Below are 56,715 nucleotides of genomic sequence, written 5' to 3' on the forward strand. Positions count from 1 at the left end.
CGCCAATAGCAGGCCGAGTCCGAAGAACACCAACAGACTCCAGCCCAGCGCCCGTTGTTGCAGACTGCTGGCCAAAGCCTGATCCGGGGCTTCAGCGCCTGTTGTTGCTGCGGCTTTGCCACCCAGATCGATCACCCTAATTTGCGGTGGATAACACAGACCGGCATCGGCGCAACCTTGATAGCTGACTTTGATCTGACCGCTGGCCGCCGCCGGGATTTTTACTTCCAGCCCTTGGCGGTACACCGGCTGCTCGCCGAAGAACTCATCGCTGTGGGATTCGCCTTCAGGCAACACCGGCTGCTGATCGGCGGCCAGTCCATCGAATTTCAGGCGTTTCTGATACAGGTAGTAGCCGTCGGTGATCTGCCAGAACAGCTGGGTTTCGCCTGAATCCAGACGCTCGGAAGTCAACACGAACGCTTGGTCGACCGGCAAGAAGTCCGGTTTCGTATCGAAAGGATTGTTTCCAGCCTGGGCCAGGCCCGAGATCAGTAACGCAAACAAAACAAAAAAATGACGCATGGAGAAGCCTTGTCCCTGTGCAAGTGAGGTGCACAATGGGCAGCGGCGATTAACCGATGATTAACCGCCATGCCCTTGTCGCAGTGACGTTGGGCGCCATAATGTCAGCTTAATCGGCCAACTGCCTAATCCGCTTTTTTCCTGTGGGATTCACCATGCACGTACTGGTTTGCGAAGACGACGAGCTGATTGCCAGCGGCATCGTTGCCGGCCTCACCGCCCAGGGCCTGACCGTCGAGCACGTCAACACCGCGTCCAAGGCGCGGGCGATGCTCAAGGTCGCCGAATTCGACGTGATGGTTCTCGATCTCGGGTTGCCCGACGAAGATGGCCTCAAGTTGCTGCAACAGTTGCGGCAGAGCGGCCTGGAAATTCCGGTTCTCATCCTAACTGCCCGTGACTCGGTGACCGATCGTGTCGATGGTCTGCAGGCCGGCGCCGACGACTATCTGCTCAAGCCTTTCGACCTGCGCGAACTGTTCGCTCGCCTGCAAACCCTGTTGCGCCGGGTGGCAGGGCGTAGCGTCAATCTGATTGAGCACGGCGCGCTGACCTACGACCCGAGCAGCCGCGAAACCCGTCTGGCCGGGCAACCGGTTGACCTGTCGCGCCGCGAGCAGTCGCTGTTGCAGGCGCTGTTGCACAATCGCGGCCGGGTGCTGTCCACCGAGCAACTGAAGGACAGCGTCTACGGCTTTAACGACGAACTGGAAAGCAACGCGCTGAACGTGCATATCCATCATCTGCGCAGCAAGCTTGGCAAAGGCATCGTCGAAACCGTGCGTGGTCTGGGCTATCGCCTCGGCCCCGCCGATGGCGCAGAGCAAGGCAAATGATGAGTCTGCGCCTGCGCCTGAGCCTGACGCTCGGCGCCGCCTTCGCGTTGATCTGGGCGCTGGCGGCGGCGTGGATGCTCAGCGACCTGCGCAATCAGATGATGTTTTCCCTCGACCAGCGTCTGGTGGCGTCGGCGCGCATGGTCGCCGGCTTGCTCGAGCAATTGCCGACGCTGCCGAGCAAGGGCGAGGGCACCCATTTCAGCGCAGAACAGCTGAATATTCCCGGTGGCATGGCTTGTCAGGTCAGCTCATTGCGCGGCGAGATTCTCGCGCGAAGCCACAACAACCCCGAGCAAGCGCTGGAAGCCGAGAAAATGGGCTTCCACGATCAGATGATCGACGGCGCCCCGTGGCGCAGTTTCACCCTGGCCCGCGGCGATGTGCGCATCACTACGGCGGATCGGCAGATCGAGCGCGAAGCCTTGAACATGTCGATTCTGCTCGCTGCTTCGGTGCCGGTCGGTGTGGCCTTGCTGGGTTGCCTGTGCCTGCTGTGGCTGGGCATCGGTCAGGGCCTGGCGCCGCTCAATCGTCTGCGCGAGGCGCTGATGCGGCGCAATGCCGACTCTCTTGAACCATTGCAGTTGCAGGCGTTTCCCAGCGAATTGAAGCCGTTGCTGGAAACTCAGAATCAGTTGTTTCAACGCATCGGCAAGACCATCGAACGTGAACGTCGTCTGACCGGCGACGCCGCGCATGAACTGCGCAGTCCGCTGACGGCGATCAAGACCCACCTGCAAGTGGCGCGCATGACCGACGGCAGCGCCCGCGATCAGTCGCTCGCGCGCGCCGAGGAGGGCGCCGATCGCTTGCATCGCACTCTTGAGCAATTGCTGTTACTGGCGCGGGTCGAAGGCAGTCTGTCGTTTGATGACGGCTCGCAATGCAGCGCCGAACAAGTGGCCAGACTGGCGATCCAGGACGCCACCGGCGGCGAGCGGTTGCGGATCAAGCTGCACGTGCCGGACGACCTGCCCACCGCGCCGCTGCAAATGCCTGCGGTGCTGGCGATTGCTGCATTGCGCAACCTGCTCGACAACGCCCTGCGCCACACGTCTGAAGATTGTGCGGTCGAGGTTAGCCTGGAGAGCATCGGCAATCGTGTGCGTTTTGTCGTGCGCGATCATGGCCCAGGCATTGCGCCGGATGACTTGCAGCATCTGACTCAGCGCTTCTGGCGCAACGGGCAGAGCACCGGTTGCGGGCTGGGTCTGGCGATTGTCCAGGCGATTGTCCAGCGCTGTGATTGTGCGCTGCATTTCGACAGTCGCCCGGACGGCTTGCGGGTCGAACTGACCATGCCGTTGCAAGCCCTCTGATCTCACCTCAGATCCCCTGTGGGAGCGAGCCTGCTCGCGAATGCGGTAAGTCATTCAACATGGACGTTGACTGGCCTGACGCTTTCGCGAGTAGGCTCGCTCCCACAAATGATCACGTTCTTCCACATCAAATGTAACTTCTCGGCGTTCGCTATTCGCCAGGGGCGGGGCTAAGGTCAACGCAGCTTTGACTCAAAGGATTGAGGGAACTGCGCCATGGAAGCACCCGTCTGCGTTCGTTCGGCCACTCTGGCCGACACCGGCATCATCAACCGTATTGTCGAGCGCTCGATCCGTATCGGATGTGCACTCGATCACCGCAACCATCCACTTCTGGTCAGCGACTGGCTCAACCGCTCCTCTGCCGATTTCATCAGTAGCCGGCTCGCCGACCCACACTTTTATCTCTGTATCGCTTCGTTCGAAGACAAACCGGTCGGTGTCGGCATGGCCCGGGTCAGTGGCGAAATCCTGCTGTGTTACGTCCAGCCGGAATCCTTTCGCCGCGGCGTCGGCCGGGCGCTGATGCACAATCTCGAGGGCTGGTTGCGCATTCGTGGTGTGCAGCATGTTCACCTCAACAGCACCCGCACCGCCGAGGCGTTCTATCGGCACCTGGGTTACCAACAGGCAGCGCCACCCGGCCTCTCCACCGGCTTGCAAACCGTGCCGCTGCACAAACCTTTGTCCTCACTGCCGTGACAACTCGATCAAGGGTGTAAATCCGTACCGCTCTGAAGCGTTTCCAGAACAGGAAAACCTGCAAGTGCGCCCCGCGACCGGAACGCGCACCTGTTGGTGTGCTGTTTTGGTCACTATCCATACGAATTGAGGGGTCGAAAGATGTCAGTCGCCACCAGCCTTATCGAAGCGTCGTCGGCCCGGGTCGCCTCGGCGCCAGCGGAGACGTTGTACGAATTCCACGAATCACCGTTACTGGCGCGCCAGAGTCGTCAGGAGTCCAACGCGCGCAGCTATCCACGCCGCATTCCGCTGGCGCTCAAGCGTGCCAAGGGCCTGTATGTCGAGGATGTCGAAGGGCGTACCTTCATCGACTGCCTGGCTGGGGCCGGCACGTTGGCGCTGGGGCACAACCACCCGGTAGTGATCGAGGCGATCCAGCAGGTGCTGGCCGATGAGTTGCCGCTGCACACCCTCGACCTGACCACGCCGGTCAAGGATCAATTCGTCCAGGACCTGTTCGGACTGCTGCCCACGGAGTTGGCGGCACAGGCGAAAATCCAGTTCTGCGGCCCGACCGGCACCGACGCCGTGGAAGCAGCATTGAAACTGGTGCGCACGGCCACTGGCCGCAGCACCGTGCTGTCATTTTCCGGCGGTTATCACGGCATGAGTCAGGGTGCGTTGAGCCTGATGGGCAGCCTGGGGCCGAAAAAACCACTGGGTGCCTTGCTCAGCAATGGCGTGCAGTTCATGCCGTTCCCCTACGACTACCGTTGCCCGTTCGGCCTCGGCGGCGCGGCGGGCGTCAACGCCAATCTGAGCTACCTGGAAAACCTGCTCAACGATCCCGAGGCTGGCGTGCAATTGCCGGCGGCGGTGATCGTCGAAGCGGTGCAGGGCGAGGGCGGGGTGATTCCGGCCGATATCGAGTGGTTGCGTGGCTTGCGCCGAATTACCGAAAGGGCCGGGGTGGCGCTGATCGTTGATGAGATCCAGAGCGGGTTCGCCCGCACCGGCAAGATGTTTGCCTTTGAACATGCGGGCATCGTTCCGGATGTGGTGGTGTTGTCCAAAGCCATCGGTGGCAGCCTGCCCTTGGCGGTGGTGGTGTACCGCGACTGGCTCGACACTTGGCAACCGGGCGCCCATGCCGGCACGTTCCGTGGCAATCAGATGGCCATGGCCGCCGGTTCAGCGGTGATGCGTTATCTGGTAGAGCACAAGGTCTGTGAACACGCCGCTGCCATGGGTGATCGGCTCAGCGAACATCTGCACATCCTGCAACGCGACTTCCCGCAACTGGGCGATATCCGTGGTCGAGGCCTGATGCTCGGCGTCGAACTGGTCGACCCGAACGGCGCGCCCGACGCGCTCGGTCATCCGCCGGCATTCGCGCGTCTGGCGCCGCTGGTCCAGCGTGAATGCCTCAAGCGTGGCCTGATTCTGGAACTGGGCGGCCGCCATGGCGCGGTCGTGCGCTTCCTGCCGCCGCTGGTGATCAGCGCAGCGGAAATCGATCGGGTGGCCGAGATCTTCGGATGCGCATTGGCCGCTGCCACCGCCGCGCTGTAAATTTTTCCGCGCGGCGAACGTTCTTTCTACATACCCGGCTGCATCCGTTGTGCAGCCGACCTTACAACGATGGAGAACCAGCATGACGTCAGTATTCGACCGCGAGGACATCCTCTTTCAGGTCGTGGTCAACCACGAAGAGCAATACTCGATCTGGCCCGATTACAAAGCCGTGCCGCAAGGCTGGCGTACCGTGGGCAAGAGCGGCCTGAAAAAGGAATGCCTGGCCTTTATCGAAGAAGTCTGGACCGACATGCGCCCGTTGAGCCTGCGCCAGAACATGGATGCGCAAGTCGCGGCGCAATAAGCGACCGGGCATAAAAAACCCGCTGGACCAGTGATGGTCAGCGGGTTTTTTCATGTCTTGAATTTGTATTGTCTGCACAGTCTCATCGCTGGCAAGCCAGCTCCCACAGGTATTGTGGTTGATCACAAATGTGTGTTCGCCAAAAACTCTGTGGGAGCTGGCTTGCCAGCGATGAACGATGACTCGGTATCAGCCTGACTACGCTCCGCTCAACCCCTTGAGCAACAAATCCACATTCCCCTCCAGCTCCGCCAGCGGATCGGCCGCATCGGTACTCAACACCACCAGGCGGCTGCCGGATTCGGCAATCGCTGCTTTCACCGGCTCCGCTGGCTGGCGATGGTGCAGCACCACTGCCACGTCATTGTCCTTTAGCGTCGCCGTCAGCTTCTTCAACTCCTCTGGCGTCCACTCGGCATCAGGCCGCGCGTCCTGTCCGGCCAGTTCAAGGTTGAGGCTGCCAATCAGATAGCCGAAGTGATCGCTCAGGCTCATCACGCTCAGGTTGTCCGCCTCGGCCAGACGCGCTTCGGTGTCCGCGCTGAGTTTCAGCAAACGCTGTTTCAACGCCGCCAGGTTGGCTTCGATTGCAGGCTTGGCGCTCGGCGCCAGGCGCACCAGGTCCGCCGCCATCACATCGGCCATGCGCCCCATGTTGTTGCTCGCCAGCCATGGCTGACTGTTCAGGCCATCAACCTGCAGGCCCGGCTGCACGGCGATGCCGGGCAGGGCGCCGTCGACCGGGCGCGCAGCATCGACTTCGACGATACGGATGTTGCTGCGCCGCGCGATCGGGTACAGCGGATCATCGGCCCACAGCGAACGCAGACCGATTACCGCGTCCGCGTCGGTGGCCAGTTTGCTCAGCGCCGGAGCGCCACGGCCGGTGAAATACGCAGTCTGACGGCTACCCGGAAGGTTGGCCGGCGCCGCACGTTCAAGTTTGACGTCGGTACCCTTGAGCAATGCTTCGCCCAATCCATAGGTGATCGGTAACGAGGCCAGAACGCGCAACGGTTTCGCAGTTTCAGCCGCCATCAACGGAGTGCAGACCACGCCACACAGGGCCATGGCCAGAGTCAGGTTACGCAATGAAAAAGCCATTTATCCAAGGTTCCCTTTCAGGCTGGGGACGACGCCGCGCGCAATGGCGGCGAGGGCGAAAGCGATGCCGGCGACCAGAATGATCGCGGCGCCGGACGGGATCGGCAGATCGAATACGATCGGCGCAAGAATCCCGCACAGGGTGCTGACGGTAGCGATCAGCACCGAGCACCAGAAAAACCCTTTCAGCGACTGACTGAGCAAGCGCGCCGCTGCCGCCGGAATCACCAGCAAGGCACCGACCAGAATCGCGCCAATCACCTTCACTGCCGCGACGGTGATCAAGGTCACCAGGATCACGAACAGGTAATCCAGGGTCTTCACCGCTACGCCACGCACCGCCGCCAGTTGCGGATTGAAACTGGCGAGCATGATGCGGTTGTACAGCGGCAGGGCGAGGGCCATGACCAGCGAACCGACGATCGCCAGCACCGCCAGATCATTGCCGTTGACGGTCAACACCGAACCGAACAGCACGTTTTCCAGAATGTGCACGTTGATCTTGCCGGCGAGAATCAGCAGCAGGCTCGCGCCCAGTGCCAGTGACACCGAGAGAAACACGCCGATCAGCGTATCCGGTGCCAGCCCGGTGCGGTTGCGCAGGTAGTTGAGCAGGATGCCGAACAGCAGGCAGTAGCCGAACAGGCTGCCGTACGGGCCGGTGTAGGGTTCGCCGAGCAGGATGCCGATGGCGACACCGGTCAACGCGGCATGGCCGACTGCTTCGGAAAAGAACGCGAAGCGCTTGACCACCACCAGCGTGCCGAGCCCGCCCAGCACCGGGCCGATCAGCAGGCCGGCGAGCAGGGCGTTGACGACAAAGCCGTAGGCCAGCGCTTCCGGCAGATAACCGGAAGACGCCCAACCCTGGACCATCAAACGAAAGGCTTCGTAACTCATCAGACCGCGCTCCGTGGATGGGTGGAAAACAGCGTCAGGAGACGCTCCGGAGTCAGTGCCTGTTGCGGTGTGGCATCGAACAGCACGCGGCGGTTGAGGCCGGTAACCCGATCGGCCAGCCGACCCACCGCTTCCAGGTCATGCTCAATCCACAACACCGTGATCCCCGCCGCGCGCCAGTCAGTCAGCAGACGTTCGAACACCTGGATCCCGGCCTCATCGAGGGCCGACATCGGCTCGTCGAGCACCAGCAGTTGCGGCGCCGGAATCAAGCCCTGCGCGAGCAGCACCCGCTGCCGCTCGCCGCCGGACAGCGCGCCCATGCGCCGCTTGCGCTTGTCCTGCATGCCGACGCGCTCCAGTGCCTCGCCGATGGCGCCGGCGTAGTGTTTGCTTAAACCGAGAAAGGCCGGACGGCGTTGACACATGGCGGCCATGAAATCGTCGACGGTCATCGGCAAGCCGCGATCGAACTCCAGCGCCTGCGGAACGTAACCAATGGTGCCGGGCTCGCCGGGCCAGTGCAGGCTGAGCTGGCCCTGATGCGGCATCTGCCCCAGCAGCGTTTTGATCAGCGAACTCTTGCCGCCACCATTGGGGCCGACCAGCGCATGCACGCTGCCGGGCTGCACCTGGAAGCTGACCTTGTCGAGAATCGTCGTGCGCCCCAGCGTCAGGCTCACTTCCGTAAACTCCAGCGATGGCCCGGTTATCCCCTGTGGGAGCGAGCCTGCTCGCGAATGCGGTGCGTCATTCAGCGAAGATGTTGCCTGATCCGGCGCCTTCGCGAGCAGGCTCGCTCCCACCGGGTTATTGGTGTTGTCAGGGATCAAGGTTTCTTTCGACGTCATGCCCCCGACTCCTGAATCGCCCGGACCACGGTGTTGAGGTTGCCGGTCATTTCCTTTTCGTACTTGTCGGCGGTGTATTCGCCGTAGGAAATGTGCGACAGCGGGTACAGCTTCACCCCGGATTCGCGCTGGATGGTGTCGACGTAGCTGGACGGGAAATCCATCTCCGAGAAGATCACTTTGACGTCGAGTTCACGCAACTGGTCGATGGTTTTTTTCAGCTGACTCGGGCTTGGCTCGATGCCGTGGGCCGGCTCGACCACGGCCGTCACTTCCAGACCGAATTCGCGCAACAGATAGTCGTAAGCCGCATGCACTGTGGCCACGCGCAGTTCGGCGTTGGGTGCCTGGGTGAGTTTGGCCAAAGCGTCGGCGCGCATCTGCCGCAGGCGTTTGCCATAGGCACGCGCGTTCTGGGTGTAGGTCTTGGCGTTGTCCGGATCGATCTTGCCCAGTTCGCGGGCGATGTTGTTGACCTGGGCGATGGAGGCGCTGATCGACAGGAACGTGTGCGGATTGACCACTTTGCCGGCGCCGCGCGCAGCGACACCGGTGGCCGCCAGCAGCGGCACGTTCTCGTTGGCTTCGATGGTTTTGACATTGGGTGTTTCACTGGCGGCGATCATCCGGTCGGCGAAGTCGTCATGGCCGACGCCATTGAGCACGATCACGTCCAGCCCGCTGATGCGCTTGATGTCTTCAGCTCGAGGCTCGTAGGCGTGCGGATTGAAGCCGGCGGGAATCAGCGGCACCACTTCGGCCTTGTCGCCGACGATGTTGGCGACGTAGCTGTAATACGGATGCAGAGTGATGCCGATACGCAGGCGTTTGCCTTGCTCGGCGCTGGCCAACGGGCTCAGCAGGCAGGCGCACAGGCCAAGCAGAAACAGGCGTAACAATGGACGGCGAGGAGATGAAATGGACATGGGCAAGCAGTCTTCTCTCGGATAAAGGCGAGGAATCAATGGCGATGTTCGCGGGTAACCCCGGCATCGAATTGCGCGACGATCTGTTTCCAGCCAGCGGCGGACAGCGCCGCGTCGGACAGATCCTCCGCAGGCGCGAGGTCGGCGCTGCGGTTCAGCCAGATGTCCGGCGCCGCGTTGGCGTCAGTGCCGACACGCATCAAAAACGAACCGGCGACATCAGGCGTCGCACTCCGACCGAAATAGGCACGATCGGCGAACATCTGCCATGCGTGACCGCCACGGCTGACCGAACTGGCATCCTGCGCGAACGGCGCGAAACCTTCTTCGGCCAGCACCTGTGGCGTCGGCAGGGCTTGTTGCTCTTCGCGCAGTAGACGGATTTCGTCGAGGGTCACGCGCAGGTCGGCATAGATGCCTTGCTCAGCGGCGCTGAGATCGCGGCGGGCGTCGTACTGGTTGCTGGCGACCGGCTCCGGTTCATGGGAAACCCCGCGCCACGCCACCACCGAGCCGGCGACCGCGAGGATCAGCAGGCACAACAGCAGCACATTGAGGGTTTCATGACCGGCACCGGCCGGACGTACCACTTGCGTCGTCGGGCTACTCATGGGGCTTCGATATCCGCCTGGTCGATTTCCACCACGTGGCCTGGTCCGGCGTCGAACAGCACATAGAACTCGCTGCCGGGCTTCTTGAACGTCAGCGTCGAGTCATCACCCAATTTGCCCGGCACCAGAATGGTTTCGTCATAGCCGATCACATCGAGGGTCACCCCCGGCGCGCCGCTGCCGTCGGAGAAACCGCCGGTGCATTTGATCTGTTCGGCATCGATGGCTTTGCATTCGCACATCGGGTTGTGCGCCAGGGCGCTGGCGCTGAAACCGGCGCTCAGCAGCAGCGCGGCGCTGGCGATCAAACGGGTATGAAGGGGTGAGCGAGTCATGGTTTGGCTCCTTGTTTGTTCAGCCACGCAACCGTGGCGGGGGAGGCTTGGCTCAGGGGAATCGCGGCTTGGTGCATGCTGCCGTCCCAGCCTTCCATGGTGATCCACAGCTCGGCGTCAGGTTTGGTCTTTGCCGGGATCGGCATCTGCGTGCCCATGCGGTAAGGGGTACCGAAGAAGATCGTGCCGGCGGCACGCAGGCTGCGCGGCTTGCCGATGCGCAGGTAAGTGGCCTTGACCTGTTCGACACAGCTGTCGCAGACGGCGGCAGTGAAATCCTTCATGTAGCCGGCCGGGCCGCTCAGGTGCGGCGCCTCTTCGCGTAACTCGGCCAGACGCAGGCTCCACGGGCCAACCTGAACGGTGCCTATTTCACGCTGGCCCAGGCCGCTGTCGCCGCGAAACAGCGAAGCATCGGCAAAGTATTTCGGCATGAAGCCCAGCGGGATCAGCAACAGCAGAACGTTGATATGGAAGCGCCACTTGTGCCAGAAACGCGACAGGCGCGACGGCGGTGTGATCGAGATGGCTTTGTTCACAGGCTGGCCTCCGAAGGTTCACGGCGCAGCGCCGGTTGGGCGGTGACGCGGTTTTTCTTGTCCTCGCGTTTCAGCGCATTGGCGGTGGCCAACGCGGTGCGCTTGGTCCAGATCAGCAGGCCGCTGAGGATCATCATGCTCAGCAACAGACCGAAGAAGAACCAGATCAACTTGATCCAGATTCCACCGAAGTCACCGGTGTGCAGCGGGCGCATGGATTCGGTGACGAATTCCAGCGAGGACCGATCGGACAGCAAGCGTGAGGAAGCCATTTCGCCGTTGTACGGGTTGAGAGTCGCGGTCTGATACATCAGCGGATACCAGCCACGGCCGCTGACGCTCATGTGCGAGTAGGCATTGCCCGGCAGGTTGACGTAACTGGCCTCCAGCCCCGGAATCTTCTGCTGGGCGATTTCTATTGCGCGATCCAGGCTGATGCGCGGCGGCGGGGTGCCGGCTGCCGAGATCGGCACACTTTCGCGGGACATCGCCGGGATGATCGGCTCGCTGGAAATGGAAATCTGGTTATCGAACAGGATCGCTTTGATCAGGAACCAGATGCCGGTGATGGAAATCACCGCGATGAACCAGATCGACCAGATGCCGCACAGGCGATGGAAGTCGCCCCAGAAGATCCGCGCACCATGGCGTACACGCAGGGTCGGGCGCAAAAAACCTTTCCAGAAGCGCTTGTAGACCACCAGCCCGGTAATCAGCGACACCAGCATCGGCACGCCGAGCAATGACACCAGATACCAGCCCCAGCTGTAGCCGTTGGTGAACGGCACCAGCCACCAGCCGTGCAGGGCGCGGGTGAACGCCTTGAAATCGAAGGCCGGCGCGGTGCCCTGAATGACTCCGGTGTACGGATTGACATAGACCGTCAACGAGCGCCCGTCGGGGTAGCTGACTTCGACGTCGAGGGCAAAGTGCGACTCGTCCGGACGATTGATGCTCTGCACCAGGGTTTGCGGCTCGGCCTGTTTGATCGCGGCGAGGATCTGGTCGTAGCTCAGTCGCGGCGCGTCGTCCGACGGCTGACTGGCGCGCATTTGCGGGTTGGCCAGCCAGACAATCTCCTGGCTGACCACCGCCAGCGTGCCGGTGACACAGACGATCAGCACAAAGAACCAGATCGGCAACGCCAGCCAGCTATGCACCAGGAACCACAGTTTGGAACGGGATTTCTTCGACATGATTGCGCGTCTTGATTGCGGTGGAAGGGGCCGGGCTACGGGCTTCGCAGCACGGAACTCCCCCGGGAGACCGTTCGTGGCTTTTGCCTACGCGAACGGCCTGCATTCCTATAAGACGGATGAGCGAAGAAAATCCCGAAAGCGGATATGAAAGTAAATGTTTCGCAATTACATCGGCAGTGTATTTCTGCCGGTTGATCCGAGGTAAAAAACCCTCAACCTTGGTTAAACATCTCCATCGCCCGCTGGCGAATCTGCTCTTCGCTCAGATCCTCTTTGTGCGTGGCGAGAAACCACAGATGGCCGAACGGATCTCTGAGCGTGCCGCTGCGATCACCATAAAACTGGTCTTTGACCTCGGAGACGCTTTGCGCCCCGGCATCCAGCGCTTGTTGAAAGGACTGGTCGACATCGGTGACATACAGGTGCAAGCCGATCGACACCGCCTGCTGCGGATTGCTCAACGGCCCCTGATCACAAGGGGTGCCAAGCATGATCGCGCTGTCGCCGATGCGCAGTTCGGCGTGGCCGATATTGCCGTCGGGCATGGTCAGGCGCATGACTTCGCTGGCATTGAAGGCTTTCTTGTAGAACTCGATGGCCTCGGCAGCCTGTTGGATGCCGAGATACGGGGTAATGCTGTGATACCCCTCGGGAATGGGTTTGACGCTCATGACGTTCTCCCTGTTTTTGTTTTCAACAGATGTGGTTACACCGGACTTACCCGGAGCAATCACTATAGAACCGTCCTTACTGCACAGATTTTCCGCCGACGAGCAGCAATCATCATTCATCGCGAAAGTGCGGGCCTGGGCCTCGGTCACCGAGCATGTCGCCTTTATTGCGTAACGGACACGCTTCCATGGACAGACAGCCGCAGCCGATGCACCCGGTGAGCTGATCGCGCATCAGCGTCAATTGCCTGATTCGTTCGTCGAGCTCGCGCTGCCATTGTTCAGACAGCATTTTCCAGTCCGCCGCCGATGGCGCGCGATCCTGCGGCAGGATCTTCAGCGCTTCGCCGATTTCCGCCAGCGGTATTCCCAGCCGTTGCGCGACTTTGATCAACGCCACCCGGCGCAGGACGGCGCGCGGATAGCGGCGCTGGTTGCCGGCATTGCGTTCACTCTTGATCAAACCTTTGGCTTCATAAAAGTGCAGCGCCGTGACCGCGACGCCACTGCGCGCCGCAACCTCACCCACGGTGAGAGGCTTGTGCACCTGGTCTTTGCTGATCATGCTGAAAATGCTCTTGACCTTGACTTAACTAGAGGTTTTACCCTGCAGCTCTTCGGGTCGCAAGGCTCGCTTCAACATGAGTGGGGGCTTTCCATGAGCAATCGCAGCTTTACCCAATTGATCGAATTCGAAATCGAACCCCGTCAGCAAGCGGCGCTGGTCTCGGCTCTGGCCACGCAGACCGAGGGTCTGGCTCTGCGTTACGACGGATTTCTCAGCGCCAGCGTGCAAGCCAGCGACGACGGCCGCCGCGTGTTGAGCTTTTTGCAGTGGCAAAGTCGCGAAGCGGGCGATGCGGCATTTCGCGGTTTCGAACGCGGCGAAGAGGATTTCTGGCAGTTGATCCGTACGCATCGGGCGAAAACCGTGACCTTCAACTCGTTCCAGGTGCACAGCAGCATTGCCCGCAGCCACGACGACGCGCTGCACTGCCGTCTGCCGGTCAGCCAGTATTAGTGCCAACCTGATAGCCACTATTGAGAGCGTTGATTTCTGCGCGAGCGTGCCCGGGCGTAGCCTTTCTCCATCGACCCCACATTGCTCGCCAGGACGCTCCCATGAACCGTTTACTGACTGTTTCGCTGATGCTCGCTGTTTCCGTACTCGCCGGTTGTGCTGGCCATGTTTCGCCAGAGCTGCGTCCTTACACCGCTGAAGAATCCCGCGAGCTGGCGCTGGAGGCCCTGAACCGCAGCGGCTTGTCGTTCGACGAATACCACGCCAAAAAAGCCCAATTGCTCGGCCAGCCGCAGAAGACTTTCGGCTTCGATCAGCAGGGTGAGATGAGCGCCGAACGTGCCATACAGCTGCACGGCCGTCCAAGCTGACAGCAAACTGTACTGCTTGAAGTTTTCCCAAACTGTCCGTGGGTTTGCCGGGCCGTGTGGGATAGGGTCAACAGCTGAATGACCCTGGATGGACTGCCTCGATGAACCTCTCGCTTGATCTGCTGTTGGCCTTTGCCCTGTTTGCGCTTGTCACCTCGATCACACCGGGGCCGAACAACACCATGTTGCTGGCGTCCGGAGTGAATTTCGGTTTCAACCGCACCATTCCACACATGCTCGGCATCAGCTGCGGCTTCTTCCTGTTGGTGGTAGCGGTAGGCTTCGGCCTTGGCGCGGTGTTTCAGGCCTACCCGATTCTGTATACGGTGCTGCGTTATGTCGGCGCGGCGTATTTGTTGTATCTGGCGTGGAAAATCGCCCACTCCGGCCCGGTCGGCGACAGTGCCCACGGCGAGGCGAAACCGATCAGCTATCTGGGCGCCGCAGCGTTCCAGTGGGTCAATCCCAAAGCGTGGATCATGGCAATCGGTGCCATCAGCACGTACACGCCGATGCAGGGTTATTTCTATAACGTCGTGATCATCGCGGCGGTGTTCGCCATCATCAATCTGCCCAGTGTCGGCCTGTGGGCGGCGTGCGGCACGCTGTTGCGCAATGTGCTGAAAGATCCGCGCTGGTTGCGCGTGTTCAATTGGGGCATGGCAGCGCTGTTGGTGATCTCGCTGTATCCGTTACTTCTGGAAAGCTTTCACTGACGCATTGCTTCAATCGCCGGCCCGATGCCTGTTAAGCTCGGTTTCAGGAGCGTTCCTACGCACTTTTAAATGAAGCCCTACTTCTTTAACGGCATCCGATCAGGTATTGATGACGCTCTCGAACCCATGCACAGCCCACGAGGCTGTGCATTGTCGTTTGCAGACACGAGCCTCCTGATCCCGGAACACGCTCTGCGAGTCCTTTATGAACACACGTCCGTTGTATTTCGATTACGCCGCCACCACCCCGGTGGACGAGCGGGTCATCCAGGTGATGATCGAGTGTCTGGGTTTTCACGGTAACTTTGGTAACCCGGCGTCCAGCTCCCACGCTTTCGGCCAACAGGCCCGGCAGACGGTCGAGCAGGCACGTCGGCAAGTTGCCGATCTGGTCGGCGCGCAGCCTGAGCAGATTGTCTGGACCTCCGGGGCCACCGAATCCAACAACCTCGCCCTCAAAGGCGTCGCTCAGGCCCGTGGCGTTTGCGGCGGGCACATCATTACCAGTCAGATCGAACACAAGGCCATTCTCGACACCGCCCGGCAATTGCAGGATTCGGGCATTGCCGTGACCTATCTGGTGCCGGACGCCCAAGGCTTGATCACGCCGCAAGCGGTCAGCGAAGCGATGCGTGACGACACCTTTCTGGTCTCGCTGATGCTGGTCAACAACGAGTTGGGCACGGTCAACGATGTCGAGGCGATTGGCGAAGTGGTGCGCAGTCGACAGGCGTTGTTTCATGTTGATGCGGCGCAAGGCGCGGGCAAAGTCGCGATCGATCTGAGCCGCTGGCCGGTGGATCTGATGTCCTTTTCCGCACACAAACTCTACGGCCCCAAGGGCATCGGCGCCTTGTATGTCGCCCCGCAGGCGCAGCAACGCTTGCAGGCACAGATCCACGGCGGCGGTCATGAAGGTGGCCTGCGCTCCGGAACCCTGGCGACTCATCAGATTGCCGGGATGGGCGCTGCTTTCGCTTTGGCCGCCGACGCATTCGATGAAGAGAAAAAATCCATCATCGCTTTGCGCGAACGCTTGCTCGAACAGCTTTTGAAGTTGCCCGGCGTGCGCCTCAACGGCAGTGCCTCGCAACGTATTCCGCACACCCTGAGCCTGACCTTCAGCGAGGGCGAGTTCAACAGCGCCGCATTGAGCCATTCGATCGCGTTTTCCGCGACGTCGGCGTGTAATTCCGCGAGCAACGCACCGTCCCACGTGCTGCTCGCGCTCGGACACGATGCGCGGCTTGCGGGGCGCACCATTCGCTTGAGTCTCGGGCGGTTTACCAAAGTCGAGGATGTCGACAAGGCCGTTGACCTGATCACAACCGCCTGCGCCAGTGCTCCGGCATTCTGGGCGACAGGGCTCTAAACAGCAGACGCTTTCCATGGCCGCGAAGGCTACGAACAATAACGATGACGCGATTAGCAGGAGACATGATGAGTTCCCACACCTTGACCGAAGGATCGGTGCCTCAGCGCCTGGCGCATACCCGTGAACTGATGCGCCGCGAAGGCATCCACGCGCTGCTGGTGCCGTCCGCCGACCCGCATCTTTCGGAATACCTGCCGGGTTACTGGCAAGGCCGGCAGTGGTTGTCGGGTTTCCACGGCTCGGTCGGTACGCTGATCGTCACTGCGGATTTCGCCGGTGTGTGGGCCGACAGTCGTTACTGGGAACAGGCGACGAAAGAGCTCAACGGCAGCGGCATCGAACTGGTCAAACTGCAACCGGGGCAGCCGAGCCCGCTGGACTGGCTGGCGGAGCAAACCCCCGAGGGCAGCGTGGTTGCGGTGGACGGCGCGGTAATGGCGGTGGCTTCGGCGCGCACACTGAGCAGCAAGCTTGAGGCACGCGGCGCTCGCCTGCGCACCGATATCGACCTGTTACAGGAAGTCTGGCGTGATCGCCCGAGCCTGCCGAACGCGCCGATCTATCAGCATCTGCCGCCGCAAGCGACTATCAGTCGTGGCGAGAAGCTGGCGAAATTGCGCGAAACCTTGCAAGAACGTGGTGCCGACTGGCACTTCATCGCCACCCTGGATGACATCGCCTGGCTGTTCAACCTGCGCGGCGGTGATGTCTCGTTCAATCCGGTGTTTGTTTCGTTCGCCTTGATCAATCAGCAACAGGCCACGCTGTTTGTGGCGCTGAGCAAGGTCGATGCCGATCTGCGTGCCGTGCTCGAACAGGATGGCGTAACGCTACGTGATTACAGCGAAGTGGCCGATGCGTTGCGGTCTGTGCCGGGTGGCGCGAGCCTGCTGGTCGATCCGGCGCGAGTGACCACGGGGTTGCTGGATAACCTCGACAGTGGCGTGAAACTGGTCGAGGGCCTCAACCCGACTACGTTGGCCAAATCGCAGAAAAGCGAAGCCGACGCTCAACACATCCGTAAAGCGATGGAGCAGGATGGCGCAGCGTTGTGCGAATTCTTTGCCTGGCTGGAATCGGCGTGGGGGCGCGAGCGCATCACCGAACTGATCATCGACGAGAAACTTACCGCTGCCCGTGAACGTCGTCCCGATTACGTTTCGCTGAGCTTCAACACGATTGCCGCGTTCAACGCCAATGGTGCGATGCCGCACTATCACGCTACCGAAGAAGAGCATGCGGTGATCGAGGGCGATGGTCTGTTGCTCATCGATTCCGGTGGCCAATACCTCGGCGGTACCACTGACATCACGCGGATGGTCCCGGTGGGCACGCCGACGCAAGAGCAGAAGCAGGATTGCACGCGCGTGCTGAAAGGCGTGATTGCCTTGTCGCGGGCACGTTTCCCGAAAGGCATTCTGTCGCCGCTGCTCGACGCCATCGCTCGTGCGCCGATCTGGGCTGACAACGTCGACTACGGTCACGGCACCGGTCATGGCGTGGGCTATTTCCTCAACGTTCACGAAGGTCCGCAGGTAATTGCTTATCAAGCGGCACCGGCACCGCAGACGGCGATGCAGCCGGGGATGATCACCTCGATCGAACCCGGCACTTATCGCCCGGGCCGCTGGGGCGTGCGCATCGAAAACCTGGCGATGAACCGTGAGGCCGGCAGCAGCGAATTCGGCGACTTCCTCAAGTTTGAAACCCTGACGCTGTGCCCGATCGATACCCGCTGCCTGATTGCTGACCTGCTGACCCACGAAGAAAAGCAGTGGCTGAACGACTACCACCGCGAAGTGCGTGAGCGACTGAGTCCATTGCTGGATGGCGCGGCGTTGAGCTGGTTGAACGAGCGCACTGTGGCCATTTGATCGATTTACCCAAGGCACCGCTCGCGATGCCTTGGGGCTTGGCTTCAGTCCTGGCGCAATGCCTCTTCCACGAAGTCGAGTCGATCCTGACCGAAGAACAACTGATCGCCGATAAACATGCTGGGGGCACCGAAAACGCCGCGTTTGATGGCGGCTTCGGTGTTTTCCTTGAGTGCGGCTTTTACTGATTCGTCGTTGGTCAGCGCGATTATCTCTTGGGGGTCGAAGCCGTTTTCAGTCAGCACGGCAGCAATGGTTTGCGGATCGTTGAGGTTACGACCTTCTACCCAAAGCGCCCTGAACAGGCAATCGACGAATTCGGCGAAACGCTGCGGCTGGCGCATCTGCATGCCAGTAACGGCACGCATCAATATCAGCGTGTTGATTGGAAAGTGCGGATTGAATCTGAGCTGTACGCCGTAGCGTTTGGCGAAGCGATCGAGGTCCTGAAACATGTAGCGGCCCTTGGCCGGAATCATTGCCGGCGAAGCGTTGCCGGTGGCTTTGAACACGCCACCCAACAGCATCGGGATGTAGATCAGTTCGCTATGGGTATCGGCGCAGATTTTCGCTAGCTGGGTGTGCGCCAGATAGGTGGTGGGGCTGCCGAGGTCGAAATAGAATTCCACGGATTTCGTCATGATCAAATTGCGCTCTTATTGTTGTAATGAGGGAGGAGGGCTTACCAGCGTTCGTTCCAGGGCCGAAGGTCCAGCTCAAAAGTCCAGGCATCCCGTGGCTGACTGTGCAGATACCAATAGTTTTCAGCGATGTGCTCTGGATCGAGAATGCCGTCCTGATCCTTGGTCGCGTATTTCTCGGGAAAGCTGTTGCGGATGAAGTCGGTGTCGATCGCACCATCAACCACGACGTGGGCGACATGAATGTTCATCGGCCCCAACTCTCTCGCCATGCTTTGCGCCAGTGCGCGGATGCCATGTTTGGCTCCAGCGAAAGCGGCAAATCCAGAAGCACCGCGCAGCCCGGCCGTGGCACCAGTGAACAGAATCGTGCCGCGCTGCCGAGTGACCATGCGCTTGGCCACTTCACGGGCATTGAGAAAACCGGAGAAGCAGGCCATCTCCCAGATCTTGAAATATTTGCGCGCGGTTTCTTCGAGAATGCTGCAGGGCACGTTGGCGCCGATGTTGAAAACAAAGGCTTCGATCGGGCCGACGCGGGTTTCGATGTCTTCGATCAAGGCGATGACGTCTTCTTCCTTGCGCGCATCGCAGGCAAAACCATGGGCCTCACCGCCCTCAGCGATGATTGCGTCAACCAGTGGCTGCAGCTTGTCGGCGCTGCGCCGGGTCACACAGGCTATAAATCCCTCACTGGCAAAGCGCTTGGCAATCGCCCCGCCCGTGGCATCGCCGGCCCCGACAACCAACACGACCTTCTTGTTATTCATGGGTGAACCCTTTTTGGTTAACGATCGTTTAGTTAACGAACGTTATGCTAGGATTTGGGCAGCGTCAAGGCGATCTATTTTCAGGAGAGGACATGCGTTATTCACCCGGGCACAAATCGGAAACCCGCGAACGATTGCTGCAAAGCAGCGCGCTGTCGGCGAAGAAATCGGGGTTTTCCACGGTGGGCGTGGATGGCCTGATGAAAGCCATCGGTTTGAGTGGCGCCGCGTTCTACAGCCACTTTTCATCCAAGGATGCGTTGTTCGCCGCCATCGTCGAGCGAGAGTTGAGTGAAAGTCTTGAACGCCTTGGTGGCCAGGGCAGTGCGGATAGGCAGCGGCTGGAGCGTTGTCTGAAGCAGTACCTGAGCATGGCCCACGTCGAGCAACCAGAGTCCGGTTGCGCGCTGCCGACATTGGGCGCAGAGGTTGCCCGTGCCGATATGCAGGTGCGTGAGCAGGCTGAACAGTGGATCTGCCGTCTTCAGCAGGGCTGGGCTGAGATCCTGGAAAGCGAGAGTCTGGCCTGGTCGGTGCTGTCGCAATGTGTGGGTGCGTTGGTGGTCGCGCGAATGCTGGCAACACCGGACGTGCAGCGTACGGTGTTGCGCTCGAGTCATGAGCAAATCACTCGTCAGCTCGCTTTGCCACGAGCCGAGTAGTTATTTGCAGATGACGATCATGCTGCGGCTGGTATAACCGGCGGGGTTCAGGCCGAACGGATAATCGCCAGGTTCCTCGACGGCATCCCCGGATTTGGCGATCACCTTGTAACCCTTGGGGGCGCAGGAGTTGGCTGCGCTGGTGTAGCACTTGTCCCATGAGGATGAAAGACCGGAACAGTTGATGTGCAGTCCCTTCTTGCCGCGTTTGACCTGGGTTTCCGAAGTCGCCGCGCAACTCGCGATCGCCAGCAGGGCGATCATTAGCAAAATTCGTTTCATTACCATCCTTAATAGCGGCCGCGAGTCTGGTGGTCGGGTCTGCCTGTATTCGCTCGCGTTTGCAGCGTGGTGCCGTCCTTTGCGAAAAAATCCATGCCTGGCGATGGGTTACGCAGCTAAACATGGCCTAAATGAGCGCCAATTACCAGAGCCACTTTCGCTACGCTTCAGTCAGCCGCGACAGCAGGCTTTGCTCCGCTACCCATGGTCATGGTTGCGCCCACTGAAGCCAGAATAATGCACAGGATGGCCAGCCATTGTGACAATGAAAGGTATTCCTGGAGAAAAAGCAGGCCTGACAGCGCGCCGAAGGCCGGCTCGATACTCATGAGCGTGCCGAAGGTGCGCGCGGGCATACGCGTCAGCGCGACCATCTCCAGGGTATAGGGCAGGGCGGTCGACAGAATGGCAACGCCGATAGCGACTGGAATCAACGATGGTGTAAGCAGCGCAGCACCGGCATGAACGATTCCGATCGGCGCCACGAACAGCGCGGCGATCATTACGCCGAGGGCTGCCGTCGTCACCCCGTTGTCGGCGCCGGCCTTTTGCCCGAACAAAATGTACAGCGCCCAGCAAACCCCGGCGCCGAGCGCATAGCCCGCTCCGACCAGATCAATGCCGGCAGTGGTAGCGCCGGTGGGTATCAATAGAAGCAAACCGGCTGCAGCGAGCGCGATCCAGACAAAATCGATGGCGCGGCGGGAGGCATATATAGCTACAGCCAATGGGCCGGTGAATTCCAACGCAACGGCGATGCCCAGCGGCACTGTGCGCAGCGACATATAGAAGAGGAAGTTCATTCCACCCAATGCCATTCCGTAGACGATCACGGTACGAAGAGACTTGGCGGTCAGCTTTGCACGCCATGGGCGCAGTATCAGCAGCATGATCACGCTGGCAAAGATCAGGCGAAGAGTGGTTGTTCCTTGTGCGCCGATAATGGGGAACATGCTTTTGGCCAGAGAAGCGCCCGACTGGATGGACGCCATGGCTATCATGAGCAGGCAAACCGGAAACAATGTGGAAGCAAGGGAGCGAGGTTGATCATTCATTGCGCGGCAGCATCCAAGGCAAAAACACAGTATTGTTGTGGTAGTGGGCAATATACTGCGCATTGGATGGGGGCGCGTCTATATATAGAAAGCGTTTTTGCTGATTTGAAAGAAAAGCGAAATTAACGGTTGACGGCAGATTCCAGAGGTCTATAATTCGCCCCACTTCCGGCGCAGTCGAAACGGAAAACTCCTTGAGATTCAAAGAGTTATGCGGTTTTCGACAGGGGCTTGCTTCAGATCATCGAAGCCTGGAAGGAGTTGAAAGGGCAGTGATGTGTAGCTCTTTTAACGGTTCGATCTTCTCGGTCGAAAGCGGAGAAAAAGAGGTGTTGACAGCAGCGATTAACGCTGTAGAATTCGCCTCCCGCTAACGAGAGATCGGAAGCGCAAGTGGTTGAAGTTGTTGAAGAATTCTTCGAAAACTTCTGAAAATAATCACTTGACAGCAAATGAGGCTGCTGTAGAATGCGCGCCTCGGTTGAGACGAAAGATCTTAACCAACCGCTCTTTAACAACTGAATCAAGCAATTCGTGTGGGTGCTTGTGCAGTCAGACTGATAGTCAACAAGATTATCAGCATCACAAGTTACTCCGCGAGAAATCAAAGATGTAACCAACGATTGCTGAGCCAAGTTTAGGGTTTCTTAAAAACCCAAAGATGTTTGAACTGAAGAGTTTGATCATGGCTCAGATTGAACGCTGGCGGCAGGCCTAACACATGCAAGTCGAGCGGATGAGAGGAGCTTGCTCCTGGATTCAGCGGCGGACGGGTGAGTAATGCCTAGGAATCTGCCTGGTAGTGGGGGGCAACGTTTCGAAAGGAACGCTAATACCGCATACGTCCTACGGGAGAAAGCAGGGGACCTTCGGGCCTTGCGCTATCAGATGAGCCTAGGTCGGATTAGCTAGTTGGTGAGGTAATGGCTCACCAAGGCGACGATCCGTAACTGGTCTGAGAGGATGATCAGTCACACTGGAACTGAGACACGGTCCAGACTCCTACGGGAGGCAGCAGTGGGGAATATTGGACAATGGGCGAAAGCCTGATCCAGCCATGCCGCGTGTGTGAAGAAGGTCTTCGGATTGTAAAGCACTTTAAGTTGGGAGGAAGGGCAGTAAATTAATACTTTGCTGTTTTGACGTTACCGACAGAATAAGCACCGGCTAACTCTGTGCCAGCAGCCGCGGTAATACAGAGGGTGCAAGCGTTAATCGGAATTACTGGGCGTAAAGCGCGCGTAGGTGGTTTGTTAAGTTGGATGTGAAATCCCCGGGCTCAACCTGGGAACTGCATCCAAAACTGGCAAGCTAGAGTATGGTAGAGGGTGGTGGAATTTCCTGTGTAGCGGTGAAATGCGTAGATATAGGAAGGAACACCAGTGGCGAAGGCGACCACCTGGACTGATACTGACACTGAGGTGCGAAAGCGTGGGGAGCAAACAGGATTAGATACCCTGGTAGTCCACGCCGTAAACGATGTCAACTAGCCGTTGGGAGCCTTGAGCTCTTAGTGGCGCAGCTAACGCATTAAGTTGACCGCCTGGGGAGTACGGCCGCAAGGTTAAAACTCAAATGAATTGACGGGGGCCCGCACAAGCGGTGGAGCATGTGGTTTAATTCGAAGCAACGCGAAGAACCTTACCAGGCCTTGACATCCAATGAACTTTCCAGAGATGGATTGGTGCCTTCGGGAACATTGAGACAGGTGCTGCATGGCTGTCGTCAGCTCGTGTCGTGAGATGTTGGGTTAAGTCCCGTAACGAGCGCAACCCTTGTCCTTAGTTACCAGCACGTAATGGTGGGCACTCTAAGGAGACTGCCGGTGACAAACCGGAGGAAGGTGGGGATGACGTCAAGTCATCATGGCCCTTACGGCCTGGGCTACACACGTGCTACAATGGTCGGTACAAAGGGTTGCCAAGCCGCGAGGTGGAGCTAATCCCATAAAACCGATCGTAGTCCGGATCGCAGTCTGCAACTCGACTGCGTGAAGTCGGAATCGCTAGTAATCGCGAATCAGAATGTCGCGGTGAATACGTTCCCGGGCCTTGTACACACCGCCCGTCACACCATGGGAGTGGGTTGCACCAGAAGTAGCTAGTCTAACCTTCGGGAGGACGGTTACCACGGTGTGATTCATGACTGGGGTGAAGTCGTAACAAGGTAGCCGTAGGGGAACCTGCGGCTGGATCACCTCCTTAATCGACGACATCAGCTGCTGCATGAGCTCCCACACGAATTGCTTGATTCATTGAAGAAGACGATAGAAGCAGCTTTAAGCTCCAAGCTGATAGCTCTGAGCTAACAGTTACAAGCTCGAAATTGGGTCTGTAGCTCAGTTGGTTAGAGCGCACCCCTGATAAGGGTGAGGTCGGCAGTTCGAATCTGCCCAGACCCACCAATTTTGTTATGGGGCCATAGCTCAGCTGGGAGAGCGCCTGCCTTGCACGCAGGAGGTCAGCGGTTCGATCCCGCTTGGCTCCACCATAAACTGCTTCGAAGTTTGAGAGTTTAGAAATGAATATTCGAGCTGAATATTGATTTCTAGTCTTTTGATTAGATCGTTCTTTAAAAATTTGGGTATGTGATAGAAAGATAGACTGAGCGTTACTTTCACTGGTAACGGATCAGGCTAAGGTGAAATTTGTGAGTTCTCTTAGTTGAGAAATTCGAATTTTCGGCGAATGTCGTCTTCACAGTATAACCAGATTGCTTGGGGTTATATGGTCAAGTGAAGAAGCGCATACGGTGGATGCCTTGGCAGTCAGAGGCGATGAAAGACGTGGTAGCCTGCGAAAAGCTTCGGGGAGTCGGCAAACAGACTTTGATCCGGAGATGTCTGAATGGGGGAACCCAACCATCATAAGATGGTTATCTTGTACTGAATACATAGGTGCAAGAGGCGAACCAGGGGAACTGAAACATCTAAGTACCCTGAGGAAAAGAAATCAACCGAGATTCCCTTAGTAGTGGCGAGCGAACGGGGACTAGCCCTTAAGTGGCTTTGAGATTAGCGGAACGCTCTGGAAAGTGCGGCCATAGTGGGTGATAGCCCTGTACGCGAAAATCTCTTAGTCATGAAATCGAGTAGGACGGAGCACGAGAAACTTTGTCTGAATATGGGGGGACCATCCTCCAAGGCTAAATACTACTGACTGACCGATAGTGAACTAGTACCGTGAGGGAAAGGCGAAAAGAACCCCGGAGAGGGGAGTGAAATAGATCCTGAAACCGTATGCGTACAAGCAGTGGGAGCAGACTTTGTTCTGTGACTGCGTACCTTTTGTATAATGGGTCAGCGACTTATTTTCAGTGGCGAGCTTAACCGAATAGGGGAGGCGTAGCGAAAGCGAGTCTTAATAGGGCTTCTAGTCGCTGGGAATAGACCCGAAACCGGGCGATCTATCCATGGGCAGGTTGAAGGTTAGGTAACACTGACTGGAGGACCGAACCGACTACCGTTGAAAAGTTAGCGGATGACCTGTGGATCGGAGTGAAAGGCTAATCAAGCTCGGAGATAGCTGGTTCTCCTCGAAAGCTATTTAGGTAGCGCCTCATGTATCACTGTAGGGGGTAGAGCACTGTTTCGGCTAGGGGGTCATCCCGACTTACCAAACCGATGCAAACTCCGAATACCTACAAGTGCCGAGCATGGGAGACACACGGCGGGTGCTAACGTCCGTCGTGAAAAGGGAAACAACCCAGACCGTCAGCTAAGGTCCCAAAGTTATGGTTAAGTGGGAAACGATGTGGGAAGGCTTAGACAGCTAGGAGGTTGGCTTAGAAGCAGCCACCCTTTAAAGAAAGCGTAATAGCTCACTAGTCGAGTCGGCCTGCGCGGAAGATGTAACGGGGCTCAAACCATACACCGAAGCTACGGGTATCATCTTCGGATGATGCGGTAGAGGAGCGTTCTGTAAGCCTGTGAAGGTGAGTTGAGAAGCTTGCTGGAGGTATCAGAAGTGCGAATGCTGACATGAGTAACGACAATGGGTGTGAAAAACACCCACGCCGAAAGACCAAGGTTTCCTGCGCAACGTTAATCGACGCAGGGTTAGTCGGTCCCTAAGGCGAGGCTGAAAAGCGTAGTCGATGGAAAACAGGTTAATATTCCTGTACTTCTGGTTATTGCGATGGAGGGACGGAGAAGGCTAGGCCAGCTTGGCGTTGGTTGTCCAAGTTTAAGGTGGTAGGCTGAGATCTTAGGTAAATCCGGGATCTTAAGGCCGAGAGCTGATGACGAGTGTTCTTTTAGAACACGAAGTGGTTGATGCCATGCTTCCAAGAAAAGCTTCTAAGCTTCAGGTAACCAGGAACCGTACCCCAAACCGACACAGGTGGTTGGGTAGAGAATACCAAGGCGCTTGAGAGAACTCGGGTGAAGGAACTAGGCAAAATGGCACCGTAACTTCGGGAGAAGGTGCGCCGGTGAGGGTGAAGGACTTGCTCCGTAAGCTCATGCCGGTCGAAGATACCAGGCCGCTGCGACTGTTTATTAAAAACACAGCACTCTGCAAACACGAAAGTGGACGTATAGGGTGTGACGCCTGCCCGGTGCCGGAAGGTTAATTGATGGGGTTAGCTAACGCGAAGCTCTTGATCGAAGCCCCGGTAAACGGCGGCCGTAACTATAACGGTCCTAAGGTAGCGAAATTCCTTGTCGGGTAAGTTCCGACCTGCACGAATGGCGTAACGATGGCGGCGCTGTCTCCACCCGAGACTCAGTGAAATTGAAATCGCTGTGAAGATGCAGTGTATCCGCGGCTAGACGGAAAGACCCCGTGAACCTTTACTATAGCTTTGCACTGGACTTTGAATTTGCTTGTGTAGGATAGGTGGGAGGCTTTGAAGCGTGGACGCCAGTTCGCGTGGAGCCATCCTTGAAATACCACCCTGGCAACTTTGAGGTTCTAACTCAGGTCCGTTATCCGGATCGAGGACAGTGTATGGTGGGTAGTTTGACTGGGGCGGTCTCCTCCTAAAGAGTAACGGAGGAGTACGAAGGTGCGCTCAGACCGGTCGGAAATCGGTCGTAGAGTATAAAGGCAAAAGCGCGCTTGACTGCGAGACAGACACGTCGAGCAGGTACGAAAGTAGGTCTTAGTGATCCGGTGGTTCTGTATGGAAGGGCCATCGCTCAACGGATAAAAGGTACTCCGGGGATAACAGGCTGATACCGCCCAAGAGTTCATATCGACGGCGGTGTTTGGCACCTCGATGTCGGCTCATCACATCCTGGGGCTGAAGCCGGTCCCAAGGGTATGGCTGTTCGCCATTTAAAGTGGTACGCGAGCTGGGTTTAGAACGTCGTGAGACAGTTCGGTCCCTATCTGCCGTGGACGTTTGAGATTTGAGAGGGGCTGCTCCTAGTACGAGAGGACCGGAGTGGACGAACCTCTGGTGTTCCGGTTGTCACGCCAGTGGCATTGCCGGGTAGCTATGTTCGGGAAAGATAACCGCTGAAAGCATCTAAGCGGGAAACTTGCCTCAAGATGAGATCTCACTGGAACCTTGAGTTCCCTGAAGGGCCGTCGAAGACTACGACGTTGATAGGTTGGGTGTGTAAGCGCTGTGAGGCGTTGAGCTAACCAATACTAATTGCCCGTGAGGCTTGACCATATAACACCCAAGCAATTTGCTGACCTGAAAAGGCGCCAGATTGCGGTGTGTGAAGACGAAACGAACCGAAAGTTCGAAATTCACAAACACCTAGCTGTCACATACCCAATTTGCTGAAGCGAGGCCATCTGGTCCCGAGTCAGTACCCGAATTTCTTGACGACCATAGAGCGTTGGAACCACCTGATCCCATCCCGAACTCAGCAGTGAAACGATGCATCGCCGATGGTAGTGTGGGGTTTCCCCATGTGAGAGTAGGTCATCGTCAAGATTAAATTCCGAAACCCCAATTGCGAAAGCAGTTGGGGTTTTGTTTTGCCTGCGAGAAAGTTTTTAGCCTGCCACCGGGGAAATTCATCCTGAAGTGGATGGCGAGTTTTGGTATGGTGCAGCTCGTTTTTTAACGGACTGATGTCCTGCCCACGGATCGGCACTCATTTACGTCTAAGAGTTGCTGTAGAAATGCCTGAACCAATCCCGATCAAGGATCATGAAAAAGAGACGAGGCTGGTCAACAAACGCTTGATTGCCTGTGCTCTGTTCGTGTTCGCCATCAGCTGCGCTTTGGTGGTGCGCCTGTACATTCTCCAGGTCGTGGAATTCGATTACCACTCGACCATCTCCGAAAACAACCGAGTCCATGTCCTGCCGATACCGCCGACGCGGGGATTGATCTACGACCGCAACGGTGTATTGCTCGCCGACAACCGTCCCAGCTACAACCTGACCATCACTCGGGAGCGTGCAACCGACGTCAATCAGGAGCTGGACGAAGTCATCAACTTGCTGCACTTGCCTGCTGAAGACCGCACGGTATTCGACAAGGCGATGAAGCAATCCCGGCATCCATTCACACCGGTCACACTGTTTTATGAGCTGACGGAAGAGCAGATCGCCGTCCTGGCGGTGAACGAATTTCGCCTGCCGGGGATTGATGTCGAACCGCAGTTTGTCCGGCACTATCCTCTCGGCGCACATTTCGCTCATTCAATCGGTTATGTCGGTCGGATCAATGAAAAGGAAGCTAAAACCCTCGACTCCGTGCAATACCGAGGTACGCAATCCATTGGTAAAACCGGTATCGAGCGTTTTTATGAAGCGCAGTTGCACGGCCATGTCGGTTACGAAGAAGTCGAGACCAATGCTCAAGGCCGTGTGCTACGGGTACTCAAGCACACCGATCCGGTGCCAGGCAAAAACATCGTCCTGAGCCTCGATGTAAAGCTGCAGGAAGCTGCCGAAGCCGCTTTGGGCGACCGTCGTGGTTCAGTGGTAGCTCTCGACCCGTCCACCGGAGAAGTGCTGGCGATGGTCAGCAATCCGAGTTTCGATCCGAATCTGTTCGTCACCGGGATCAGTTCGAAGGAATATTCAGCGCTGCGGGATTCCATTGATCGGCCATTGTTCAACCGCGTGTTGCGTGGTCTGTACGCCCCGGGCTCGACGATCAAGCCGGAAGTCGCCATAGCAGGGCTGGACGCAGGCGTCGTAACTCCGCAGACCCGCGTATTCGATCCCGGCTATTACCAATTACCGGACTTCGACCACAAGTATCGCAACTGGAACCACAGCGGTGATGGCTGGGTGGACATGGACGCGGCGATCATGCGTTCCAACGACACCTACTTCTACGACCTGGCGCACAAGCTTGGCATCGATCGTCTGCACGACTACATGGCGATGTTCGGCCTTGGTGAAAAAGTCTCGCTGGACATGTTTGAAGAGTCCCCCGGTCTGATGCCGTCGCAGGCGTGGAAACGCGCTACACGGCGACAGGCCTGGTATCCCGGCGAGACGGTTATTCTCGGCATCGGCCAGGGATACATGCAGGTCACACCGCTGCAATTGGCCCAGGCCACTGCCCTGATCGCCAATAAGGGGATATGGCATCGGCCTCACTTGGCCAAGTCGGTCGACGGTGTAGCGCCGGTCGACGAACATCCAATGCCCAATATCCTGCTCAAGGACCCGCGCGATTGGGAGCAGGTCAATCACGGTATGCAGATGGTCATGCACGATGCTCGAGGTATTGCCCGTGCGGCCGCTGCGGGTGCGCAATACCGCATCGCCGGCAAGAGTGGCACGGCGCAAGTGGTAGCGATCAAGCAAGGGGAGCGCTACAACCGCGAGAAAACCCTGGAGCGCCACCGTGATAACGCCCTGTTTGTAGGATTCGCACCGGCCGAGCATCCGAAGATCGCCATCTCGGTAATGATCGAGAACGGCGAGGCGGGTGGTCGTGTTGCCGGTCCAGTAGTGCGGCAGATCATGGACGCCTGGTTACTCGATCAGGATGGTCACCTTAAACCTCAATACGCTGCGCCGAGCAAAGCGCCGGGCGATCCTCACGTCTGAGGCGTAACGGTTCACAGCACAGGCTCCGTAAGCGGAGCCTGTGATTACGCACCCGGTACCGGGCAGCTCATATCACCTTCCTCACATTTCAAATACTGCTTGAGGGTTTCTACTCTGGCCTTGGTTACGGCTGTAAGACAACTACTGTAAACCAATGGATAAACACTCCCGCCTGCCACCCCAGAAGCCGAAAACTTGCACTCGGCATCCCGAAAGCTGACCCCCGCCCGCTGCGCATTGACCAGCAGCTTCTTTCCGTCCGGGTTGTCCTTCAGGCGTCCGGTGATCTGCTGATAGAGCGTATTCAGTTCCTTGTCTGCCGCTTTGAAGGCTTGCCCCGCGCATTGATTCATCGTCGCCTGATCGCTGGCGTTGGCGCAATCAACGGCGGCATGGGCGAAAGGGGCAAACAAAAAGGGCGCAGAGGCCAGAAGCAGACGCACTGACATAAGGTTCTCGCTGTATCGAGTAGAAAGAGTGTATCGAGTGTTATGTACGTAGCCGGGAGGCCTCAAGCAAGCGATCCGCAGTGGCCGTAATTTCCTCGCCGTCATGCAGCCGCTCCAGCCAGTGCTCGGGAATTGCCCGAGCGCCGTAGTAAGTACCGGCCAACTGACCCACGATAGCAGCTGTGGTATCCGCATCATCGCCGAGATTGGCTGCTTTCAGTATCGCGTCAGCGTACGTTTGCGTGTGATGGAAGCACCACAAAGCGGCTTCCAATGATTGCACGCTATAGCCGCTGCCCTTGATTTCGTTTTCTTTTTTGCCGAGATACTCACCCCGCGCGATCGCAACCACCTTGGGTTGGGAATACTCTGCAAGTAGCGATTGGCGCAGTTGCGTTTTGTCGGCTCCCTCAAGCGCTCGTGCGATCATATCAGCCAGCAATTGGCAGCACTCGATTGCCTCCGGCGCCGCATGGGTTGTGCGCGAACTGTCGGCGGCGTGGATCTGGATCTGTCTAGCGTCGGGAAAATAAAACAGCACGACAGGAGCCAATCGCATCAGCGACCCGTTACCAGCTGTCAACGGATCAGTCGACCCTGCGAAAGGCTCCCCGGTTCGCTGATACTGTTCCAGCGCCTGGCTGACGGTCATGCCGATGTCGAAACATTCACCGGTGGAGCTCAGATATCCCCATTTCCACCAATTGAGATAGCGGCCCATCTGATCAGCCGCGTCGAAACCGTTTTTGCGCAGCAGGCTCTCGGCCAGGCAGAGTGCCATTGAGGTGTCATCGGTCCATTGCCCTGGCTTGAGCTGGAACGGGCCACCGCCGACCATGTCGCTCAGCGGCTGGAATGATCCTCGCGGCTGGAACTCAACTGTTGTGCCGACCGCATCGCCGCAAGCCAGGCCGAGGAGGGCGCCGCGATACCGATCGGCAAGAGAGGGCTGCATGGTTCGTCCTTGTTTCTGCGGATTCGCTGGAAAGATAACAGGTCAGGCGGCGCCGATCACAGAGCGCAAACTACCGCAGGATGTGTCCGCTCGAATCGATGCCTGCAGCGCCTGGATACAACTTCGCATTGGACATGTGGTCATACAAGCCTAGTGTTCAGAACAGGAGGTGACGTATGAAACCAGTACCTAACAGTTTCGAACGCAAGATCACGCTCAAGGCGTCGCGTTCCCATGTCTGGCGCGCATTGGTCGATGCAGAGGCGTTCGGTCAGTGGTTTGGCGTGGCACTTGAGGGCCGGCGCTTCATTGCCGGTGAGTGGACGCAGGGCCAGGTCACGTACCCCGGTTATGAACACGTATTGTGGAATGTACTGATCGAGCGGGTCGAGCCGCAGCAGTTGTTTTCTTTCCGCTGGCACCCGTACGCGGTCAACCCGAAGATCGACTACTCACAAGAGCCGACCACGCTGGTCAAATTCGAACTGCAGGACTTCGAGGACGGCACTCTACTCAAGGTCTCGGAGTCCGGCTTCGCGCACATCCCTGATATCCGTCAGAAAGAGGCGTATTACATGGACAGTCGCGGCTGGGAGGAGCAGTTGAGCAGGCTTGAACAGTTTCTCGCCGAAAGCGCCAGGGCTCGTGAAAGCGGCGGTGCCTGACGGACCTAGGGGTTTTCGGAAGTGTTTGTATGGCGAATGTCTTACACGCGTTGGTAGCTTTTACGACTATTGCTGATTGGATCCACTGGGTAATCTACACACATCAACTGAGACACAGGGAGTGTTTCAGGATCATGGACGATCGACCATTGCAAGGATCGCTGCCGACAGGGAGTCGATAATGGTCTTGGGAAAAACCCGCTTCGGCGGGTTTTTTTTCGCCTGAATGTAGGAGCCGCCGAAGGCTGCGATCTTTTGATCCTGCTTTTAAAAGCCAGGTCAAAAAGATCACAGCCTGGGCGAATGTCATCCCGTCACGAAGCAATCAACTGCCGCAACACATAATGCAGGATCCCCCCGGATTTGAAGTACTCGACCTCATTCAGCGTATCAATGCGGCACAAGACTTCGATTCTCTCCTGACGCCCATCCTCCCGAGTGATAACCAGCGGCAGGTTCATCCGCGGCCTCAGCTCGACGCCGGTCAATCCCAGAATCTCGAACGTCTCTTTGCCGGTCAGATTGAGACTCTTGCGGTTCTGATCAAGCTTGAACTGCAACGGCAGCACACCCATGCCGACCAGATTCGAGCGGTGAATACGTTCGAAGCTCTCCGCAATCACCGCTTTGACGCCCAGCAGATTGGTGCCTTTCGCCGCCCAGTCACGGCTCGACCCGGTGCCGTACTCCTGACCGGCAATCACCACCAACGGCGTACCCGAAGCCTGATATTTCATCGCTGCGTCATAGATCGCCATTTTTTCCCCGGTGGGAATATAAAGGGTGTTGCCACCTTCCTCGCCACCCAGCATCTCGTTGCGAATACGGATGTTGGCAAACGTACCGCGCATCATCACTTCATGATTGCCGCGACGGGAACCGTAGGAGTTGAAGTCGCGCGGCTCCACGCCTTTTTCCTGCAGGTATCGCCCGGCCGGGCTGTCGATCTTGATGTTGCCGGCGGGGGAGATGTGGTCGGTGGTCACTGAATCGCCGAGCAAGGCCAAGACCCGCGCGCCTTTGACGTCTTTGACTTCCGGCAGAGGGCCGGAAATGTCGTCGAAGAAAGGTGGATGCTGAATGTAGGTCGAATCGTCCTGCCACACGTAAGTCGCCGCTTGCGGCACCTCGATGGCCTGCCATTGCTCATCACCGGCAAACACTTCGGCGTATTCCTTGTGGAACATCGCCGTGTTGACCTGATTCACCGCTTCGGCGATTTCCCGGCTGCTCGGCCAGATATCGCGCAGGTATACCGGATTGCCCTGCTGATCCTCACCCAGCGGTTCGCTGCTGATGTCGGTGCGCACACTGCCAGCCAAAGCGTAAGCGACGACCAGAGGAGGCGAGGCCAGCCAGTTGGTTTTCACCAGTGGGTGCACGCGGCCTTCGAAATTGCGGTTGCCGGACAGGACTGATGCGACGGTCAGATCGGCCTTTTGAATGGCTTTCTCGATCGGCTCCGGCAGTGGCCCGGAGTTGCCGATGCAGGTGGTGCAACCGTAGCCGACTAACGAAAACCCGAGCTGATCAAGGTACTGAGTCAGCCCGGCAGCCTTGTAATAGTCGGTGACGACTTTCGAACCGGGGGCCAGTGAGCTTTTGACCCAAGGCTTGCGTGTCAGACCTTTCTCGACGGCTTTCTTCGCCAGCAACCCGGCCGCCATCATCACGCTCGGGTTGGAAGTGTTGGTGCAGGAAGTGATCGCGGCGATGACCACTGCACCGTTTTTCAGGCGATAGGTCTTGCCCTCGTATTCGTAGTCCGCTTCGCCCACCAGATCGGCGTTGCCCACTGCTACGCCGCCGCCACCCTCGCTTTCCAGGCGTCCTTCTTCCTTGCTGGTGGGTTTGAATTGCAGGTCGATGAAATCACTGAAGGCCTGCGCGACGTTCGGCAGCGAGACGCGATCCTGCGGACGTTTCGGTCCGGCCAGGCTGGCCTCGACGCTGCCCATGTCCAAAGCCAGGCTGTCGGTGAACACCGGCTCCTGACCCGGCAGACGCCACAGGCCTTGAGCCTTGGTGTAGGCCTCGACCAGTTTCACCACTTCCGGCGGCCGGCCAGACAGGCGCAGGTATTCCAGCGTGACATCGTCGACCGGGAAGAAGCCGCACGTCGCACCGTATTCCGGGGCCATGTTGGCGATGGTTGCGCGGTCGGCCAGTGGCAGATCGGCGAGACCATCGCCATAGAACTCGACGAATTTGCCGACTACGCCTTTCTTGCGCAGCATCTGCGTTACGGTCAGCACCAGATCGGTGGCGGTGATGCCTTCCTTGAGTTTGCCGGTGAGTTTGAAGCCGACCACTTCCGGAATCAGCATCGATACCGGTTGCCCAAGCATCGCCGCTTCCGCTTCGATCCCGCCCACGCCCCAGCCGAGTACGCCGAGGCCGTTGATCATGGTGGTGTGGGAGTCGGTGCCGACCAGCGTGTCGGGGAACGCGTAGGTGCGGCCATCCTCGTCTTTGGTCCAAACGGTGCGGCCGAGATATTCGAGGTTGACCTGGTGGCAGATGCCGGTACCCGGCGGGACCACGCTGAAGTTATCGAACGCACTCTGGCCCCAGCGCAGGAAGGCATAGCGCTCGCCGTTGCGTTGCATTTCGATGTCGACGTTCTGTTCAAACGCACTGGCGCTGCCAAACTTGTCGACCATCACCGAGTGGTCGATCACCAGATCCACCGGCGACAACGGATTTATGCGTTGCGGGTCGCCACCAGCCTTGGCCATCGCCGCGCGCATTGCGGCGAGATCGACGACGGCGGGGACACCAGTAAAATCCTGCATCAATACCCGGGCGGGACGGTATTGGATTTCGCGATCGGAGCGGCGCTCCTTGAGCCAGGCGGCGATGGCTTTGAGGTCAGCGCCGGTGACGGTTTTTTCGTCTTCCCAGCGCAGCAGATTTTCCAGCAGTACCTTCAACGACATCGGCAGCTTGTCGAGGTCGCCCAGGCTTTTGGCGGCTTCCGGCAGGCTGAAATAATGGTAGGTCGTGGCATCGATTTGTAGGGTTTTCAGTGACTTCAGACTATCGAGGGACGGCATTACGATCACTCCTTTGAGTCCGCACGGCTACGGACTGAGGGGACGGGCAGAGCATTAAACCTAGCCCTGTTTTGAGTAGCTGGCTAATAACTGGACTCTATCGGCGCAACCATGGTTCCGACTTCAGCTATCATGCGCCGGTTTTCGTGACAGGCATTGCGGCAACGCAAGGCTTGAGCATCGCGCAACGGTCGAATGATCGACCGTTGCCCAGGAGTAAGAATGAACACCCTATTCATGCATTGCCGGCCCGGCTTCGAAGGCGAAGTCTGTTCGGAGATTTCCGATCTCGCCGCCCGTCTCAATGTCGCCGGTTACGCCAAAGCCAAAACCGCCACGGCCTGCGCCGAGTTTGTCTGCACTGAAGCCGACGGCGCCGAACGCCTGATGCGCGGTCAGCGTTTCGCCGAATTGATCTTCCCTCGGCAGTGGGCGCGGGGCTTTTTCATTGATCTGCCGGAAAACGATCGCATCAGCGTAATCCTCGCGCACATGGCCGATTTCCCGGTGTTTGGCAGTCTGTGGCTGGAAGTGGTCGATACCAATGACGGCAAGGAACTGTCGAACTTTTGCAAAAAGTTCGAAGGCCCCCTGCGCAAGGCGCTGACCGCCGCTGGCAAACTGGTGGAAGACGCCAGCAAGCCGCGTTTGTTGCTGACCTTCAAAAGCGGACGCGAAGTGTTCCTCGGCATGGCCGATGCCGGCAATTCGGCAATGTGGCCGATGGGCATTCCACGCCTGAAGTTTCCTCGCGAGGCGCCCAGCCGTTCGACCTTGAAGCTGGAGGAGGCGTGGCACCACTTCATTCCACGTGATCAGTGGGAAGATCGCCTGCACAGCGACATGACCGGCGTTGACCTCGGCGCCGCACCGGGCGGCTGGACCTGGCAACTGGTCAACCGGGGCATGCTGGTGACGGCTATCGACAACGGCCCGATGGCTGAAAGCCTGATGGAAACCGGATTGGTCCAGCATCTGATGGCGGACGGTTTTACCTTCAAGCCGAAGCAGCCGGTGGACTGGATGGTTTGCGACATCGTCGAGAAACCGGCGCGCAACGCGGCGATGCTGGAAGAGTGGATCGGCGAGGGGCATTGCCGCGAGGCGGTGGTCAACCTGAAGCTGCCGATGAAACAGCGTTATGCCGAAGTGAAACGTCTGCTCGAGCGCATTGCCGATGGTTTCAAGGCTCGTGGGATCAAGGTTGATATCGGCTGCAAGCAGCTGTATCACGACCGCGAGGAAGTGACTTGCCATCTGCGCCGGCACGACACCAGGAAAACCAAATCGCGCTGACACAACACTGAACCTGTGGGAGCGAGGCTCCTCGCGAAAGCGGTGGGGCTGACGGATTGCCTTCGCGAGCAGGCTCGCTCCCACATGGGTTGGACGATGTCCCAAGCAATGCGCGACAATGCCGGCCAGTTTCTGGAGTGAACCATGAGTGAAATGATCGATACCCCGGTCGACGGCACCCTCGACGCCACCGGCCTCAATTGCCCGGAACCGGTGATGATGTTGCACCAGCACATCCGCGATCTGGTGCCCGGCGGCCTGCTCAAGGTGATCGCCACCGATCCCTCGACCAAGCGCGATATCCCCAAGTTCTGCGTGTTTCTTGACCATGAACTGGTCAGCCAGCACGAAGAGGCCGGCACCTATCTGTACTGGATTCGCAAGAAGTCCTGAATCAGGGCAAAAAAAGACCTGCAAATGCAGGTCTTTTTTATGGGTGATCAACCCGCCGAACGACTGATTCGAATCCGCTTGCGCGCGCTGCGTGTCAGCCGGATCGACAGCATCAACGCTGCGCAGCTTAAGCCTACGATCAAACCCTGCCACAAACCGCTCGGACCGCGTGGCTCGCCGAGCCAATCGGTCAGGCCCAGCGCATAACCGACCGGCAGACCGATGCCCCAGTAGGCGAAGAGAGTCAGGATCATCGTCACCCGAGTGTCCTGATAGCCACGCAGTGCACCGGCCGCAGTCACCTGGATTGCATCTGAAAACTGGAACAGCGCCGAATAAACAATCAGCATCGCCGCAATATGAATCACCGTTGGATCAGCGGTATAGATCGCCGCAATCGGCTCGCGCAGCGCCAGCATCAGGCTCGCCGACAGGCAGGCGTAGGCCAGCGCCGTGCCCATGCCGACTCCAGCGGCAAAACGTGCCTCACGCGGTTCCTCGCGGCCCAGCGCCTGGCCGACACGCACGGTGACCGCCATGCCCAGCGAATAGGGAATCATGAACACCAGCGAGCTGACGTTCAGCGCGATCTGATGCCCGGCCACCACCGTCGCGCCGAGGCTGCCGATCAGCAGGGCGATCACGGCGAAGATGCTCGACTCGGCAAACACCGCGATGCCGATCGGCAAACCAATCGATAGCAGACGTTTGATCACCGTCCACTGCGGCCAGTCGAAGCGGCTGAACAGTTCGCTTGAGCGATAGGCCGGTGCCCAGCGTTCGTAGCCGGCCAGGCCCAGCGCCATCACCCACATCACGATCGCCGTGGCCCAGCCGCAGCCGACGCCGCCCATGGCCGGCACGCCGAAGTGGCCATAAATGAAGATGTAGTTCAGCGGGATGTTCAGCGCCAGACCACAGAGGCCCAGCACCATGGCCGGGCGGGTGCGGCCGATGCCATCGCTGGTGCAGCGCAGCACGTGATAGAAGGCCACCGCCGGCAAGCCGCTGGCGATGCCGTGCAGATATTGCATGCACGGGCCGATCAACTCGGGATCGACTTTCATCAGATGCAGCACCGGTTCGGCGGCGACCAGCATCGAGGTGGCGATCAATCCGACTACCAATGCCAGCCACAACGCCTGACGCACGATCGGGCCGATTTCGCTGTGCTTGCCGGCGCCGAAACGCTGCGCGACTTCTGGTGTGGTGGCCAGCAGGGTGCCGGTCATCAATAGAAACACTGGAACCCAGATCGAGTTGCCCAGCGCCACTGCCGCCAGGTCCTTGGGGCCGACGCGCCCGGCCATCACCGCATCGACGAAGCCCATGGCCGTGGTCGCCAGTTGCGCGATGATGATCGGCAGGGCCAGGGCGAGCAGGTTTTTCAACTCCAGGCGAATCCGCGCAGGGCGGCTCAGCGAGACGGCGACAGGTTGGTCAGTTACAGGGTTCACAGGCAAAGCGTCCAGAAAGTATTGATGCGCAGAGCGGCGCATTCTACGCCGCTGACGCCTCGGTCAGGAAATATCCTCTGTTGCGTATTTGTAAGCGCAAACCCTGCTGGCTGATCGACGCGTCAGCACCTAAACTGCCGATCCGCCCAAGGAGCCCGCCATGCTGATTGTTGCCGACGAAAATATCCCGCTGCTCGATGCTTTTTTTGCCGGTTTCGGCGACATCCGCAGAGTGCCGGGCCGCTCCATTGACCGCGCGACGGTTGAGCAGGCCGATGTGTTGCTGGTGCGCTCGGTGACTAACGTCAATCGCGCGCTGCTCGAAGGCAGCAAGGTGCGCTTTGTCGGCACCTGCACCATCGGCACCGATCATCTGGATCTCGATTACTTCAACGAGGCCGGGATCTGCTGGTCGAGCGCGCCGGGTTGCAATGCCCGTGGTGTAGTCGACTACGTACTGGGCAGTCTGATGACACTGGCCGAAATCGAAGGCGCGGATCTAACTCAGCGTACTTACGGCGTCGTCGGCGCCGGTGAAGTGGGGGGGCGCTTGATCAAGGTCCTCAAGGGCCTGGGCTGGAACGTCAAGGTTTGCGATCCGCCGCGCCAGGCTGCCGAGGGCGGCGAATATGTCAGCCTTGAGCAGATCATCGAGCAGTGCGACGTGATCAGTCTGCATACGCCATTGACCCGCAGCGGCGACTCTGCAACCTGGCACCTGTTCGATCAACAGCGTTTGCAGCAACTCAAGCAGGGTGCATGGCTGATCAACGCGGCGCGCGGCCCTGTGGTGGATAACGTTGCGCTGCGTGAGGTGCTGCTGGAGCGCGAGGACCTGCAAGCGGTGCTCGACGTCTGGGAAAAAGAGCCGGAAGTCGACCCTGCGTTGGCCGAACTCTGCGTATTGGCCACGCCACATATTGCCGGTTACAGCCTCGATGGCAAGCAACGCGGGACCGCGCAGATTTATCAGGCCTACTGCGCTTTCAGCGGCCAACCTGCAGCTATCCAGCTCAGCGATCTGCTGCCAGCAACCTGGTTGTCGGAAGTTTCCCTGCACGGTGACAGCGATCCGGCGTGGGCGCTGGCGATGTTGTGCCGGGGCGTGTATGACCCGCGCCGCGATGATGCGGATTTCCGCCGCAGCCTGGTGGGAAATGTCGCTGAGCAGCGCTCGGCGTTTGACGCGTTGCGCAAGCAATATCCGGTGCGACGCGAGATCGAAGGGCTGAAGGTGCGAATTGAAGGTGATGCGCCGGGGTTGCGGCAGATTGTTGAGGCGCTGGGGGCGGTGGCTGTCTGAATCAGCGCTGGCCTTTTCGCGAGCAGGCTCGCTCCCACAGGGGATCTACAGTGCAGCAAAGTTAAAGGTGGGAGCGAGCTTGCTCGCGAAAGCCACACCACCAATCCCGAATTGCAGATATAAAAAACCCGGCCATTCAGGGCCGGGTCAGGAAGACGGTGGCTACATCACTCTTGTTCGGCAGGCTTGACCAATCGCTTCTCCAGTTCGCGGCACGCGTCCTGGATCATGTCTTCAGTGATCGGTACTTCGCGGCCCTGCTCATCGATAATCGAGCAACCCAGAGACTGGTCGGGTTTGGTGCGGATCACTTCAATCTTGTCTTCGCTGCTGTGTTGCAAGGACATGGCCTGTCTCCTCATCAGGTTGTGTGCCTAAGTTAAAACCGCCACGTGACCAGGCTGTGACAACTCCCTGCGGTCTGTCGGCGGGCGGCATCTCTACTCAAACAGAAATGACCGCTCGTCTCAACCGCAACCTTAGACCAATCGTTTCTAGCATCCGGACATCCCGGGCATATTTAACCTGACTCATTGTGATTTACAGAGTTCCACCCCATCTGAGTCTGTAGGCTGGCCCGATCCATCTGCGCAGACGTGAACTCCATGATCTCCATGTTTTCTTCCCGACACCGGCGTGCCCTGCGCCTGACCAGTCATTTTCTCCTGCCGTACCGCTGGCATGCCTTCGGCGCACTGCTCGCGCTGATCGTCACCGCCGGCATCACCTTGTCGATGGGGCAGGGCATCAAGTTGTTGGTAGACCAGGGTTTCATGACCCGTTCGCCGCATCTGCTCAATCAGTCGATCGGGATTTTCATGTTGCTGGTGCTCGGACTGGCGCTGGGCACCTTTGCCCGTTTCTATCTGGTGTCGTGGATAGGCGAGCGCGTGGTCGCCGACATTCGCCGCCAAGTGTTCAATCACTTGGTATATCTGCATCCGGGCTTTTATGAGGATAACCGCAGCTCGGAAATCCAGTCGCGCCTGACCGCTGATACCACGCTGCTGCAATCGGTGATCGGCTCGTCGCTCTCGCTGTTCCTGCGCAATCTGCTGATGGTCATCGGTGGTGTGGTGTTGCTGTTCATCACCAATCCGAAGTTGACCAGCATTGTCGTGATTGCACTGCCGCTGGTGATCGCGCCGATCCTGATTTTCGGCCGCCGTGTGCGCAATCTGTCGCGCCAGAGCCAGGACCGTATCGCCGACATTGGCAGCTATGTGTCGGAAACCCTTGGTCAGATCAAAACCGTGCAGGCCTACAACCATCAAGTGCAGGACGAGCAGCGTTTCGCTTCTACCGTCGAGCAGGCGTTTGAAACCGCGCGTAAGAGGATCTTCCAGAGGGCGTGGTTGATCACGCTAGTGATCGTGCTGGTGCTTGGCGCGGTGGCGGTGATGTTGTGGGTCGGCGGCATGGATGTGATGGCGGGGCGGATTTCGGCTGGGGAACTGGCGGCGTTCGTTTTCTACAGCCTGATTGTCGGCAGTGCGTTCGGCACGCTGAGCGAAGTGATCGGCGAGCTGCAGCGCGCTGCTGGCGCAGCGGAGCGGATCGCAGAATTGCTGCGTTCGGAAAACATCATCCAGCCACCGTTGACCGGACTGGTCACTTTGCCAGCGCGAGTCAAAGGTGAACTTGAGCTGCGCGACGTGCGCTTTTCCTACCCCTCGCGTCCGGAAAGCTACGCAGTTGATGGCTTGAGTCTGACGGTGAGGGCGGGCGAAACCCTGGCATTGGTGGGGCCGTCCGGCGCCGGCAAGTCCACGGTTTACGACTTGTTGCTGCGCTTCTACGATCCACGCGAGGGGCAGATTTTCCTCGATGGCGTGCCGCTGACCAGCCTTGACCCGCTGGATCTGCGCCGCTGTTTCGCCCTGGTCTCGCAAACCCCCGCGTTGTTTTTCGGCAGCGTGGAGGACAACATTCGCTACGGCTGCCCGACGGCCACGCTTGAACAGGTCAAGGAAGCTGCGCGAATTGCCCACGCCCACGACTTTATCGAACAAATGCCGGACGGCTATCAAACTCATCTGGGAGATGGCGGCCTCGGGTTGTCCGGCGGTCAGCGCCAACGTCTGGCCATTGCCCGCGCCTTGCTAGTGGACGCGCCGATCCTGCTCCTTGACGAAGCCACCAGCGCCCTCGACGCACAGAGCGAACATCTGATCCAGCAGGCCCTGCCAACGCTGATGGAAAACCGCACCACGCTGGTGATCGCTCACAGGCTGGCCACGGTGAAGAACGCTGACCGGATTGCGGTGATGGATCAAGGCAAGCTGGTAGCGGTGGGGACACATCAGGAGTTGATCGCCAGCAATCCGCTGTACGCACGGCTGGCGGCGTTGCAGTTTAATGATGGTCGATCTGTCACAGCAGACTGAGCAATCGACCAAGTAACCGACCAAAAAAATGCCCGTATCTCACGATACGGGCATTTTTCATGATCCGGCGTCAGCCTGGTGATTACTGATCATCAAAATACCGCTCATGCCAATCCACCAGCGGTTGCGGCGAGTTGAGCTTTTGCCCGTAGATCACCGAGTAGGACAACACGTTCTGCACGTATTGACGGGTTTCGTCGAACGGGATGCTTTCCACCCAGACGTCGAAACTCAGGTGATCAGCGCCGCGCAGCCACTGACGCACGCGGCCTGGCCCGGCGTTGTAAGCGGCGGAGGCGAGCACGCGGTTGCCGTTGAACTGGCTGTGAACCTGGCTGAGGTAAGCGGCGCCGAGCTGAATGTTCTTGTCTGGATTGAGCACCTGCTGCGGCGAAGCCAAGGGGATGCTGAATTTGCGTGCGGTTTCCTTGGCGGTGGCTGGCATCAGTTGCATCAGACCGCTGGCGCCGACGCCGGAGCGCGCGTCGTCCATGAAGGCGCTTTCCTGCCGGGTGATGGCGAACACCCAGCTCGAATGCAGGCCGCGAACCTTGGCTTCACGCACGAGGGTATCGCGGTGAGCCATCGGGAAGCGGATGTCCAGATCGTCCCAGTACTGTGCCTGACTGATGGTGCGAATCGCCGGAAAGTACCATTTCAGGTCGTAGGCCAGTTTGGCCTGGGCGACCATTTCATCGCGATTGAAATGACGGCTGACGTGATACCACTCGCGACGCCCGTCGACGATCTGCCCGCGTGCATGAAACTCCAGCGCGCGCCGCACGCCGGGGGTGTTACGAACCTTGTTGATCAACGCCTGGCTGAGCACCAGCGGCTTGTTGTTCAGCGAGTAAGGCGATTGTGAACGGTCTGCGGCGAGGAAGCCGTAGAAGTCTCGTTCCCGCGCCAGATTCTTGTACAGGGTCAGCGCTTGCGGGTTTTGTGGCTCGGCCAGTTCCAGACTGCGCGCCTGCCAATAGCGCCAACGGTTGGTGGCGGCCAGGTCTTGCGGCAGACGCTTGGTCAATTCGTAGGCATCGTTCCAGCGTGCCAGACGCAGCAGCAGGCGCAGGCGCCATTCCGAGACGGTGTTGTCGCGCAGCTCCGGATCGTACTTGGTCATCACGTCCAGCGCGCGGCTGTCGAAGCGGCGCGCGAGGGTCAGGCCGATCTCGCGAGCGATCGCGACCTTCTCATCGCGAGAGAAATGCATGCTGCTGGCGTAACCGTCGAGCAGGGCCATGGCCTTGTCCGGATCCTGCCGGGCGAGGCGGCGCAAGCCGAGGCTGACGACGTCTGACATCGGCTCGTCGGCCGGGGTGAAGCGCGACGGCTGATTGAGCAATTCGGGTTTCTGCGCCACGTCGACCAGCAAACGCCCGCGCGGGGCTAGGGTGGTCAGGCCGTTGATCAGGCTGTTGGCCAGCGGATAGTTGCGGGCCTGCGCGGCAAGCTTGGTGCGCTCCCAGCGTTTCTGCTCGGTCAGTTGGCCGTCGGCAGCCCAGATGCCGAACAGCGCGTCACAGGCGGCGGGTTGCGATTTGCCGGTCAGCCAGAGTTTTTCTGCGTTCGCATAGCCTTCAGCCTTCTTGTCGTGGCTGATTTGGTATTGCGCGTTGAGGCAGTCGAGCTCAGTGAAATTCAGCTTCGGATCGTAGTACTTGACGAAGGTCGCCCAGTCGCCACGGTCGGCGAGCCAGCGCAACCAGCGCAGTTTCATCCAATTGGCCTGCGGCAGGTCACCGTGTTCGGCGAGGAATTTCTCGATTTCTGCGTTGCTCGCGGTCTTCAGACGCGCGGTCAGTTCGTCGTAGGCCAGATACGGTTCCAGCGGATAATCGGCCAGCGCCTGGCTGTAACGGAAATACGGGCCGGTATCACCCTTGGCCAAGGCGCGCTTGGCTTCATCGTAATACTGGCGTTGGGTGGACAAGTCCACCGCCTGGACGGATTGAGCGGCAGCGGCGGTAAGAAACAAGCAGGACAAAACACTGAAAAGGCGACTGCGCATGAGACATCCGGGCAGAGAAATCATGACAAGTGCCGATCGAAATCCGCACTGAATTGACTGTAGCTTAGCCTTTTGCCAGCAAGCGGCGAAAGCTTTGCGAGCCTCGCTGCACAAGTTCGCAACAAATGTTGTGCAGAGTGCTTCGACAGACAAATTGCCGGCCTGCTGAAGCCTCAAGTCAGGTAGAATGCGCGCCCGGTTTTTGGAGAAGCTCATGACCCTGCTCAAATTCAGCGATGTGTCCCTTGCGTTCGGCGCTATGCCGTTGTTGGACAAGGTGTCCTGGCAGATCGCCCGTGGTGAGCGGGTGTGCATCATCGGCCGCAACGGCACTGGCAAGTCCAGCATGATGAAACTGGTCAAGGGCGACCAGAAGCCCGATGACGGCTCGGTATGGCGTGCCCCCGGTCTGAAAATCGGCGAATTGCCGCAAGAATTGCCAGTTGCCGACGACCGGACGGTATTCGACGTGGTGGCTGAAGGCCTCGATGGTGTTGGCGCCTTGCTCGCCGAATATCATCACCTGAGCCAGAACATCGTCACCGACGCCGATCTGGACAAGCTGATGCACGTTCAGCACGACCTCGAAGCCCGTGATGGCTGGCGCCTTCAAACGCTGGTCGACAGCACCCTGAGCCGTCTGCAACTGCCGGCCGACAAGACTCTCGCCGAACTCTCCGGTGGCTGGCGTCGTCGTGTGCTGCTGGCGCAGGCGCTGGTGTCCGAACCGGATCTGCTGCTGCTCGACGAACCAACCAACCACCTGGACATCGGTGCGATTGCCTGGCTCGAAGAAGCGCTGAAAGATTTCCAGGGCGCCGTGCTGTTCATCACGCACGACCGTTCCTTTTTGCAAAACCTCGCCACGCGCATCCTCGAACTGGATCGCGGTGGGCTGATCGACTGGAACGGCGATTACGCCAGTTTCCTCGTGCACAAAGAAGCCGCGCTGGCCGCTGAAGAAACCGCCAATGCGTTGTTCGACAAGCGTCTGGCTCAGGAAGAAGTGTGGATCCGTCAGGGCATCAAGGCCCGCCGCACTCGTAACGAAGGTCGCGTGCGCGCCCTGAAAGCCCTGCGCGTTGAGCGCAGTGAGCGTCGCGAGCGTACCGGCAAGGCCAACATCCAGCTGGAAACCGCGGACAAATCCGGCAAGCAGGTGATGGTGCTCGAGAACGTGAGCTTCGCGCATCCGGGCGGGCCGTTCCTGATCAAGGATTTCTCCATGGTCCTGCAGCGCGGCGACCGTATCGGTCTGCTCGGCGCCAACGGTACTGGCAAGACCACACTGTTGAAACTGATGCTCAGCGGTCTGCAACCGACCAGCGGCAAAGTGGAAGAGGGCACACGCATCGACGTCGCCTACTTCGACCAGTTGCGCCATCAGCTGGATCTGGAAAAAACCGTGATCGACAACGTCGCCGAAGGTCGCGACTTCATCGACATCGACGGGCAGAGCCGTCACGTGCTGAGCTATCTCGGCGACTTCCTGTTCAGCCCGCAGCGTGCACGCACGCCGGTCAAGGCGTTGTCGGGTGGTGAACGTGCGCGTCTGTTGCTGGCGAAGCTGTTCAGCAAACCGGCGAACCTGCTGGTGCTCGACGAACCGACCAACGACCTCGACGTGGAAACCCTCGAGCTGCTCGAAGAAGTGCTGCTGACTTTCAACGGCACCGTGCTGATGGTCAGCCACGACCGGGCATTTCTCGATAACGTAGTGACCAGTACCCTGGTCTTTGAAGGTGAAGGCAAGGTTCGTGAATACGTCGGTGGCTATCAGGACTGGATCCGTCAGGGCGGTTCGCCGCGTCTGTTGGGCGTGACTGAAAGCAAGTCGGGCAAGGCTGACCTGAACTCGGCGGTGGTTAGCGCTGAGCCGGCTCCGGTGGCTGCGCCTGCGGCTGCCGCTCCGGTGGCCAAGAAGAAACTGAGCTACAAGCTGCAGCGCGAGCTGGAAGCCTTGCCGGGCGACATCGACGCCAAGGAGCAGCAAATCGCCGCGGTTGAAGCGGAAATGGCTGAAGCCGGTTTCTATCAGCGTCCGCCGGCGGAAACGGCCAAGGTGATTGCTTCGCTGGAGCAATTGCAGGCCGAGCTGGATGCGTTGGTGGAGCGTTGGGCCGAGCTGGATGCCTGATTGCTCCTGATGTAAACAAGCCCGGCGCTCAGTGATGAGCGCCGGGCTTTTCATATGTAGCGCGATCTACAGGCTGGAGCAGGTCAACTGTGAGAGCGAGCCTGCTCGCGAAAGCGGTGTGTCAGGCGGCACTCATATTGAATGTGCCGACGTATTCGCGAGCAGGCTCGCTCCCACAAAGAGCAAGACAGATCAGCGTTTGACCAGGTGTACCGCCAGCACATCGCATGGCGCACCGTGCAGCACGTCATTCGCGGTCGAGCCGAGCAGCAGTGCCAAGCCATGACGGCCATGGCTTCCGACCACGATCAGATCGCACGCTTGTTCCTTGGCGAAATGATGGATTTCCTGGCGTGGCTGGCCGTAGGTCAGATGGCAATTGGCGCCTTCGAGCTCGGGGTATTTCGATTTGAGTTTTTCAAGACGCTCCTTGGCCTGATCGAACTGCTGTTGTTGCAGTTGTGACAGGTCCATTGGCACGTCGCCACCGAAGGCCATGGCCATCGGTTCAACGATATGCACCAGCGACAACTTGGCAGCGTTGCTCACCGACAGCTCGCGGGCGCGGTGGATCACAGGGTCGCACTCTTCGGTCAGATCTACAGCGACCAGTATGTGGTGGTAGGGCATGAGGTGCTCCTCCTGAGGGTTCGATATTGGTAAGTATGGCTGGTTTCAAGCGCATTGGTTCGCAAGTGACACAATGGGCTCATCAAAAATCGGGAGTACAGATATGACGGTCTGGCTGGTGGTGTCAATCCTGCTGGTAGTTTTAAGTCCGCTGGCATGGTTGCGCCCGTCTCGCGCGCAGAGCGGGCGCATGGCCCTGCGCATGGAGGCTCGACGCATCGGCCTGGCCATGCAACTGGCGCCGCAGGAGTGGCCGCACTGGCTGCTGCCAGAGCCGCCAAACCCCTGCGCCCAGTACCATCGGCCGCGGCGTGGCAGCCAACCGGCGTGCTGGACGTACTGGCAGAAAACCCCGGGCGTCTGGGTCAATCAATGGCAGGAAGTCTGCGATGACCGGATCCTGCTCGATTATTTCGAAAAATTGCCGGGCAATGTTTTCAAGATCGAAGCGGACAAGCAGATGATCGCCTTGTACTGGGGCGAGAAGGGCGAGGCGACGGTTCTGCAGGATATCGACGCGACCCTGAAAGCACTGGCGTGATGCGCGGACTTTTCTCACTGCAACGGTGTGAAACGTCCGGCAGACGCGCAATAAAAAGCCCGACATGATTCGTCGGGCGGATTGGCCAGGCAGGCCGGTAATCTTTTTTTGCGGCAGGCGCTTTGATCGCCTCGGCAAATTTTCTCGCAGTCCACCCAGCGTAGCCTTCTGAACAGGGCTCGGCGGAAATTAGGGCGACTTTTCTAACTATTGATTCTATGAATGGCTCAACATCGAGACGGGTGTTGCTGCTCATCATGGTGCAGAAATGACCGCAAAGTCGCATTTCAGCCCGAATTTAGGGCGATTGACAATTGTCTGAAATTCCGTGAAGGTGACGTACCCGAATCAAACGGGCGTATGAATTGAGCGTTTGTCTTACAGACTGCTCCTACAGAATCCCGACTATCGCGTTGGCGGGTGTGCCAGGCGGACAGGTGTCAGCATCGACGAACAAAGCGTCCTTCTGAGCCATAAGCCTGCGTCCGACGTGTACTGTTCAGCTTCCATATCGTGGAGATCAGTTGATGATTTACGAAGGTAAAGCCATCACGGTTAAAGCTCTTGAAAGTGGCATCGTCGAATTGAAATTCGACCTCAAGGGTGAGTCCGTCAACAAGTTCAACCGTCTAACCCTGAACGAACTGCGTCAGGCCGTAGACACCATCAAGGCAGATGCTTCGATCAAGGGCGTGATCGTCAGCAGCGGCAAGGACGTGTTCATCGTCGGCGCCGACATCACCGAATTTGTCGACAACTTCAAGCTGCCGGATGCCGAGCTGGTTGCAGGCAATCTCGAAGCCAACAAGATCTTCAGCGATTTCGAAGACCTCAACGTGCCGACCGTCGCGGCCATCAACGGCATCGCCCTCGGTGGCGGTCTGGAAATGTGCCTGGCGGCCGACTATCGCGTCATGTCCACCAAGGCAAAGATCGGTCTGCCGGAAGTCAAACTGGGCATCTACCCAGGCTTCGGCGGTACTGTGCGTCTGCCACGCCTGATCGGTGTCGACAACGCCATCGAGTGGATTGCCGCCGGCAAGGAAAACCGTCCTGAAGACGCCCTGAAAGTCAGCGCCGTCGACGCCGTGGTTGCTCCAGAGAAGCTGCAGGAAGCTGCCCTTGAACTGATCAAGCGCGCCATCTCCGGTGAGTTCGATTACAAAGCCAAGCGTCAGCCGAAACTTGAAAAACTCAAGTTGAACGCCATTGAGCAAATGATGGCTTTCGAAACCGCCAAAGGTTTCGTGGCTGGCCAGGCCGGCCCGAACTACCCGGCGCCGGTTGAAGCGATCAAGACCATCCAGAAAGCCGCGAACTTCGGTCGCGACAAGGCACTGGAAGTGGAAGCTGCAGGCTTCGTCAAACTGGCCAAGACATCTGCTGCGCAGAGCCTGATCGGCCTGTTCCTGAACGATCAGGAATTGAAGAAAAAGGCCAAGGCCTATGACGAAATCGCCAAGGACGTGAAGCAGGCTGCCGTACTCGGCGCCGGCATCATGGGTGGCGGTATCGCTTATCAGTCGGCTTCCAAAGGCACGCCGATCCTGATGAAGGACATCAACGAGCACGGTATCGAGCAGGGTCTGGCCGAAGCCGCCAAGCTGCTGGTCGGCCGCGTTGACAAGGGTCGCATGACCGCGGCGAAGATGGCTGAAGTGCTCAACGGCATTCGTCCGACCCTGTCCTACGGCGACTTCGGTCACGTCGATCTGGTCGTCGAAGCTGTGGTCGAAAACCCGAAGGTCAAGCAAGCGGTACTGGCTGAAGTCGAAGACAAGGTCAAAGAGGACACCATCCTCGCGTCCAACACCTCGACCATTTCCATCAGCCTGCTGGCCAAGGCTCTCAAGCGTCCGGAAAACTTCGTCGGCATGCACTTCTTCAACCCGGTGCACATGATGCCGCTGGTGGAAGTCATCCGTGGCGAGAAGTCCAGTGAACTGGCGATCGCCACCACCGTTGCCTACGCGAAGAAAATGGGCAAGAACCCGATCGTCGTCAATGACTGCCCGGGCTTTTTGGTCAACCGCGTGCTGTTCCCGTACTTCGGCGGTTTCGCCAAGCTGGTCAGCGCCGGTGTCGACTTCGTTCGCATCGACAAAGTGATGGAAAAATTCGGCTGGCCAATGGGCCCGGCTTACCTGATGGACGTGGTCGGCATCGACACCGGTCACCACGGCCGCGACGTCATGGCTGAAGGTTTCCCGGACCGCATGAAGGATGACCGTCGTTCGGCCATCGACGTGCTGTACGAAGCCAAACGCCTGGGCCAGAAGAACGGCAAGGGCTTCTACGCCTACGAGGCCGACAAGAAAGGCAAGCAGAAGAAAGTCGCCGATCCGTCGGTACTCGAAGTGCTCAAGCCGATCGTTTACGAGCAGCGCGAAGTCACTGACGAAGACATCATCAACTGGATGATGATCCCGCTGTGCCTGGAAACCGTGCGCTGCCTGGAAGACGGCATCGTTGAAACCGCCGCCGAAGCCGACATGGGTCTGGTCTACGGTATCGGTTTCCCTCCATTCCGTGGCGGTGCGCTGCGCTACATCGATTCGATCGGTGTTGCCGAGTTCGTTGCCCTGGCTGACCAGTACGCTGATTTGGGCGCGCTGTACCACCCGACCGCGAAGCTGCGCGAAATGGCCAAGAACGGCCAGAGTTTCTTCGGTTAAGCGCCCCCAACTAGAGTGAGAGTGAACTTATGAGCTTGAATCCTAGAGACGTCGTGATTGTCGACTTCGGTCGTACTCCGATGGGCCGCTCCAAGGGCGGCATGCACCGCAACACCCGCGCTGAAGACATGTCGGCGCACCTGATCAGCAAACTGCTGGAACGCAACACCAAGGTCGACCCGGCGGAAGTCGAGGACGTGATCTGGGGCTGCGTCAACCAGACCCTGGAGCAGGGCTGGAACATCGCGCGCATGGCGTCGCTGATGACCCAGATTCCGCACACTTCGGCCGGCCAGACCGTCAGCCGTCTGTGCGGTTCGTCGATGAGCGCGCTGCACACTGCTGCGCAAGCGATCATGACCGGCAACGGTGACGTGTTCGTGGTCGGCGGCGTCGAGCACATGGGCCACGTGAGCATGATGCACGGTGTCGATCCGAACCCGCACATGTCGCTGTACGCGGCGAAAGCCTCGGGCATGATGGGCCTGACCGCTGAAATGCTCGGCAAGATGCACGGCATCACCCGTGAGCAGCAGGATGCCTTTGGCGTGCGTTCCCACCAGTTGGCCCACAAGGCAACCGTGGAAGGCAAGTTCAAGGACGAAATCATCCCGATGCAGGGTTACGACGAGAACGGTTTCCTGAAACTGTACGACTACGACGAAACCATTCGTCCGGAAACCACCCTGGAAAGTCTGGCGGCGCTCAAGCCGGCATTCAATCCGAAGGGCGGCACCGTGACTGCCGGTACTTCGTCGCAGATCACTGACGGTGCTTCGTGCATGATCGTGATGTCGGCGCAGCGTGCGCAGGACCTCGGCATCCAGCCAATGGCGGTAATCCGTTCGATGGCAGTGGCGGGTGTAGACCCGGCAATCATGGGCTATGGTCCAGTGCCGGCAACACAAAAAGCCCTGAAGCGCGCAGGCCTTGGCATCAACGATATCGACTTCTTCGAGCTCAACGAAGCTTTCGCTGCACAGGCTCTGCCAGTGCTGAAAGATTTGAAAGTGCTCGACAAGATGAACGAGAAGGTTAACCTGCACGGCGGCGCGATCGCCCTGGGTCACCCGTTCGGTTGCTCCGGTGCGCGTATTTCCGGCACCCTGCTGAACGTGATGAAGCAGAATAGCGGCACCTTTGGGGTGGCCACTATGTGCATTGGTCTCGGCCAAGGCATCTCCACCGTCTTCGAACGCGTTTAAGCGTCTCGTCGATGGAAGCCGGGGCCCAGTGCCCCGGTTTTTGTTTTTGGGTTTTTTATTTATTTTTGAAAAGATTTCAGTGAGGGCCGAAGCATGCCGATACAACCTGGGCTCTACCAACATTACAAAGGTCCGCAATACCGTGTATTCAGTATTGCGCGGCATTCCGAAACCGAAGAAGAAGTGGTCTTTTACCAAGCCCTGTATGGCGATTACGGCTTTTGGGTGCGCCCGCTGAGCATGTTCGTCGAGTCGGTCGAGGTTGACGGCGAGCAGGTGCCGCGCTTTGCTTTGGTGCAAGCCGAACCGAGCCTTTTTGACAAGGCATGAGGCGACTGCGCAGACAACCCTGCGCTTGACCTCACCTTGTATCAACTATATATAGCGGTGCCGCGTCAGGCGCCAACCGCCTTTCACTTCTAGAATTCAGGAATTTTCTGATCCATGGGCAAATCGCTGGTCATTGTGGAATCCCCGGCTAAGGCCAAGACCATCAACAAGTATCTGGGTAACCAATACGTGGTGAAGTCGAGTATCGGCCATATCCGAGACCTGCCCACCAGCGGTTCGGCTAGCGCCAGCAAAGAGCCAGCCGCCAAGCGCGGCAAGGCTGCTGCGGGCGAAGGTCCGGTGCTCTCGCCGAAAGAGAAAGCGCGCAAGCAGCTGGTCTCGCGCATGGGCGTCGATCCCGAACACGGCTGGAAAGCCCAGTACGAGATCCTCCCGGGCAAAGAAAAGGTCATCGAAGAGCTGCGCCGGCTCGCCAAGGATGCTGACACCATCTATCTCGCAACCGACTTGGATCGCGAGGGGGAAGCCATTGCCTGGCACCTGCGCGAAGCCATCGGTGGTGACGACAGCCGTTACAAGCGCGTGGTGTTCAACGAAATCACCAAGAAGGCGATCCAGGAAGCCTTCTCCGAGCCGGGCGAGCTGGACATTGATCGTGTCAACGCCCAGCAGGCGCGTCGCTTCCTCGACCGCGTCGTCGGCTACATGGTCTCGCCGCTGCTGTGGGCCAAGATCGCCCGTGGTCTGTCCGCCGGTCGCGTGCAATCGGTTGCGGTGAAGCTGGTGGTCGAGCGTGAGCGCGAAATCCGTGCGTTCAATCCCGAAGAATACTGGGAAGTGCATGCCGATCTCGGCACCACCAAAGGCTCGACCGTGCGTTTCGAAGTGGCTCGCGAAAAAGGCGAAGCCTTCAAGCCGCTGAACGAAGCCCAGGCCATGGCTGCGCTGGAGAAGCTCAAGTCCTCCAGCTACAGCATCGTCAAGCGCGAAGACAAACCGACCAGCAGCAAGCCGTCGGCGCCGTTCATCACGTCGACCTTGCAGCAGGCTGCGAGCAACCGCCTCGGTTTCGGCGTGAAGAAAACCATGATGATGGCCCAGCGTCTGTACGAAGCCGGCTACATCACTTACATGCGTACCGACTCGACCAATCTCTCGGCCGACGCCGTGGCGATGGCGCGCACTTACATCGAAGACGAGTTCGGCAAGAAGTACCTGCCGGAAACGCCGAACGTCTACAGCAGCAAGGAAGGCGCGCAAGAGGCTCACGAAGCGATTCGTCCGTCCGACGCCAACACCACGCCGAGCAAGCTGGCGGGTATGGAGCGCGATGCCGAGCGTCTGTACGAGCTGATCTGGCGCCAGTTCCTAGCCTGCCAGATGCTGCCGGCTCAATACCTGTCGACCACCGTCAGCGTCGGCGCTGGCGACTTCGAGCTGCGTGCCAAGGGCCGTATCCTCAAGTTCGACGGTTACACCCGGGTGATGCCGCAAATTGCCAAGCCTGGCGATGATGACGTGCTGCCCGACATGGCCCTGGGCGATGTGATGAAGCTGATCAAGCTTGACCCGTCGCAGCATTTCACCAAGCCACCGGCGCGTTATTCCGAAGCCAGTCTGGTCAAGGAGATGGAAAAACGCGGCATCGGTCGTCCTTCGACTTACGCTGCGATCATTTCGACCATTCAGGATCGCGGTTATGTGACCCTGCACAACCGTCGTTTCTACTCGGAAAAGATGGGTGACATCGTCACCGAACGTCTGTCCGAGAGCTTCTCCAATCTCATGGACTACGGCTTCACCGCCGGCATGGAAGAGAACCTCGATGACGTGGCGCAGGGCGAGCGCGACTGGAAAAACGTGCTGGACGAGTTCTATGGCGACTTCAAGAAGAAACTCGAAGTAGCGGAAAACCCGGACAGCGGCATGCGCGCCAACCAGCCGGTCATGACTGACATTCCGTGCACCACTTGCGGTCGTCCGATGCAGATTCGTACCGCATCGACTGGCGTGTTCCTCGGCTGTTCGGGCTACAGCCTGCCGCCGAAAGAGCGCTGCAAGGCCACCGTCAACCTGGTGCCGGGCGATGAAATCGCAGCGGACGACGAGGGCGAATCGGAATCGCTGGTACTGCGTGGCAAGCATCGCTGCCCGATCTGCAGCACGGCGATGGACGCCTACCTGCTGGACGAAAAGCGCAAGTTGCACATCTGCGGCAACAATCCGGATTGCGCTGGTTACGAAATTGAAGAGGGCAGCTATCGCATCAAGGGCTACGAAGGTCCGAGCCTGGAATGCGACAAGTGCGGCAGCGAAATGCAGCTCAAGACCGGCCGTTTCGGCAAGTTCTTCGGTTGCACCAACCCTGAGTGCAAGAACACCCGCAAGTTGCTGAAGAGCGGTGACGCGGCGCCGCCGAAGATGGATCCGGTGAAGATGCCTGAGCTGAAATGCGAAAAGGTCAACGACACCTACATCTTGCGCGATGGTGCGTCCGGTCTGTTCCTGGCCGCCAGTCAGTTCCCGAAAAACCGCGAGACTCGCGCTCCGCTGGTGATCGAGATTCTGCCGCACAAGGACGAGATCGATCCGAAGTACCACTTCCTGTGCGAGGCTCCGCAAAAGGATCCTGACGGTCTGCCAGCGGTCATCCGCTACAGCCGCAAGACCAAGGAGCAATACGTACAGACCGAAGTCGACGGCAAGCCGACAGGCTGGAAAGCGTATTACGACGGTGGCAAGTGGACTGTTGAAGACAAGCGCAGCGCAAAGGCCAAGGCTGAGTAAGCGCTAGTCTGAACAGCAAAAAGGCCGCATGAACCCTTCGGGTTTTCATGCGGCCTTTTTGTTTTGTGCTTGCGCTGGCATCGGCTGATCCATGACACTGCCGGGCCTGTGTGAAGCAATTATTTCGTTGTGGAGGCTGCCGTCATGGCCCACGAACTCTATACCCGCACCAACCAGAAGATCTATTTCGCCGGCCTGTCACTCGAAGCTCTGGCTCGTGCTGAAGAAGGGCGGGCGATGAATTCTCTGGCGCTGATCCAGGCCGGGCGTGAGTCGGCGTTGTTCCACCTCTACGGCGCACTGCTGGGCTTGTGTCATGAGATCGCCGGCTTTTATCGTCTGCCGCAGGCCAATTCGCCGAGGGCAGAGGAGTTGTTGACGCGCGAAGTGCTGGAGTCGATCGCCATTCCGGAGTTGGCCGAAATGGTCGAGCTGGCCGGTAATCCGGAAACCTGGCTGGCGAAACTGCTGGCGGCGCACGCAGCACTGTTTCAGCCACCGAGGGCGCCACGCAAGCCGAAAGGCGACGTGACGCAGCCGCTGATCCAAGCGATTAATCTTGATGAAGAAGAGGCGCCAGAAGAGCTCAGTCGAGACGAGCTGGAGAGCTGGCGGCAGAACCTTAAAGGTCTGGCCCTGCGTTTCCGTGAAGGTTTGAATGAGTGCTGATTGGATTTGGCGCAGTGGCAATCTGAAACATGCTGCTGGTCAAGATCCCGAGCGAAGCTCGAATGATGTCTATATAATCGCTGCCTTTCGTGGAGAACAGACTTATATGCCAACGTCCTTTCTAGAAATTGTCGAGTTACCAGACGGCCGAATCGAACTGCGCAGGGCCGAGGACGAAGGTTCTCTGGTGACGCTGGATTTCTCCGAGGATGCCAAGGCGTTCCTGCAAGGCCAGCACGTTGAAATTGCCAAAGCGATGTTGAGCGTCGGCGTGCAGATGGCAGGTCGTATGGTTGAAGGCGAGTTTGATAAGGAAGAGGGGCCGCGGGTTCTTCATTGATCCACGCTTTGGCCTTTTCTCGGTCGCTTGCGCTTCAGATCGGCTTCTCTGTCCCTGGAGAAGCCCTGCGCTTCACACAGCGCGCATTACTCAACAATCAACCCAAACGAATGTTCAAGCTCTGAGCTTCGCCCGTGCGCGCGGCGCTGATCAGTTGTTGCCGTGAATTGGCATTCAACGGGTTTAGCCAGGTCACCACGGTGTGGCTGCGACCCAGTCGCAACGCTTCGCACGCCAGTTGCTGAGCACTCTGCGTGCCACGCGGTTGCAGCAGCAGGATGCGTTCGCGGTTCAGGCCGGCATCGCGCAGCCAGGTTTGCGTCAGGCTGGCGGGTGGGGCGATCAGCGTCAGCCAGCGCGCATCCTGATCCTCGCTCAATTCACGCAGGATCGGCGCTAGCAGGTTCAGGCAGTTCCCGGCCGCACCACGCAGTGATAGCTCACTGAAGGCGTCAGGTTTGGCATTCCAGTCACGCTCGACCACGTCTTTGAGGATCGGCGCAATCGGTTGCGCCAGAAACGCTTCAAATAAAGGCAGTTGTGTTTGCTGAGGTGTGTGTGGGAACTGCATGGAGCCTCCTTTAGCGGCGAATGACGCCGACACTCAAGCCTTCGATCACCAGTTCCTGATCTTTCAGGTCGACTTCGATAGGGGCAAACTCGGGGTTCTCGGCAATCAGCCAGACTTTGCTGCCTTCACGCTTGAAGCGTTTGACCGTCACTTCGTCGCCGATACGCGCAACCACAACCTGGCCGTTACGCGCTTCGCGGGTGGTATGCACTGCCAGCAGGTCGCCGTCGAAGATGCCGATATCCTTCATGCTCATGCCGTGCACACGCAACAGGTAGTCGGCGCGAGGATGGAAGAAGGTCGGGTTGATGTTGCAGGATTCTTCGATGTGCTGCTGGGCGAGGATCGGCGCGCCGGCAGCCACTCGGCCAATGATCGGCAGGGTGGAGTCGTCGGCCTTGGCTTCGAAGCCGGGAATACGAATGCCGCGGGAAGCGCCCGGGGTCATCTCGATCGCGCCCTTGCGGGCCAGGGCCTTGAGATGTTCTTCCGCCGCATTTGGCGATTTGAAACCCAATTCCTGAGCGATTTCCGCACGGGTGGGCGGATAGCCGTTGTCTTCGAGGCAACGTTTGATGAAGGCCAGAATCTCGGCTTGGCGTGGCGTCAGCTTTAGCATATTGATCGCTCTGTCTTTTTATACAGTGACTGGGATTATATACAGTGAAGCGGTCTTGGCAATGGGCGTTTTTTTGCCGCCCGCCGAGCGGTCGCGAAGGGCGCTTATTAATGCTGGCGCCTTGTGTGGTTAAATAGCTGACCGACCATTCCCAAAACGAACCGGCAGGCTTGACAAGGCTTAGGCTGAAACGTATGTTTCAAACAAGTGTTTGTCAGGCGGAGTAGCCATGGCCCAGTCGGAAACCGTTGAACGCATTCTTGATGCTGCCGAGCAGTTGTTCGCGGAGAAAGGATTCGCTGAAACCTCATTGCGTTTGATCACCAGCAAGGCTGGCGTCAATCTGGCTGCGGTGAATTATCACTTCGGCTCGAAAAAGGCGCTGATCCAGGCCGTGTTCTCGCGCTTCCTCGGTCCGTTCTGCGTCAGCCTCGATAAAGAGCTGGAGCGCCGTCAGGCCAAGCCTGAGAACAAGCCGACCCTCGAAGAGCTGCTGGAAATCCTCGTCGAGCAAGCGCTCGTCGTGCAGCCTCGCAGCGGTAACGATCTGTCGATCTTCATGCGTTTGCTCGGCCTCGCGTTCAGCCAGAGCCAGGGCCACTTGCGGCGTTATCTGGAAGACATGTACGGCAAGGTGTTCCGCCGCTACATGCTGCTGGTCAATGAAGCGGCGCCACGCATTCCACCGATCGAGCTGTTCTGGCGCGTGCACTTCATGCTCGGCGCCGCAGCGTTCAGCATGTCCGGGATCAAGGCCTTGCGCGCGATCGCCGAGACCGATTTCGGCGTCAATACCTCTATCGAACAAGTGATGCGCCTGATGGTGCCGTTCCTCGCTGCCGGCATGCGCGCCGAAACCGGCGTCACCGATACAGCCATGGCCAGCGCGCAATTGCGTCCGCGCAGCAAATCCATGCCGGTCGCCGCCAAGGTTTGACCGCGCACGGGTGGGCGCGGCAGCTGGTATCCGCTAAGCTAGCCGGCCATGCCGACTCTCGTACTGAACCCGATCTGCATGAATTCTGCTGACCGTCCGGGCATTGCCCACGGTAGCGAATGCAAGCAGATCGGGTTTTTCGTTTTCAAGGAATCTCTATGACTGCTGGCCTGCAAGGCTCGTTGATGGTGGATGTCGCCGGTACCTGGCTGACGG

At 58.7% G+C, this 56,715-nt stretch carries 51 protein-coding genes, 2 tRNA genes and 3 rRNA genes (2 of these 56 running past the window's edge); 32 read left to right on the plus strand and 24 right to left on the minus strand.

From position 1 onward, the window contains the following. On the minus strand, positions 1-525 hold the 5' portion of the coding sequence (dsbD, locus tag AB4N48_RS06320) for a protein-disulfide reductase DsbD (RefSeq protein ID WP_460094970.1). The gene continues 1,209 nt to the left of window position 1, outside the view; 525 of the gene's 1,734 nt are visible here — the first part of the coding sequence; its start codon is at positions 523-525; its stop codon lies off the left edge, out of view. A gap of 155 nt (positions 526-680) precedes the next feature. Between dsbD and AB4N48_RS06325 the strand changes: the two genes are divergently transcribed. The 5 genes from AB4N48_RS06325 to AB4N48_RS06345 all read left to right on the plus strand — a co-directional run bounded on the left by AB4N48_RS06325 (position 681) and on the right by AB4N48_RS06345 (position 5,246). Further along, complete coding sequence (locus AB4N48_RS06325; protein ID WP_039759813.1) at positions 681-1,361, plus strand: response regulator; 681 nt, start codon at positions 681-683, stop codon at positions 1,359-1,361. Beyond that, complete coding sequence (locus tag AB4N48_RS06330) at positions 1,358-2,683, plus strand: ATP-binding protein (protein WP_041478464.1); 1,326 nt, start codon at positions 1,358-1,360, stop codon at positions 2,681-2,683. Before AB4N48_RS06325 ends, AB4N48_RS06330 begins: the two co-directional genes overlap by 4 nt. 216 nt (positions 2,684-2,899) lie before the next feature. Further along, positions 2,900-3,385, plus strand: coding sequence for a GNAT family N-acetyltransferase (locus AB4N48_RS06335; RefSeq protein WP_150638849.1), 486 nt, complete (start codon positions 2,900-2,902; stop codon positions 3,383-3,385). 141 nt (positions 3,386-3,526) lie between these two features. After that, positions 3,527-4,939 (plus strand): aspartate aminotransferase family protein, encoded by a 1,413-nt coding sequence (locus AB4N48_RS06340; protein ID WP_252876671.1) that lies wholly within the window; start codon positions 3,527-3,529, stop codon positions 4,937-4,939. Between the two features lie 82 nt (positions 4,940-5,021). Continuing rightward, on the plus strand, positions 5,022-5,246 hold the full coding sequence (locus tag AB4N48_RS06345) for an MbtH family protein (protein ID WP_460094971.1): 225 nt from the start codon (positions 5,022-5,024) through the stop codon (positions 5,244-5,246). 198 nt (positions 5,247-5,444) lie between these two features. Here AB4N48_RS06345 and AB4N48_RS06350 read toward each other — a convergent pair whose 3' ends face one another. The 10 genes from AB4N48_RS06350 to soxR form a co-directional block, all read right to left on the minus strand. Next, positions 5,445-6,350 (minus strand): metal ABC transporter substrate-binding protein, encoded by a 906-nt coding sequence (locus tag AB4N48_RS06350; RefSeq protein WP_073472505.1) that lies wholly within the window; start codon positions 6,348-6,350, stop codon positions 5,445-5,447. Next, complete coding sequence (locus tag AB4N48_RS06355) at positions 6,351-7,250, minus strand: metal ABC transporter permease (RefSeq protein WP_007917717.1); 900 nt, start codon at positions 7,248-7,250, stop codon at positions 6,351-6,353. Next, on the minus strand, positions 7,250-8,101 hold the full coding sequence (locus AB4N48_RS06360; RefSeq protein WP_122707196.1) for a metal ABC transporter ATP-binding protein: 852 nt from the start codon (positions 8,099-8,101) through the stop codon (positions 7,250-7,252). Before AB4N48_RS06360 ends, AB4N48_RS06355 begins: the two co-directional genes overlap by 1 nt. Further along, positions 8,098-9,027 carry a metal ABC transporter substrate-binding protein gene (locus AB4N48_RS06365; protein ID WP_056788579.1) on the minus strand — a complete coding sequence of 310 codons (930 nt, stop codon included), beginning with the start codon at positions 9,025-9,027 and terminating at the stop codon, positions 8,098-8,100. The genes AB4N48_RS06360 and AB4N48_RS06365 overlap by 4 nt, the downstream gene beginning before the upstream one ends. A gap of 35 nt (positions 9,028-9,062) precedes the next feature. After that, positions 9,063-9,638, minus strand: coding sequence for a DUF6162 family protein (locus tag AB4N48_RS06370; RefSeq protein ID WP_217851603.1), 576 nt, complete (start codon positions 9,636-9,638; stop codon positions 9,063-9,065). Further along, complete coding sequence (locus AB4N48_RS06375; RefSeq protein WP_252868021.1) at positions 9,635-9,973, minus strand: hypothetical protein; 339 nt, start codon at positions 9,971-9,973, stop codon at positions 9,635-9,637. The genes AB4N48_RS06370 and AB4N48_RS06375 overlap by 4 nt, the downstream gene beginning before the upstream one ends. Next, positions 9,970-10,512 carry a thiamine pyrophosphate-binding protein gene (locus AB4N48_RS06380; RefSeq protein WP_252868020.1) on the minus strand — a complete coding sequence of 181 codons (543 nt, stop codon included), beginning with the start codon at positions 10,510-10,512 and terminating at the stop codon, positions 9,970-9,972. Before AB4N48_RS06380 ends, AB4N48_RS06375 begins: the two co-directional genes overlap by 4 nt. After that, the gene (locus tag AB4N48_RS06385; protein WP_016770800.1) at positions 10,509-11,708 is read right to left on the minus strand and encodes a PepSY-associated TM helix domain-containing protein; all 1,200 of its coding nucleotides are present in this window, start codon (positions 11,706-11,708) and stop codon (positions 10,509-10,511) included. Before AB4N48_RS06385 ends, AB4N48_RS06380 begins: the two co-directional genes overlap by 4 nt. Before the next feature lie 215 nt (positions 11,709-11,923). Continuing rightward, positions 11,924-12,382, minus strand: a complete 459-nt coding sequence (locus AB4N48_RS06390) for a VOC family protein (RefSeq protein ID WP_056788589.1) — start codon at positions 12,380-12,382, stop codon at positions 11,924-11,926. Positions 12,383-12,494: 112 nt separating this feature from the next. Further along, positions 12,495-12,947 (minus strand): redox-sensitive transcriptional activator SoxR, encoded by a 453-nt coding sequence (soxR, locus tag AB4N48_RS06395; protein ID WP_056788635.1) that lies wholly within the window; start codon positions 12,945-12,947, stop codon positions 12,495-12,497. 93 nt (positions 12,948-13,040) lie between these two features. On the opposite strand from soxR, the gene AB4N48_RS06400 reads away from it, so the two are divergent. The 5 genes from AB4N48_RS06400 to AB4N48_RS06420 all read left to right on the plus strand — a co-directional run bounded on the left by AB4N48_RS06400 (position 13,041) and on the right by AB4N48_RS06420 (position 17,739). Then, positions 13,041-13,403: an antibiotic biosynthesis monooxygenase gene (locus AB4N48_RS06400; RefSeq protein WP_236168533.1), complete on the plus strand. Its 363-nt coding sequence runs from the start codon at positions 13,041-13,043 to the stop codon at positions 13,401-13,403. 101 nt (positions 13,404-13,504) lie between these two features. Next, positions 13,505-13,774 (plus strand): hypothetical protein, encoded by a 270-nt coding sequence (locus tag AB4N48_RS06405; protein ID WP_016770723.1) that lies wholly within the window; start codon positions 13,505-13,507, stop codon positions 13,772-13,774. Between the two features lie 101 nt (positions 13,775-13,875). Beyond that, positions 13,876-14,490 (plus strand): LysE family translocator, encoded by a 615-nt coding sequence (locus AB4N48_RS06410; protein WP_076563682.1) that lies wholly within the window; start codon positions 13,876-13,878, stop codon positions 14,488-14,490. Positions 14,491-14,695: 205 nt separating this feature from the next. Beyond that, positions 14,696-15,862 (plus strand): aminotransferase class V-fold PLP-dependent enzyme, encoded by a 1,167-nt coding sequence (locus tag AB4N48_RS06415; protein WP_252868019.1) that lies wholly within the window; start codon positions 14,696-14,698, stop codon positions 15,860-15,862. Positions 15,863-15,930: 68 nt separating this feature from the next. Then, positions 15,931-17,739 (plus strand): aminopeptidase P family protein, encoded by a 1,809-nt coding sequence (locus AB4N48_RS06420; protein WP_236168536.1) that lies wholly within the window; start codon positions 15,931-15,933, stop codon positions 17,737-17,739. Positions 17,740-17,783: 44 nt separating this feature from the next. Here the strand turns inward: AB4N48_RS06420 and AB4N48_RS06425 are convergent, their stop codons facing one another. Then, positions 17,784-18,380 (minus strand): 2-hydroxychromene-2-carboxylate isomerase, encoded by a 597-nt coding sequence (locus AB4N48_RS06425; RefSeq protein WP_236168537.1) that lies wholly within the window; start codon positions 18,378-18,380, stop codon positions 17,784-17,786. Positions 18,381-18,421: 41 nt separating this feature from the next. Further along, entirely contained in the window at positions 18,422-19,150 is a 729-nt protein-coding gene (locus AB4N48_RS06430; RefSeq protein ID WP_282386391.1) for an SDR family oxidoreductase, read from the minus strand. A 92-nt stretch (positions 19,151-19,242) separates the two neighbouring features. On the opposite strand from AB4N48_RS06430, the gene AB4N48_RS06435 reads away from it, so the two are divergent. Beyond that, positions 19,243-19,812, plus strand: coding sequence for a TetR/AcrR family transcriptional regulator (locus tag AB4N48_RS06435; RefSeq protein WP_460094972.1), 570 nt, complete (start codon positions 19,243-19,245; stop codon positions 19,810-19,812). Here the strand turns inward: AB4N48_RS06435 and AB4N48_RS06440 are convergent, their stop codons facing one another. Beyond that, positions 19,813-20,094: a hypothetical protein gene (locus tag AB4N48_RS06440; RefSeq protein WP_041478482.1), complete on the minus strand. Its 282-nt coding sequence runs from the start codon at positions 20,092-20,094 to the stop codon at positions 19,813-19,815. A gap of 167 nt (positions 20,095-20,261) precedes the next feature. After that, the gene (gene rhtA / locus AB4N48_RS06445; RefSeq protein ID WP_353188939.1) at positions 20,262-21,149 is read right to left on the minus strand and encodes a threonine/homoserine exporter RhtA; all 888 of its coding nucleotides are present in this window, start codon (positions 21,147-21,149) and stop codon (positions 20,262-20,264) included. A 667-nt stretch (positions 21,150-21,816) separates the two neighbouring features. Here rhtA and AB4N48_RS06450 point away from each other — a divergent pair. From AB4N48_RS06450 to mrdA, 6 genes are all read left to right on the plus strand, one after another. Further along, a 16S ribosomal RNA gene (locus tag AB4N48_RS06450) occupies positions 21,817-23,353 on the plus strand. 123 nt (positions 23,354-23,476) lie between these two features. After that, positions 23,477-23,553: transfer RNA gene (locus AB4N48_RS06455), tRNA-Ile, on the plus strand. 10 nt (positions 23,554-23,563) lie between these two features. Further along, positions 23,564-23,639: transfer RNA gene (locus tag AB4N48_RS06460), tRNA-Ala, on the plus strand. A gap of 238 nt (positions 23,640-23,877) precedes the next feature. After that, positions 23,878-26,771 (plus strand): 23S ribosomal RNA (locus AB4N48_RS06465). A 154-nt stretch (positions 26,772-26,925) separates the two neighbouring features. Further along, positions 26,926-27,041, plus strand: a 5S ribosomal RNA gene (rrf, locus tag AB4N48_RS06470). Together the 16S, 23S and 5S rRNA genes with 2 tRNA genes alongside form the textbook arrangement of a ribosomal RNA operon. Before the next feature lie 191 nt (positions 27,042-27,232). Then, positions 27,233-29,125, plus strand: coding sequence for a penicillin-binding protein 2 (gene mrdA, locus AB4N48_RS06475; protein WP_460094974.1), 1,893 nt, complete (start codon positions 27,233-27,235; stop codon positions 29,123-29,125). A 44-nt stretch (positions 29,126-29,169) separates the two neighbouring features. On the opposite strand, the gene AB4N48_RS06480 is transcribed toward mrdA, so the two are convergent. Both AB4N48_RS06480 and AB4N48_RS06485 read right to left on the minus strand, forming a co-directional pair. Further along, positions 29,170-29,574 (minus strand): lysozyme inhibitor LprI family protein, encoded by a 405-nt coding sequence (locus tag AB4N48_RS06480; protein WP_460094975.1) that lies wholly within the window; start codon positions 29,572-29,574, stop codon positions 29,170-29,172. 40 nt (positions 29,575-29,614) lie between these two features. Beyond that, positions 29,615-30,529, minus strand: a complete 915-nt coding sequence (locus tag AB4N48_RS06485; RefSeq protein WP_460094977.1) for an ADP-ribosylglycohydrolase family protein — start codon at positions 30,527-30,529, stop codon at positions 29,615-29,617. A gap of 176 nt (positions 30,530-30,705) precedes the next feature. Between AB4N48_RS06485 and AB4N48_RS06490 the strand changes: the two genes are divergently transcribed. Then, positions 30,706-31,194 carry an SRPBCC family protein gene (locus AB4N48_RS06490; protein WP_016775506.1) on the plus strand — a complete coding sequence of 163 codons (489 nt, stop codon included), beginning with the start codon at positions 30,706-30,708 and terminating at the stop codon, positions 31,192-31,194. A 314-nt stretch (positions 31,195-31,508) separates the two neighbouring features. Here the strand turns inward: AB4N48_RS06490 and acnA are convergent, their stop codons facing one another. Next, on the minus strand, positions 31,509-34,250 hold the full coding sequence (gene acnA / locus AB4N48_RS06495; RefSeq protein ID WP_150634818.1) for an aconitate hydratase AcnA: 2,742 nt from the start codon (positions 34,248-34,250) through the stop codon (positions 31,509-31,511). A 222-nt stretch (positions 34,251-34,472) separates the two neighbouring features. Here acnA and rlmM point away from each other — a divergent pair, with 222 nt between their 5' ends. Together rlmM and tusA are read left to right on the plus strand one after the other, a co-directional pair. After that, the gene (gene rlmM, locus AB4N48_RS06500) at positions 34,473-35,546 is read left to right on the plus strand and encodes a 23S rRNA (cytidine(2498)-2'-O)-methyltransferase RlmM (protein ID WP_041477361.1); all 1,074 of its coding nucleotides are present in this window, start codon (positions 34,473-34,475) and stop codon (positions 35,544-35,546) included. Positions 35,547-35,690: 144 nt separating this feature from the next. Further along, entirely contained in the window at positions 35,691-35,939 is a 249-nt protein-coding gene (gene tusA, locus AB4N48_RS06505; protein WP_016775503.1) for a sulfurtransferase TusA, read from the plus strand. A gap of 47 nt (positions 35,940-35,986) precedes the next feature. Here the strand turns inward: tusA and AB4N48_RS06510 are convergent, their stop codons facing one another. Then, positions 35,987-37,396: an MATE family efflux transporter gene (locus AB4N48_RS06510; RefSeq protein WP_460143632.1), complete on the minus strand. Its 1,410-nt coding sequence runs from the start codon at positions 37,394-37,396 to the stop codon at positions 35,987-35,989. A gap of 160 nt (positions 37,397-37,556) precedes the next feature. On the opposite strand from AB4N48_RS06510, the gene pdxB reads away from it, so the two are divergent. Continuing rightward, positions 37,557-38,699 carry a 4-phosphoerythronate dehydrogenase PdxB gene (pdxB, locus tag AB4N48_RS06515; RefSeq protein WP_056791541.1) on the plus strand — a complete coding sequence of 381 codons (1,143 nt, stop codon included), beginning with the start codon at positions 37,557-37,559 and terminating at the stop codon, positions 38,697-38,699. 167 nt (positions 38,700-38,866) lie between these two features. On the opposite strand, the gene AB4N48_RS06520 is transcribed toward pdxB, so the two are convergent. Next, on the minus strand, positions 38,867-39,046 hold the full coding sequence (locus AB4N48_RS06520; protein ID WP_024013646.1) for a PA1571 family protein: 180 nt from the start codon (positions 39,044-39,046) through the stop codon (positions 38,867-38,869). Positions 39,047-39,304: 258 nt separating this feature from the next. Between AB4N48_RS06520 and AB4N48_RS06525 the strand changes: the two genes are divergently transcribed. Next, a complete protein-coding gene (locus tag AB4N48_RS06525; RefSeq protein WP_460094981.1) occupies positions 39,305-41,086 on the plus strand; it encodes an ABC transporter transmembrane domain-containing protein in 1,782 nt (593 codons plus the stop codon). A gap of 82 nt (positions 41,087-41,168) precedes the next feature. Here the strand turns inward: AB4N48_RS06525 and AB4N48_RS06530 are convergent, their stop codons facing one another. Then, positions 41,169-43,097 carry a transglycosylase SLT domain-containing protein gene (locus AB4N48_RS06530; protein ID WP_041477355.1) on the minus strand — a complete coding sequence of 643 codons (1,929 nt, stop codon included), beginning with the start codon at positions 43,095-43,097 and terminating at the stop codon, positions 41,169-41,171. Positions 43,098-43,311: 214 nt separating this feature from the next. On the opposite strand from AB4N48_RS06530, the gene AB4N48_RS06535 reads away from it, so the two are divergent. Next, the gene (locus tag AB4N48_RS06535) at positions 43,312-45,234 is read left to right on the plus strand and encodes an ATP-binding cassette domain-containing protein (protein ID WP_016775499.1); all 1,923 of its coding nucleotides are present in this window, start codon (positions 43,312-43,314) and stop codon (positions 45,232-45,234) included. Positions 45,235-45,426: 192 nt separating this feature from the next. Here the strand turns inward: AB4N48_RS06535 and AB4N48_RS06540 are convergent, their stop codons facing one another. Then, positions 45,427-45,864 carry a universal stress protein gene (locus AB4N48_RS06540; protein WP_016775498.1) on the minus strand — a complete coding sequence of 146 codons (438 nt, stop codon included), beginning with the start codon at positions 45,862-45,864 and terminating at the stop codon, positions 45,427-45,429. Positions 45,865-45,967: 103 nt separating this feature from the next. Between AB4N48_RS06540 and AB4N48_RS06545 the strand changes: the two genes are divergently transcribed. From AB4N48_RS06545 to AB4N48_RS06575, 7 genes are all read left to right on the plus strand, one after another. Next, the gene (locus tag AB4N48_RS06545) at positions 45,968-46,405 is read left to right on the plus strand and encodes a hypothetical protein (RefSeq protein WP_056791532.1); all 438 of its coding nucleotides are present in this window, start codon (positions 45,968-45,970) and stop codon (positions 46,403-46,405) included. Between the two features lie 527 nt (positions 46,406-46,932). Continuing rightward, positions 46,933-49,080 carry a fatty acid oxidation complex subunit alpha FadB gene (fadB, locus tag AB4N48_RS06550; RefSeq protein WP_024013640.1) on the plus strand — a complete coding sequence of 716 codons (2,148 nt, stop codon included), beginning with the start codon at positions 46,933-46,935 and terminating at the stop codon, positions 49,078-49,080. A gap of 29 nt (positions 49,081-49,109) precedes the next feature. Then, positions 49,110-50,285, plus strand: a complete 1,176-nt coding sequence (fadA, locus tag AB4N48_RS06555; RefSeq protein WP_095182362.1) for an acetyl-CoA C-acyltransferase FadA — start codon at positions 49,110-49,112, stop codon at positions 50,283-50,285. 93 nt (positions 50,286-50,378) lie between these two features. Continuing rightward, on the plus strand, positions 50,379-50,615 hold the full coding sequence (locus AB4N48_RS06560; RefSeq protein ID WP_125918335.1) for a DUF1653 domain-containing protein: 237 nt from the start codon (positions 50,379-50,381) through the stop codon (positions 50,613-50,615). Between the two features lie 114 nt (positions 50,616-50,729). Further along, entirely contained in the window at positions 50,730-53,363 is a 2,634-nt protein-coding gene (gene topA, locus AB4N48_RS06565) for a type I DNA topoisomerase (RefSeq protein WP_460094983.1), read from the plus strand. Between the two features lie 144 nt (positions 53,364-53,507). Next, positions 53,508-54,032, plus strand: coding sequence for a DUF6586 family protein (locus AB4N48_RS06570; RefSeq protein ID WP_236169419.1), 525 nt, complete (start codon positions 53,508-53,510; stop codon positions 54,030-54,032). Between the two features lie 106 nt (positions 54,033-54,138). Continuing rightward, positions 54,139-54,372 carry a hypothetical protein gene (locus AB4N48_RS06575; RefSeq protein ID WP_003226592.1) on the plus strand — a complete coding sequence of 78 codons (234 nt, stop codon included), beginning with the start codon at positions 54,139-54,141 and terminating at the stop codon, positions 54,370-54,372. A 97-nt stretch (positions 54,373-54,469) separates the two neighbouring features. Here the strand turns inward: AB4N48_RS06575 and sulA are convergent, their stop codons facing one another. Both sulA and lexA read right to left on the minus strand, forming a co-directional pair. Further along, the gene (gene sulA, locus AB4N48_RS06580; RefSeq protein ID WP_041477346.1) at positions 54,470-54,943 is read right to left on the minus strand and encodes an SOS-induced cell division inhibitor SulA; all 474 of its coding nucleotides are present in this window, start codon (positions 54,941-54,943) and stop codon (positions 54,470-54,472) included. 10 nt (positions 54,944-54,953) lie between these two features. Further along, on the minus strand, positions 54,954-55,562 hold the full coding sequence (lexA, locus tag AB4N48_RS06585; protein ID WP_016775490.1) for a transcriptional repressor LexA: 609 nt from the start codon (positions 55,560-55,562) through the stop codon (positions 54,954-54,956). A 229-nt stretch (positions 55,563-55,791) separates the two neighbouring features. Here lexA and AB4N48_RS06590 point away from each other — a divergent pair, with 229 nt between their 5' ends. Continuing rightward, the gene (locus tag AB4N48_RS06590) at positions 55,792-56,499 is read left to right on the plus strand and encodes a TetR/AcrR family transcriptional regulator (protein WP_016775489.1); all 708 of its coding nucleotides are present in this window, start codon (positions 55,792-55,794) and stop codon (positions 56,497-56,499) included. 158 nt (positions 56,500-56,657) lie between these two features. Beyond that, positions 56,658-56,715: the beginning of a beta-N-acetylhexosaminidase gene (gene nagZ, locus AB4N48_RS06595; RefSeq protein WP_460094984.1), read on the plus strand. It continues 953 nt past the right edge of the window; only the first 58 of its 1,011 coding nucleotides appear in the window; its start codon is at positions 56,658-56,660; its stop codon lies off the right edge, out of view.

It is taken from the genome of Pseudomonas sp. S2_C11 (assembly GCF_054668395.1).

Bases quoted from the DNA above. Each gene is read 5' to 3' on its own strand.
- AB4N48_RS06325 (WP_039759813.1), top strand. From the start codon at position 681: ATGCACGTACTGGTTTGCGAAGACGACGAGCTGATTGCCAGCGGCATC.
- AB4N48_RS06330 (WP_041478464.1), top strand. From the start codon at position 1,358: ATGATGAGTCTGCGCCTGCGCCTGAGCCTGACGCTCGGCGCCGCCTTC.
- AB4N48_RS06335 (WP_150638849.1), top strand. From the start codon at position 2,900: ATGGAAGCACCCGTCTGCGTTCGTTCGGCCACTCTGGCCGACACCGGC.
- AB4N48_RS06340 (WP_252876671.1), top strand. From the start codon at position 3,527: ATGTCAGTCGCCACCAGCCTTATCGAAGCGTCGTCGGCCCGGGTCGCC.
- AB4N48_RS06345 (WP_460094971.1), top strand. From the start codon at position 5,022: ATGACGTCAGTATTCGACCGCGAGGACATCCTCTTTCAGGTCGTGGTC.
- AB4N48_RS06350 (WP_073472505.1), bottom strand. From the start codon at position 6,350: ATGGCTTTTTCATTGCGTAACCTGACTCTGGCCATGGCCCTGTGTGGC.
- AB4N48_RS06355 (WP_007917717.1), bottom strand. From the start codon at position 7,250: ATGAGTTACGAAGCCTTTCGTTTGATGGTCCAGGGTTGGGCGTCTTCC.
- AB4N48_RS06360 (WP_122707196.1), bottom strand. From the start codon at position 8,101: ATGACGTCGAAAGAAACCTTGATCCCTGACAACACCAATAACCCGGTG.
- AB4N48_RS06365 (WP_056788579.1), bottom strand. From the start codon at position 9,027: ATGTCCATTTCATCTCCTCGCCGTCCATTGTTACGCCTGTTTCTGCTT.
- AB4N48_RS06370 (WP_217851603.1), bottom strand. From the start codon at position 9,638: ATGAGTAGCCCGACGACGCAAGTGGTACGTCCGGCCGGTGCCGGTCAT.
- AB4N48_RS06375 (WP_252868021.1), bottom strand. From the start codon at position 9,973: ATGACTCGCTCACCCCTTCATACCCGTTTGATCGCCAGCGCCGCGCTG.
- AB4N48_RS06385 (WP_016770800.1), bottom strand. From the start codon at position 11,708: ATGTCGAAGAAATCCCGTTCCAAACTGTGGTTCCTGGTGCATAGCTGG.
- AB4N48_RS06390 (WP_056788589.1), bottom strand. From the start codon at position 12,382: ATGAGCGTCAAACCCATTCCCGAGGGGTATCACAGCATTACCCCGTAT.
- soxR (WP_056788635.1), bottom strand. From the start codon at position 12,947: ATGATCAGCAAAGACCAGGTGCACAAGCCTCTCACCGTGGGTGAGGTT.
- AB4N48_RS06400 (WP_236168533.1), top strand. From the start codon at position 13,041: ATGAGCAATCGCAGCTTTACCCAATTGATCGAATTCGAAATCGAACCC.
- AB4N48_RS06405 (WP_016770723.1), top strand. From the start codon at position 13,505: ATGAACCGTTTACTGACTGTTTCGCTGATGCTCGCTGTTTCCGTACTC.
- AB4N48_RS06410 (WP_076563682.1), top strand. From the start codon at position 13,876: ATGAACCTCTCGCTTGATCTGCTGTTGGCCTTTGCCCTGTTTGCGCTT.
- AB4N48_RS06415 (WP_252868019.1), top strand. From the start codon at position 14,696: ATGAACACACGTCCGTTGTATTTCGATTACGCCGCCACCACCCCGGTG.
- AB4N48_RS06420 (WP_236168536.1), top strand. From the start codon at position 15,931: ATGAGTTCCCACACCTTGACCGAAGGATCGGTGCCTCAGCGCCTGGCG.
- AB4N48_RS06425 (WP_236168537.1), bottom strand. From the start codon at position 18,380: ATGACGAAATCCGTGGAATTCTATTTCGACCTCGGCAGCCCCACCACC.
- AB4N48_RS06430 (WP_282386391.1), bottom strand. From the start codon at position 19,150: ATGAATAACAAGAAGGTCGTGTTGGTTGTCGGGGCCGGCGATGCCACG.
- AB4N48_RS06435 (WP_460094972.1), top strand. From the start codon at position 19,243: ATGCGTTATTCACCCGGGCACAAATCGGAAACCCGCGAACGATTGCTG.
- AB4N48_RS06440 (WP_041478482.1), bottom strand. From the start codon at position 20,094: ATGAAACGAATTTTGCTAATGATCGCCCTGCTGGCGATCGCGAGTTGC.
- rhtA (WP_353188939.1), bottom strand. From the start codon at position 21,149: ATGAATGATCAACCTCGCTCCCTTGCTTCCACATTGTTTCCGGTTTGC.
- mrdA (WP_460094974.1), top strand. From the start codon at position 27,233: ATGCCTGAACCAATCCCGATCAAGGATCATGAAAAAGAGACGAGGCTG.
- AB4N48_RS06480 (WP_460094975.1), bottom strand. From the start codon at position 29,574: ATGTCAGTGCGTCTGCTTCTGGCCTCTGCGCCCTTTTTGTTTGCCCCT.
- AB4N48_RS06485 (WP_460094977.1), bottom strand. From the start codon at position 30,529: ATGCAGCCCTCTCTTGCCGATCGGTATCGCGGCGCCCTCCTCGGCCTG.
- AB4N48_RS06490 (WP_016775506.1), top strand. From the start codon at position 30,706: ATGAAACCAGTACCTAACAGTTTCGAACGCAAGATCACGCTCAAGGCG.
- acnA (WP_150634818.1), bottom strand. From the start codon at position 34,250: ATGCCGTCCCTCGATAGTCTGAAGTCACTGAAAACCCTACAAATCGAT.
- rlmM (WP_041477361.1), top strand. From the start codon at position 34,473: ATGAACACCCTATTCATGCATTGCCGGCCCGGCTTCGAAGGCGAAGTC.
- tusA (WP_016775503.1), top strand. From the start codon at position 35,691: ATGAGTGAAATGATCGATACCCCGGTCGACGGCACCCTCGACGCCACC.
- pdxB (WP_056791541.1), top strand. From the start codon at position 37,557: ATGCTGATTGTTGCCGACGAAAATATCCCGCTGCTCGATGCTTTTTTT.
- AB4N48_RS06520 (WP_024013646.1), bottom strand. From the start codon at position 39,046: ATGTCCTTGCAACACAGCAGCGAAGACAAGATTGAAGTGATCCGCACC.
- AB4N48_RS06525 (WP_460094981.1), top strand. From the start codon at position 39,305: ATGATCTCCATGTTTTCTTCCCGACACCGGCGTGCCCTGCGCCTGACC.
- AB4N48_RS06530 (WP_041477355.1), bottom strand. From the start codon at position 43,097: ATGCGCAGTCGCCTTTTCAGTGTTTTGTCCTGCTTGTTTCTTACCGCC.
- AB4N48_RS06535 (WP_016775499.1), top strand. From the start codon at position 43,312: ATGACCCTGCTCAAATTCAGCGATGTGTCCCTTGCGTTCGGCGCTATG.
- AB4N48_RS06540 (WP_016775498.1), bottom strand. From the start codon at position 45,864: ATGCCCTACCACCACATACTGGTCGCTGTAGATCTGACCGAAGAGTGC.
- AB4N48_RS06545 (WP_056791532.1), top strand. From the start codon at position 45,968: ATGACGGTCTGGCTGGTGGTGTCAATCCTGCTGGTAGTTTTAAGTCCG.
- fadB (WP_024013640.1), top strand. From the start codon at position 46,933: ATGATTTACGAAGGTAAAGCCATCACGGTTAAAGCTCTTGAAAGTGGC.
- fadA (WP_095182362.1), top strand. From the start codon at position 49,110: ATGAGCTTGAATCCTAGAGACGTCGTGATTGTCGACTTCGGTCGTACT.
- AB4N48_RS06560 (WP_125918335.1), top strand. From the start codon at position 50,379: ATGCCGATACAACCTGGGCTCTACCAACATTACAAAGGTCCGCAATAC.
- topA (WP_460094983.1), top strand. From the start codon at position 50,730: ATGGGCAAATCGCTGGTCATTGTGGAATCCCCGGCTAAGGCCAAGACC.
- AB4N48_RS06570 (WP_236169419.1), top strand. From the start codon at position 53,508: ATGGCCCACGAACTCTATACCCGCACCAACCAGAAGATCTATTTCGCC.
- AB4N48_RS06575 (WP_003226592.1), top strand. From the start codon at position 54,139: ATGCCAACGTCCTTTCTAGAAATTGTCGAGTTACCAGACGGCCGAATC.
- sulA (WP_041477346.1), bottom strand. From the start codon at position 54,943: ATGCAGTTCCCACACACACCTCAGCAAACACAACTGCCTTTATTTGAA.
- lexA (WP_016775490.1), bottom strand. From the start codon at position 55,562: ATGCTAAAGCTGACGCCACGCCAAGCCGAGATTCTGGCCTTCATCAAA.
- AB4N48_RS06590 (WP_016775489.1), top strand. From the start codon at position 55,792: ATGGCCCAGTCGGAAACCGTTGAACGCATTCTTGATGCTGCCGAGCAG.